Here is a 57,671-nt window from a genome sequence, read left to right on the forward strand (position 1 = left end):
GTAAGTTGCTTCACATAATTTATGGTGTTCTTAATAACAAAACATCTTTTAGTGCAAATATAAAAACCCTGTAAAATAAAATTGAGGTAAAATAATGAAAAAGTTGTTGACACTCAAGACGGTATCTCATCTTTATTTCTGAAGTTTTGACAAAAAATTTTTAATGATGCTCCTCGCAGCAGAGCTACGAGGTATCTATCCAAAAAGCTTTAACTGTTTTTGTTGAAATGCTTTATAAGAAGGTTTGCCTGAACCTCGATTCTGTACATAATTACGTAATTTCTGCTCATCACCATGTTTACCTACTGTGCTCATAAAATATCCTTTACTCCAAAACTCACTTCCCCATAATTTTTCTTTAAGATTTGGATATTTCTCAAACATTTTCTTAGAAGTAATACTTTTTATGATTTGAGTTATTTTTGTTGGGCTATACATTGGTATTGACTGTAATAAAAAATGTACGTGATCTTTATCTACTCCTATTTCTAAAAATCTAATTTCATAACGATCTTCTATGTGCTCACAAATTTTACACAAATAATCATCTAGTTCTTGATTGAATATTACTCTTCTATACTTTGCCGGCGTTACTAAATGATATATTAGTACTGTGACATTATGACTCTTATGTATATAACTGCTTTCTTCCATTCAAGTAGTATATCACGAAGCAGAGCTTCGGGGAATTAAACCCTGAGAGATTAAAAAAAGTGGCGAGTGTATCAATCTATAATTTGTATTATATATCAAATAATTTACTTTAAATTGTAGAAATATCACTCTTAAGCTGATAAAAGCACTAAATATTTAACTTTAAATATAAATTTTTACTTTAGTCAGAAAAATTAGAATTTTTGTCAAAACTTCAGTTATCTGTAATATTAGGACAAATAATCGCAAGATCGATATCAGAGCGTTCATTATTATCACCTCTAGCCCTAGAGCCAAAAAGCCATATTTCTTCTATAAATGGTAAAGACTCCAATTTCTCCATAAAAAGGTATGATTTTATATCTTTACTCATCTTATATCAAATATTTGGTAAATTGTCAGTATACATTAATACACTAGACACCAACATAACCCAAAATAAGGTTAGAGGTAAGAATACTTTCCACCCTAAACGCATTAACTGATCATAACGATATCGTGGCAGCGTTGCCCTAATCCATAAAAAGCAAAATAGTAAAAATCCAACTTTGAAAACAAACCAAAAGAAACCTGGAATACAATCTAACCATAATATATTAAATGGTGGCAAATAACCCCCTAAAAAGAAAGTGGTAGTCATCGCACTAACTAATATCATATTAGCATATTCACCTAGGAAAAATAAGGCAAAACCCATAGAGGAATATTCGACATTATAACCAGCAACTAGCTCTGATTCAGCTTCCGGTAAATCAAAAGGCAATCTGTTTGTTTCAGCAAGTACTGAGATAAAAAATACTACCCCCATCGGCATTAGCATTAAATCAATCCACCACGGCATAGTTCTCTGTGCTTCAATAATTTGGCTTAAGTTCAGAGTACCGGTAGCAAGTAGCACAGTAATAACAACAAGCCCCATCGATACTTCATAAGAAATCATTTGTGCCGATGAGCGTATAGCCCCAAGAAATGCATATTTTGAGTTACTAGCCCAACCAGCAATAATAATGCCGTAAACGCTTAAGGAAGAAATAGCAAGAATATATAAAACTCCGACATTAATATCAGCAAGCACTACACCTTCTGCAAAAGGTATAACTGCCCAGCCGATTAAGCTTAATATAAAAGTTATCATCGGTGCTAGGACAAATAATATTTTATCGGCGTTAGTGGGAATAATCGGCTCTTTAAATAATAGCTTTACTGCATCGGCAATAGGCTGCAAAAGCCCGAACGGACCAACAACATTAGGACCACGTCTTAGTTGCATAAGCCCAATCACACGACGCTCAGCATATGTTAAATACGCAACGCATAATATTAAAGGTATAGTAATCGCCACCACCTTTAATGTGATTATAATTAACGGAAAAATATATTCAAAAAAGAGTTCTGTCATAAATGTTAATGATGCTCCTCGCAGCAGAGCTACGAGGTATCTAAAAAAGTTTTAGTTGTTTCTTATGATATCACGAAGCAGAGCTTCGGGGAATTAAACCCTGAGAGATTAATTTTAATATCATCCCGCAACTTGTCTGTCATGTTGAATGACTCGAAAAACATGTATAACGTCATTTCTGCGTGGGTGCATGAGTGTCAACTTAACTCTGTGTCATCCCGTGGCTTGACCACGGGATGACAAATTATATTGGCTAGATTCCCGCCTATGCGGGAATGACATTATTATCACGCTGCCTCCTCATCTCTTTTCTGCTTAGCCTCTACGCATCTTGCCATGGTTACAGAATTCTTACTAATAACGTCAGTCATGTAATAATTAATAGGTCTAGAAGTTATAGGCTCTTTTGATAATTTATCTTTAGAGCTAAATTTAGCAAACTTATTCTCCATAATTTTACCGATATCAGCAAATACGGAATATTCTTTAGCAAGCTTTGTTCGTATTTCTTGTAAATTACTTACTAGGGTATCCACTTTTAAACAATCGGCAAGCTCCTTAATTATCGCTATATCTTCTTTAGCTTTCCCTACAGGTGATACTGCTTTTTCTGCTATTTGCGGTCTACCCTCTAGATTTACGTAAATCCCGCTCTGTTCGGTATAAGCAGCTGATGGTAAAATAACATCGGCTTTCGTAGCACCAATATCCCCATGATGCCCTTGATACACTATAAAAGCTGATTTAAGCTTATCCAAATTAACTTCATCTGCTCCAAGCAAATAAGCAAGTTCTATCTCTTCCAGTTTAGTATATTCAGTATTAAAACCGATATCAAGCCCACCAACCATCGATGCGTGATTGTGAAGCATATTAAAGCCTTTCCAATCATCACGCATGATATTATATTTATCGACTATTTTATAAATCAACGATAATATAGCGTATCCATCATTTCGTCCGTAAATACCATCACCTATTATAATCATTGGATATTTTGCTGCTTTTAATTCTTTTGCAAATTTATGCTCATCTGAAGCTAGCTCCTCAAGTATCCTAAGATCACTTCCTAAATCCTTAATTCTATAGGTTTGGTTATGTCCCTCTCCTATCCTTGCTACTTTTAATGAACCTACTCGGATTCTTCCGCCTATTCTACTATTTAGAACTGGTGCTATCTGCCTTGGATTTGCCCCGATTAACAAGCATAAATCGGCTTTTTCAAGTCCCGCTATAGTAGTATTAAATAAGTAATTTCCTCGCTGCGTAGTATCTAATTTATAGTCAAACTGATTAACGCTATAATTATTACAACCGATTTTTTGTAAGAAAGTTTTAAGCATAAACATTGCTTCAACGGAAGCAAGAGTCCCAGCGAAAGCAGTAATTTTTTCCGGCTTAATAGATTTAATTTTATCAGCTATCGCTTTTAGAGCTTCATCCCAATTTGCAGGGATTAATTTACCATTTTTTCTAATATAAGGCTGATCCAAACGCTGATATTTTAAACCATCATAGCTAAAGCGATTTTTATCTGAGAGCCACTCTTCATTAATTTCCTCATTAACTCTCGGTAATACTCGCATCACTTCATCACCCCTACTATCAATGCGGATATTTGAACCTTCTGCATCATGCACGCCAATACTAGCAGTATGTCTTAGCTCCCATTTTCTAGCTTTAAAAGCATAAGGCTTGGAGTTAAGAGCTCCAACAGGACAAATATCTATCATATTGCCGGAAATTTCAGAATCCAAAGTTTGCTCTAAATAAGAAGTAACTTCCATATGCTCACCACGATGGATAGCCCCCATTTCTTCTATTCCGGCTATATCATTGGCAAATCTAATACATCTAGTACATTGAATACATCTAGTCATCGCTGTTTTAATCAGCGGTCCCATATATTTATCTTTAATAGAGCGTTTATTTTCATGGAATCTATTAGTGCCTTTGCCATATCTAAAAGCCTGATCCTGCAAATCACACTCTCCACCCTGATCACAAATAGGACAATCAAGAGGGTGATTAACAAGCAAAAACTCCATCACTCCCCCATGGGCTTTTTTCACCATTGGCGTATCAGTATGAATAACCATACCATTGCCTACAGGCATCGCACAAGAAGCTATCGGCTTTGGTGATTTTTCCATTTCAACCAAACACATACGGCAGTTACCAGCAATTTTTAAACGCTCATGATAACAAAAATGTGGGATTTCTTTACCGGCTTTTGTGCAGGCTTGATAAACTGTAGTACCCTCTGATACTTCTATTTCTTGCCCATCGATCGTAAGTTTTATCATTCTTATTGTTTTAAAATTGTACAAATCAAGTTTGAAGCGGTTCTTCACTTGATTTGAAATTATAAATTTTTTAAATTACCACTTTTTAGTAAATTTTACTGAGGTATTCATTTCATAAATTGTTGCAATACCGCTACAAAACAATTCTTTTCTACTTTATTGGGTTATATAATATATTTGCTGTTCACATTATTTAATCCAATAAGTCATAGGATTTGGATATGCCTGATCTTCTATCATATATTTAAAGCCGATAGCAACACGCAATATATACCAACCAGCTAAAATAAAATATAACACTACGCCAATAACAATAAACGTAAATATGAAGCATGCAATCCACCCTAAGATACCAAGGCAAAAAGTACGGAATAAAAATACATAATGGCTAGTGGCAAAATTATCGCCTTTATCTTTATTAAGATATGCAAAAAATACACCAATTAAAGGCAATATCGGTGCTACTATTCCGCATAAATATAATATATATACCACAATTAAATTTTTCTTACCGCTTTCGGTATATTCCTTAAGTTGTTTATCCATATTTCTACCTTTTTATATTATTTTTGTAAGGCATTGTTGTTTGGAGTTTATACCTTTTAATTAATAGATTCCCGCTTTCGCAGGAATGACAATTAACCATTCAAATTCTCTACCACAAAATGCATAATACTACCATGCTTTATATAATTTATCTCATTATCTGTAAATATTTGCAATATTAAATCGATAGTTTGCATTTCGCCATTCTGTTTTTTTATAATACATTTAACCGGATTATAAGGTTTTATATGTTCATTTAAACCTATAATATCAATAGATTCTGATCCGTCTAATTTTAAATCAAAACGAGTCATATTATTTGTAAAAATTAGCGGTAATACTCCCATCCCGACTAAATTTGAACGATGTATTCGCTCGAAACTTTCAGCAATAACAGCTTTAACACCAAGCAACTGCGGACCTTTTGCTGCCCAGTCTCTTGATGAACCACTACCATATTCTTTGCCAGCAAAAATTACCGCAGATACACCATCTGTTTTATAATCCATTGCTGCATCATAAATAGTTTGCTGCATATTTTTTAGCTGGTTTATAGTAAAACCACCCTCTACTCCGCTGCACATTTCATTTTTTATGCGAATATTGGCAAATGTGCCACGCATCATCACTTCATGGTTTCCTCTGCGTGACCCGTAAGAATTAAAATCAATAGGTGATATTTGATGATCCGTTAAATATTTAGCAGCAGGACTAGTTTTACTTATACTTCCTGCAGGTGAAATATGATCGGTAGTAATAGAATCACCAAAAATTGCTAAAATTCGTGCAGATTTAATATCTTTTATACTATTTTTACTGCCTATATTTTCAAAATAAGGCGGATTGTTAATATAAGTACTGCTTTTATCCCAAGCATAATTAGAGCTGCTTGTTACCTCTAAACTTTGCCATTCTTTAGTTCCACTAAATATGTCGGAATATTTTTCTACAAACATAGATGAATTAATAGAATTTGCAATGACCTTATCTATCTCTTTTTTACTTGGCCAAATATCCTTTAAATAAACATCTCTGCCTTTATCATTTTTTCCTAATGGTTGATTTGTTAGATCAGTATTAAGGCTACCGCTAAGAGCATATGCTACAACTAAAATAGGCGAAGCAAGATAGCTAGCTTTAGTAAGCGGGTTAATTCGCCCTTCAAAATTTCTATTGCCTGATAAAACAGAAGCAACGACTAAGCCGTTTTTGTTGATGGTGTCTTCTATTTCTGGATTTAAAGGTCCTGAATTACCAATGCAAGTAGTGCAGCCATAACCAACCAAATGAAATCCTAATTGATCTAAATATTGATTAAGTCCGCTGCTTTTTAAATATTCCGTTACAACTTTCGAGCCAGGAGCAAGTGAAGTTTTAACCCAAGGCTTAACCTTTAATCCCTGCTCTATCGCTTTTTTAGCAAGCAAAGCTGCCCCAATCATCACAGAAGGGTTAGAGGTATTAGTACAGCTAGTAATCGCTGCAATCACCACATCACCATTACCAATTTCGTAATTCTGGTTTGCTACAGCATGTTTTGTATCAATACTTATATTATTTGAAGAAAAAGTCGGCAGCTCTTTCTTAAAACCACTTGCTACATCACCTAAATTTACTCGATCTTGCGGACGTCTTGGACCTGCTAGCGAACTTGTCACTTCAGATAAATCCAGCTCTAAAATATCAGTATATTCTGCTGCATGGTCAAAATTGCACCATAAATCTTGAGCTTTGGCATATTCTTCTACTAATTTGATTTGCTCTTTATCTCTACCTGTCAACTCTAAATATTTGATAGTTTCCTGATCGATCGGGACAAATCCGCAAGTAGCACCATATTCAGGTGCCATATTAGAAATAGTAGCACGATCGGCAATTGTCATAGCTCTAAGACCTTCGCCATAAAACTCAACAAACTTACCTACTACTTTTTTCTTCCGTAGCATTTCAGTAATTTTTAAGACTAAATCAGTGGCAGTAGCAGTACCTGTTAACTTACCTGTTAGCTTTACGCCGATTACCTCCGGCAGAATCATAGTAAGTGGCTGTCCAAGCATTGCAGCCTCTGCCTCAATCCCGCCAACGCCCCAACCAAGTACCGATAACCCATTCACCATGGTTGTATGGCTATCTGTACCAACTAAACTATCAGGATAAGCCACTCCATTGCTATGCCACACAACTTTTGCTAAATACTCTAAATTTACCTGATGGCAAATACCAGTACCCGGCGGAACTACCTTGAAATTATTAAATGCTTGCTGTCCCCACTTCAGAAACTGATAACGCTCTATATTGCGTCTCATTTCCATTGCTACATTTTTATCAAATGAGCTACCCGATGCATAAGAATCAACACTAACTGAATGATCTATGACTAAATCAACCGGGATAAGCGGATTGATTTTTAGCGGATCACCGCCTATCTTCTTCATCGCATCACGCATAGCAGCAAGATCGACTATGGCCGGCACACCTGTAAAATCCTGCATCAAAACCCTTGCCGGCATAAAATCTATTTCTGCATCTGATTTTTTATTCTTTAGCCATTCTTTGAATACCATTAAGTTTTGTTTTGCACCGGTACGTAGCACATTCTCAAACAACACTCTCAAACTATAGGGCAGTTTTTTTAAAGGCAAATTGATATCGCTTGCAGCTTTATTTATGTCGTAAATTTTGTATGAGATATTATTAACTGATAATTCTTTAAGATATTCTGCATTATGCATCTTTTGCATATTTTCCTCGTTTGAATAGATTGGTTTTTCTATTGTCAAAATGTCCTCAATGTCATACCGTGGCTTGTCCACGGTATCCAGAAAATAATAAAAAATACTAATTTTATTAGTATTTTTAACTGGATCCCGTGAATCTGAAGTTTTGACAAAAATTCTAATTTTTCTGACTAAAGTAAAAATTTATATTTAAAGTTAAATATTTAGTGCTTTTATCAGCTTAAAAGCGATATTTCTACAATTTAAAGTAAAATGATGCTCCTCGCAGCAGAGCTACGAGGTATCTAAAAAAGTTTTAGTTGTTTCTTATGATATCACGAAGCAGAGCTTCGGGGAATTAAACCCTGAGAGATTAAAAAAAGTGGCGAGTGTATCAATCTATAATTTGTATTATATATCAAATAATTTACTTTAAATTGTAGAAATATCGCTTTTAAGCTGATAAAAGCACTAAATATTTAACTTTAAATATAAATTTTTACTTTAGTCAGAAAAATTAGAATTTTTGTCAAAACTTCAGATATTACCTTAAATATCTCTTACAAGAGTAAGCCATGCTGCTTCATCAATAATTTTAATTCCTAGCTCTTTTGCTTTTTTGAGCTTACTGCCGGCATCGATACCAGCTATTACTAAATCGGTGTTAGAAGAAACACTAGCTGCAACTTTTGCTCCAAGTTTCTCGGCAGTTGCTTTTGCTTCAGCTCGTGACAAAGTTGGCATGCTGCCGGTAAATACTACTATTTTACCTGTTAAGCTACTTTGCTCTCTAGTCTCTTTATAATCTTCAATATTTAATACTTCACTTAAATTTTTGATAAGCTCAATATTTTCCTTAACATCAAAAAAATCAATAATATCTACTAACATTTTGTCGCCGATACCGTCAAGATTGTTTAATTTTTGATAAATTTCAGGATCGTTTTCTTTTAGTAATTCCATTTGAGCTATAAAATTTTCATAGCTACCAAATTCTCTAGCGAGTAACTTAGCGTTCTGCTCACCTATATGCCTTATACCTAAGGCATATATAAACCTAGGCAGGCTAACATTTTTTGATTTTTCTATATTGTTGAAAAGATTTTCTACAGATTTTTTACCCCACCCGTCCATATTTTCAAGTTTGGTTAAGCTAGCTTCGTTTTTTTCTTTTAAAAAGAATATATCATAAGGGTTACTAATTAAGCCTTTATCGATTAAAAATTCGACTTGCTTACGCCCAAGTCCTTCAATATCCATAGCGTTTTTTGATACGAAATGACGTATACACTCATAATTCTGAGCAGGGCAGTTAAGACCATTATCGCAACGTATTATAATATCTTCAGGAACATAATGTAATTTAGAATTGCAAGAAGGACAGAATAAAGGAGGATCAAATGTTGTGGCATCAGCAGAACGTTTAGCAAGATCAACTCCGGTAATTTGCGGGATTACGTCACCTGCACGTTGCAAAAATACATAATCGCCAACCCGTACGTCTTTTCGTGCTATCTCTTGATAGTTATGTAATGTTGCTCTGCTAACTATGACCCCGCCAATTTCTATAGGCTCAAGCTCTGCTACTGGTGTTAATGTACCGGTTCTACCTACTTGCACCGTAATAGAAAGTAGTTTGGTTTGCCCTATTATAGCGGGGAATTTGTGAGCGGTAGCAAACCTTGGCGACCTAGCAATGAAGCCCATTCTATCTTGCAAAGCAAAATCATTTAGCTTATATACTACCCCATCAATTTCATAAGGTAAATTTTTCCTGTTAGTTTTTAAATATTCGTAAAAGCTAAATATCTCTTCTTCGGAGTTTGCAAGTTTACCTATTTCATTAACGTTAAAACCAAGCTCTTTAAATTTTGCAAGTAGTTGATCTTGAGAGTTTGCTAGCTCCTCTTTTGCAGAACCTATAGCATAAACAAAATATTTCAGTGGTCTTTTTGCAGTAACGGAAGGATCAAGCTGACGAAGCGAGCCGGCAGCCGCATTACGAGGATTAGCGAATTTATCTTTGCCTTGCTGTTCTTGCTCTTGGTTTAAACTTGTAAAGTCATTTTTTTCAATATAAATTTCCCCTCGTACTTCTAAAAGTTCTGGAGCATTATTAATTTTGTGAGGAAAATCTTTTATTGTTTTGATATTTGCCGTTATATCCTCACCTATATAGCCATCGCCTCTTGTTGCACCGGTTGTAAGAATGCCATTTTTATAAGTAGCAGCAAATGACAGCCCGTCTATTTTAGGCTCGCAAAAAATAGGAGAGAATTGATCAAGGCGTAAAAAGCTTTTAATACGATCTAAAAAATCTTTTACATCCTCTTCATCAAATACATTACTAAGAGATAGCATCGGTACTTGATGCGTGACTTTAGCAAATTTATTTTCAACTTTAGCACCTACTTTTTTGCTAGGGCTATTTTCTAAGATAAGATGAGGACATTTTTGCTCTAACTTTAGATTAGTGTTAAATAGCTGGTCATACTCGGCATCTGAAACTAGTGGCTTATCTTCTATATAATAAGCATGGTTATATTGTGCTATTTTATCAGCTAGCTCTATTAATAATTTTTTTGCTTCTTCTTCGTTTATTTTTTCTATATTTTGATATTTTTTGTTCATTACTATACTTTAAGTGATTCAATAGCTCCTTGTTCAGCCCAAGCAAGAATTTTCTGATCTCTAGTTAATAAAGTATAGCTTAATCCATTAAGATACTGACACTAAATTTGTGGGATGCTATATGACATATTAAACATTACCACCATGTAAGGACCTTAGTGAAATAAGCTGTATCAGCTAATAGGTTGCTTTCTACGGCAACTTCAATTGAAATATCTTTAATAGCTAATCCTTAAATATTAATAATTGATTCTAGAAAGGTTTTTAAGGGCTGCCGAATATCTGAAGTTTTGACAAAAAATTTTTAAAATGATGCTCCTCGCAGCAGAGCTACGAGGTATCTAAAAAAGTTTTAGTTGTTTCTTGTGATATCACGAAGCAGAGCTTCGGGGAATTAAACCCTGAGAGATTAAAAAAAGTGGCGAGTGTATCAATCTATAATTTGTATTATATATCAAATAATTTACTTTAAATTGTAGAAATATCGCTTTTAAGCTGATAAAAGCACTAAATATTTAACTTTAAATATAAATTTTTACTTTAGTCAGAAAAATTAGAATTTTTGTCAAAACTTCAGGAATATCGATACGCTTTTTTTGTTCAAGCATAGCGATTTCCCATAAAGATATAGAAGATAAAAGTAGATAGTGGACTAGAAAAATCAAGACAAAAAAATGAGTAGTATGTTTTCCTAATTTTTCGATTATCAGGCAGCAATTTGCTGATAATTTTGCATATAATTCAGATATACATTCATAGGCTTTTTATAACCAATACTTGAATGAAATCTGTGATAATTATATTTATTCAGATAATGATCAATCCCCTCTTTTAACTCTTTAACATTGTTAAAATCATTAATAAAGATACAATTATATTTTAAAGTTCTAAAAAACCTTTCTATTACTATATTATCAATACTTCTACCTTTGCCATTCATTGAAATTTGGATATCTCATGCTCCTTGAGAATATTTATGTGGTCATAACTGGTATATTGGCTACCTTGATCACTATTAAATATCTGTGGAGCGTTATACTTACTTAGAGCTTGTTTCAAGACATCAGTTACAAGAGATGCATCCATAGAATTTGACAGTTTATAGCTCAATATGGCCTTGCTATGCCAATCTATAATAGCTGCCATATACATAAAGCCACCATTAGTTCTAATGTAAGTAATGTCACCACTCCAAACCTCATTTACATTAGACACATACACTTGCTTTGTTGAGCCAGATTTAGTCCAATATTGATCAAGTAAATAGCTATAGATCTTATGCTCACTATCGTTTCGAGAAGTAGATTTTTTCTTATGTGGGTAAATAGCTTCTATACCCATCATCCTCATATATTTCAGTACTCGATCTTTACCGACAATAAAACCATCTTCTAGTAACTGTTGATGAATATAGCGATAACCAAATTCAGGATTATCTGTATATATTTCATCTATTCTATTTAAAATACTTAATTTATTTATACTCATCTCCTTGGATTTATAGTAGGCTGTAGATCGACTAATCTTTAATAGTTCACACTGTCGTGATTTTGAGAGTTGATTTAGCTTGGAGTGTACAAGACTCTTTTTATTTGATAAATCCAAGCTTTTGAGCTTTCCCACGGTCCAGTCCCTCTCAACTGTGATTCTACCAAGAGCTTTAGCAAGTTCATCATTTTGCTCTTGTAAATGATTTATTTGTTCTTGATATTCACTCAAAACTTTAGCTGGTTCAAAAGCTAATGCCGCATTACCTAAAAACTGTTTTTTCCAATTTTGAATTGTTTTAACACTTATTGCATATTTTGAAGCTAACTGACCAAGTGTCGACTCCTCTTTTATTAATCTCTCAGGGTTTAATTCCCCGAAGCTCTGCTTCGTGATATCATAAGAAACAACTAAAACTTTTTTAGATACCTCGTAGCTCTGCTGCGAGGAGCATCATTTCTAATACTATCCCCGTTTTTTCTGAAGCACTAAAAATTTTTACTTTATTTTTCTTCATCTTTCCTCTTAAGTTTATTGCTATTTATTCTAACTTATTGCGGAAACACACTCCTTCATTTTTTTGTCCAATTTTTTCATGTATGGACCTCCTGTAGAATGCAAGAAAAAAATAACATCAATAATAAAAACAAACAAATGCAGTCATGTATCCGGCTTATAGCTGATAAATCAACCTAATTTATTCTACAGCCCTGATGGAATTCGCTGGCTTACAAACTATATACTTATCAGTCCATCGGCTTCTAAAAGAGCCACTGAAAAACGCAGTTTTTTTGTAAGCTAAGGTTTGTCTTATTTACCATCAATATTAATTATCTCAAGCATATTTCGGGTTGGAATCTCTTACATATTGTTTTGCTTTTACCTATTCATTATATAAATCACCATTTATTTTACTTATAAGTGCTATGCTACACACTCTTTAGCTACAAACTTTACTCTCTACATAATCATCTCCTGATCTTAGTACAGCAAACACCACTCTTGCCAACTTATTAGCTATGGCAACTGTCGTTTTATTATGGCTACTTCGCTCAGATAAATTAAACATCCATTTCGTAAATTGGCTAAAATCTTTTTTAGATTTCTGTTCTTCCGATGTAAATCTTATCTTGGCATTTAGTACAGCTCTAGCCCCTTGAATTAATAAAGTGCGTAAGTATACATCACCTCGCTTGCTAATTCCCAGCAGCTTATCCTTCCCACCACTTGAATGTTGTCTTGGCACTAATCCTAGCCATGCCGATAATTGCCTGCCATTCTCAAAACTTGTAGCATTACCTATTGATGCTATTAAAGCAGTAGCAGTAATTAAACCAAGACCAGGTATAGCTCTTAATCGTTGATATTGAGTTAGGTTACTTGCTATCATTGTTAATCGTTTTTCTATCTCTTTTATTTTTCTGTTATTATCTAAGAATTCTTCTTTTAGTTCACTAAATGTTTGATAACTTAACTGGCTTAATTTCCCTGCATCTAAAATCTCAATTAATTTTGTGATAACCTTATTAATGCCTTGAGGAACAATAAAACCAAACTCATGTAGTAGCCCCCTAATTTCATTAGCAAGTGCTGTACGATTTTTTACCAATCTCTCTCTTACCCTATGTATTGATAAAATTTCTTGTTGCTCTATAGTTTTAATTGCAACAAATCTCATATTAGGTCTTGTCACGGCTTCACATATCGCTTCAGCATCTGCTTGATCATTTTTATTAGTTTTAACATATGGTTTGACAAATTGCGGTGCCATTAGTTTTACTTCATGCCCTAATTTAGTTATTTCTCTTGCCCAATAACTAGAACCACCACAAGCTTCCATCCCTACTAAACATTGTGGTAAATTAGCCATAAATGTCAAAACCTGATCTCTCATCAATTTTTTCTTTAATACTGTCTTGCCATTTTTATCTACACCATGAATTTGAAAAATTCTTTTTGCAATATCTATACCAATTGTAGTAACCTCCATATGGACCTCCTTAATTGTTGTTTTAATATGTTAAATATTAACCCTAGAAGATTAGCAACTGCTTTTCATTCTCTATATCAGGAGGTCCATACCATTAGTCCATTATAGTAATAATTTATTTTGTTGGGCTACATCTATGGATTGTTTTACGGTTGTGGATAATTTATTTGGTTCTGATATAGCCCAAAGTAAAACATCGGTATCAAGTAATATCAGGTTACTAACGTTTAGTATTTTACTTTTCATCGTATATTGGTCTGATTATATCTCCGGTTATTTTAGCTTTACCTTTCATTATGCCTATTATAGAGTTTTTAGATTTTTCTAAAGGTTCTAATTTTGCAATCGGTATATTTTTTTTGTAATAATTACGGATTGATGAGTTGTGTGTAGATCTTCAATTATTTCTAAGCAATGTGATTGAAAATCGTCAATAGCCACTTTATTAGACATATATATAATCTGTTACGTTAAACTTATATTATATCATATAAATATGTAAAAGGATAAAAGATTATTTGAAATTTTTTTCTTCTTTTTTTCTGAGCAATCCAATCAAGAAACCGCTAACAGTAATGAATACTCCGAGCCAGATAAAACTCATCATCGGTTTATAATATATTTTAGCATGAATTATGTTGCCGTCTATATTGCTTAAGACAGCGTAAAGATCATATAGTAAATAAGAATATATATCGCTTTCTTGTGACAAGCCTTTTTCGACTATATAAAGCCTATTTTCTGGTTTTAATATGGTTATGTTATGGTTGTTATCCTCAAGCCAAAATTCAGCGATTTGCCTATAGTAATTTTTGCCTTGAGCGAACTTAACATTTTGCAAAGTTACTTTAAACTCATTAAATTTTGTACTTGTGCCAACGCTGCCGGTAAAGTCCATTTCACTTTGCAATAATGCATTCATAGTAATACTAAAAGCGATCAGTGCAAAGCCGAAATGCCCAAGGATCATGCTAGCAGTACTTGCTTTTAAAGATTGTCTGAAATAATTAGTTTTAAATATAAAATATAAAATATTATGTAGCATTAAGAAGATAGATGCAATTGTGGTTAAAACAGATATGACCCTAAAATTTACCCTAAGCGATATTAGATAGGTTGCTATTAAAGATAATATGAGGATAATAATATGCTTCTTGATTGAGCTTTTAGTAGTAAATAATCCGATAGTGAAAAGAATAGGTATAACGAAAATAAGAAAATTATTAATAAAGAATCTCTCATCGATAATAACAGGTTTATCGTCAAATAAAGAATAAGCTAAAGGATAAAGTGTGGCGGATATTAAGATGATGAGGCTTAAGGTGAAAAGAGTGTTGCCGATGGTTATGCCCGTCATGGCGAAGCCACAATAGTGGCTGTGGCAATCTCGGGCAACCTCCTGAGATTGCTTCGTCGATGCTAATGCACCTCCTCGCAATGACGGCATAGTATACACCCCCAAAGCACCAATACCCATAATCAAAAATATAACAAGTAAATATATACCGCGCTCAGGTGAGAATGCAAAAGAGTGGATCGAAGTAATAAAGCCGGATCGAACTAAAAAAGTACTGAATATTACTAATAAAAAAGTAACAATTGACAAAATCGACGTCCAGTTTTGCATATTTCCGGTTCTTGTCATGACTATTATGGAATGGTGCAGCATGATTCCGGATAGCCATGGAAATAGTGAAATATTTTCAACAGGATCGAAGAACCAGAATCCTTCCCAACCGAGTTCTCTATACGCCCACCAAGAACCAAGAGCTATGCCGATTGTGGTAAATAAAATACCGATGTTGGAAAATGTTTTAAGGAGGCTTATGTCATTCCCGCGAAAGCGGGAATCCAGTAAATAATTTGCAAAAGAACTGGATTCCCGCTTTCGCGGGAATGACATAGAGGAGCGGGATGACACTAACATTGCACAAACAATAGTAAAAGGCACTACGTAGCTGACATAGCCTAAATAAAGTAGAGGAGGGTGGATGCTTAGAGCGATATCCTGTAGCATCGGATTTAACCCTAGCCCTTCTTTAGGAATAAAGGAAAATGTATTAAATGGATTAGAGGTAAAATAAATAAAGCTGCTAAAAAGTAGTTGGATAACTGACAGAATAATAATAGATAATTTTTTATCTTCTTGGTTTTTAATTAGGAAGATATAACAGCAACTAACGATTTGTAATAAAGTAAACCATAATAATATTGAACCCTCATGGCTCGACCAACTACCGGCTATTTTATATATTAACGGCTTTAATGTGCTGGAGTTTAAGAAAACATTTTGCAAAGAAAAGTCAGAAACAATAAAAGCATAAACTAAGGTACAGAAAGCGAGCAGGGTGCATAGGATAGCGGTGTAGAAACAAATGTCATACCGCGACGTCATTGCGAGGAAAAACTGTAAGTTTTGACGAAGCAATCTCAGGATAATAAAGCGAGATTGCCACGCTCCTTTTAGTCGCTCGCAATGACGTAATAAACATATGACACAGGACACCCCGCTTAAGCACATAACAGCAATGAGGAAAAAATTACCGATTTCACTCACTGTCTGATATTTCCTCTATGGTAGGTAATATGATAATTCTTAGACTATCGATTTTATTAGCGATTTTCTTTAAAATTATTATTTTGAAGTTAAATAACTCAATTACTTCCCCTCGATTTGGAATTCTAGCAATTTTATGGATTATTAACCCTGCTATAGTATTTGCATCATCATCCGGTAAGTTCCAATCAAGTTCTCGGTTAACATCTCTGATAGTCGTAGTACCTTTTATAACATATTCAGTATCAGATTTTTTAATAATTTCATCACTATGCCTATCATGTTCATCGGTGATAGGTCCAACTATTTCCTCTATAACATCTTCAAGAGTAATGATGCCTTGCAAATCCCCATATTCATCGACAACACAAGCGAAATGGTTGTTACGCTCTCTAAAAGCGTTTAGCTGATCTACAACTAATGCATTTTCAGGAATAAACCATGGAGGCGTCAGAAGCTCATTAATATTAATCTTCTTTTGATCGTTATTATGTTCATAAAGCGATTTTAGTAAATCTTTTAAATTCAAAATACCGATTATATTATCTCGATTATCTTTCCATAAAGGTATACGTGTATGTGAGCTTGACAATAAAGTTTTAATTATTACTTCGCTAGGTAGATCAATATTAATAGCTATAATATTACTCCTATGAGTCATAATTTCCGATACCGTCATATTACGTATATCTAAAATTCCGCCAAGCATATTACGATCGGTTTTATATACGCCACCCTCTTGATGGTAATGCTCAATTACGCCTCTAACTTCCTCAGTACCGGATATTTGAGGATTTAAATTAATACGGAATATAAAGCAGAATATTCTTGTGATGTAATCAAGAGCAATATTAATAGGCTTAAAAAGCTTTAGAAAAATTACAATTGTTGAAGCCATTTTAAGGGCTAATTGCTCAGCTTTGGCAACAGCTATGGCTTTAGGTACTACTTCAGCAAAAACAATAATTATAAAAGCCATGACGGCAGAAGCAACCAAAGGACCATTATCACCAAGAAAGCTGATAAATAAAGTAGTCGCAATAGTAGTACAAACAGTGTTGATTAAACTATTACCGATTAGCAAAGTTCCAATTACTTTCTCTTTTTTCTTCAAAACTTGCAAAACAGTCTTAGCACGTTTGTCGCCAGCAATCTTAAGTTTATGAATCTTCCCAGGGGAAGAAGCAGTAATAGCAGTTTCGGTAGCAGCAAATAATGCAGATAAAGCGATCATAACTATAATAGCGATCACAAGTATAGTAGTCATTTGATGTTAAAATATAAAATTAACTATAAGTAATTATATTAGGAATTAAGCATTTTGCCTAATCTTTTTTGCATGCTTATTTTATTTGAAAAATTGGTGGTAAAGTTTTAGCTTTCAAAATTATAACGGGAAAGTTCTATAATTAATTAAGCCAGATATAATCAATTTTTAATCTCTCAGGGTTTAATTCCCCGAAGCTCTGCTTCGTGATATCATAAGAAACAACTAAAACTTTTTTAGATACCTCGTAGCTCTGCTGCGAGGAGCATCATTTAAATATAGATATATCATGGCTCATTTAACGATAGATGAAAGATTTAAAATATACGAAATGAATAAGAGTGGTTATAGCTCGCGATATATAGGGACAAAGATTGGCCGTGATAAAAGCACTATATGTTATGAACTCAAGAGAATGAGGCATAATTATAGACCAGATAGGGCTAACACACTTGCTTGCAGTTTAAGGCAAGGTAAGAGAAAAAGAAAATTAGATATTGATAATAATTTACGAGCAGAAATAATAAAGCAGTTAACACAGGGTATTTCACCAGATATAATTTCAGGTAGACGTAAACTATCACGAGATACTGTCAATATTTCTACAGAGAGTATATACCAGTTTATTTATACATCTCCTATAGCACAAAGGCAAAAATTATATTTATCTTTAGCAAGAAAAAGGAAAAATAGGTTGCATCATGGTACAAGAATCAGAAACAAAAGAATTACAATACCAAATCGAGTTTCCATTACTGAAAGACCAGAGATAAATAGAAAGATAGCAGCAATAGGTCATTTAGAAGGTGATTTAACTTTTAACAAAGGTAATCAAAGTCGTAATATAGGCGCTCTTGTGGATATCAGAACACAAAAAGTGTTTCTCACTTTAAACCGTTCAAAAAGAACACAAGATGTGATTGGTAACATGAATAAAAAACTTAAACAATTGTCGCATATAATCAAAAGCATAACGTTAGATAATGGCAAAGAATTTACCAATCATGAACAACTATTGCCAAAATCTGAACGAAAAGTATATTTTTGCAATCCTTATTCTCCATGGCAAAAACCATTGATAGAGAAGATTAACTCAATGGTGCACAGAGTATACTCTAAATCTTTAGATATAAAAAAATTAACAATAAAGCAATTACAAGAAATTGAGGATTTTTTAAATAATTTACCAAGAAAAGTGCTCGGTTATAAAACACCCAATGAGGTATGGGAAGAAAATATAAATCTGGCTTAATTAATACTGGAATTTACCATGTTATGAACTCAAGAGAATGAGGCATAATTATAGACCAGATAGGGCTAACACACTTGCTTGCAGTTTAAGGCAAGGTAAGAGAAAAAGAAAATTAGATATTGATAATAATTTACGAGCAGAAATAATAAAGCAGTTAACACAGGGTATTTCACCAGATATAATTTCAGGTAGACGTAAACTATCACGAGATACTGTCAATATTTCTACAGAGAGTATATACCAGTTTATTTATACATCTCCTATAGCACAAAGGCAAAAATTATATTTATCTTTAGCAAGAAAAAGGAAAAATAGGTTGCATCATGGTACAAGAATCAGAAACAAAAGAATTACAATACCAAATCGAGTTTCCATTACTGAAAGACCAGAGATAAATAGAAAGATAGCAGCAATAGGTCATTTAGAAGGTGATTTAACTTTTAACAAAGGTAATCAAAGTCGTAATATAGGCGCTCTTGTGGATATCAGAACACAAAAAGTGTTTCTCACTTTAAACCGTTCAAAAAGAACACAAGATGTGATTGGTAACATGAATAAAAAACTTAAACAATTGTCGCATATAATCAAAAGCATAACGTTAGATAATGGCAAAGAATTTACCAATCATGAACAACTATTGCCAAAATCTGAACGAAAAGTATATTTTTGCAATCCTTATTCTCCATGGCAAAAACCATTGATAGAGAAGATTAACTCAATGGTGCACAGAGTATACTCTAAATCTTTAGATATAAAAAAATTAACAATAAAGCAATTACAAGAAATTGAGGATTTTTTAAATAATTTACCAAGAAAAGTGCTCGGTTATAAAACACCCAATGAGGTATGGGAAGAAAAGGCTCTGTCTCATCAATTGTGTAAATTTCGTGAACCATTAAATTCTACCATCAAATTTGATCATAAAATGAGCCATAGCTTCATTCCAATTGGGGATAGGCATAGACCATTTTTTGGTAATATAATCAATTGTCAGATATAAAACTTTAAATACTGCGTCATCATTTGGAAAGATGCGTTTATTCTTAGTAACTTTTCTCAATTGGCTATTCAGCGATTCTATCGCATTTGTAGTGTAAATAATCTTACGAATCTCCTTTGGATATTGCAAGAAAATTATCAAATTATCCCAATTATTATACCAAGATTTAGCTATATGCGGATATTGCTTACTCCATTTTTGATCAAATGACTCAAGAGCTAATTCTGCTTCTTTTTCAGTAGCAGAAGTATAGATTAGTTTCAAATCCGCTGCTAATTGCTTTCTATCTTTATATGATACATATTTGAGGCTATTCCTGATCTGATGGACAATACAAATTTGATGTTCAGTTTTCGGATATACTGATGCAATAGCATCAGACATACCAGTTAGATTATCACTACAAGCAATTAAGATATCTTTTACTCCTCGATTCTTCATTTCAGTAAAATTACCAAGCCAAAATTTAGCTCCTTCATTCTCACTTATCCATAAGCCTAAAATATCCTTTCTGCCAGATAAATCTATTCCTAAAGCTACATATACTGATTTATTAATAATAAGTTTATCTTGTCTTACTTTCACTACTAAACAGTCAAAATATACTATAGGGTATACTGATTCAAGAGGTCTACTCTGCCAAATCTTGACCTCATCTATTACTTCATCTGTAATCCTGCTGATTAGGCTCTCACTGATCTCAGCTCCATATAATTCTTGCAATTGTGTTTTAATATCAGACACACTCATACCCTTCGCATATAAGGATATTATCTTTTGGTCTAAGCCATCTATTCTTGTTTGTTTCTTTGAGACTATTATAGGTTCAAATTTACCTTGTCTGTCTCTTGGAACATTTAGCTCTATAGTACCATTCTCACTAATCAGATTCTTACTAAAACTACCATTCCTCGCATTCTCAGTTTCAGCTCTATCATACTTGCTATAACCTAAATGTTCTGACATCTCAGCATGCAGTGCTCGCTCTAAAATACCCTTGGTTAATTCCTTAATTAATCCATTCTGACTGGCTTTGTTGCATAAATAAGCTTTTGAATATACTGCCCCTAACCCCGCAATGCTAGCCTAGCCAACAGGCACAGAGATAGGTTTACCAATTTCAAACATTTTGTTTAATAAGTGGCATTTAATAGACATTTCTTTTGTCATATTTTGATCATGTCTTGATAGAAACTTACTACCAAAAGAAGTTTTAAATCGAAAGAACGTGTTCTCTACACGCTCCCTTCTACCATAATTATTCTTTACCCTCCATGCTTGGTATCCTTTGTTTTGTTGATATATAACAGCTGCATCTCTCTCAGTTTTATCCCTAAGCGATTGAACTTTTACTGAAGAGTTTGGGGGTCTAATAACTGGTTTTATCTTCTTCTTTCTCAACAATTGATATGTAGATTCACCGTCATACCCTCGATCTCCCAGAAAATCCTTGGCTCTGACATTAGCTATTAGTAGTCCAATCTGTGATCTATCATCTATAGTATGCTCTGTGGTACTATCGGCAAGTATCATACCTTGATCTTCTATAACGATATGTAGCTTTTTCCATATGCGACGCTTATATTGCTTACCATGCTTATTTTCTAGCCATTCGTTCCCTGTGTAGGCTTGTATCCCTGTACTATCCATTGAAATACAACTAAATTCTTTATCTTGATTTCCATGTAAATACCTAAGATCTAATGACTTCATACGCTTACTTAATGTTGTATAGTCTGGACATCTAATAGATAAACCCGATATTTCAAAGAGCCAGTTTATAAAGCCTTGGGTTTGGCGTAACTTAAGACCGAATAAGCATCTGATCTTCAAACACTGTAATATAGCGTGATCACTATAGCGTCTAGGTCTTCCTCGTTTCATTTCCTCTCTGTAATCAGCATACCAGCCAATCGCCAAATCACTGGCAATCATAAAATCTATGCGACCCCTATTGCGTAAAAAATTATTATATTCTGACCAATTCGTTATTTTATATTTAGAATACTTGCGTGATTTACTAAAAGGGGCTTTCTTCCGAGATCTCATATAATCTGGATTATTTTTTAATTCAGGACATCTTACCAGATTATCACCACTCTTGCTCTACAAATTTTATTTATGCAACAAAGCCGTGCCTGTTGGCTAGGCTAGCATTGCGGGGTTAGGGGCAGTATATTCAAAAGCTTATTTATGCAACAAAGCCATTAATCATAAGGAATAGTTAAAGTTACTATAAAATATATCAGTACTACTTAAACCTAATAGTGTCAAGTTTTATTTTTTATAAAAACACACTATTTTTCATTCTGCGAAAATGATTTTGAAAAGAAATTAACAGTGCTGAGCAAGAACTTATAACGTGCATAACCTCCTCGTCCTGGCTTATTTTCATGTGTTACAAAAAATCGTTTATTCTTTAATTTCAGCAATGTTGATTTAATGGTGTTACTAGGTAGCTGACATGCAGATGAAAATTCATCTATTGTGATACTTTTAGTTATTACATGTTCAGCGTGCTTATCTTCAATATTATTAACTAGGAACTGCATTATTATTTTTTGTGCTCCAAACATTTGTCTAGATTCTTTTTTTAGTTCTTCTTCTGAAAAACTTACTAAACCATCATCTTTTTTATGAAAATCTAATTTCTCTTTACTATCGGTCGTATTATTATGATTTGACAGTTCTGTGTTAGGAGTGTCATCCCATGGACGATAAGTACGCTTCTTAAAGGAATTTTTAGTTTTATTTTTTTCTATTTCTGAGATTAAAGGCATAATGTTAATTATTAAGTATTGTTTTGAAGTTCTAATATTTCTTGGGTTAGGAGATCTATATCCTCTTTTGCTGCACTATTTCTTAGTGATGAAAAAATATTACTATTAGTATACATGCTATTAGGGAAATCTTGACAATTTCTGATAAAGGTATTCAAAACTTTATCTTTAAAAATATCATGATTTAATATGCTGGATAATACCTCAGAAGATAAAGCGGTTCTATTATCAAATTTATTAAGTACAACTTTAAAATCAATGGATTTTTTAAATCTTTGGCTAATAGTCTTAATTTCTTCATACGAAATTTTTAATCCAGACAAGCTAAAGTGTTCTGGAGTAATTGGACATATTACAACATCGGAAGATAATGTGGCAGAGGTTACTGATTGTCCTAACGCTGGTGGACAATCTATTAAAATTAAATCGTATTTATGACGTATTTCACTAAATAAATCATTATATACTCTATCTAATGGGTATTTCTTTAGTATCAAGTAATTATCTAATACAGCATTTTCTATTCTACTTGGGAGAATATCTAAACCAGCGGCAACGGTTTGAATTGTATCATGAAGTGTTGCATTATTACATATAATATCAATCATAACAGGCTTATCTTTAGCATCAACATTAAATGCTTGAGATAGGTTTCCCTGTTGGTCTAAATCAACACATAAAACCCTCGCACCATATAGATTAGACCTGATTGCAAAGGCATGCGTTAAAGAAGTTTTACCAGTACCACCCTTAACAATTTGGAAAGATATTACTTTTTTTGGAAACTGAATATTAAAAAGCTTCTTTGCCGTTGAGTGACCAAAATATATTCTATTTTGTGATTTGAAAGATTCTAGTTTTTTTAGTTTTAGTTTTTTATGAATGAATTGTAGTGATACCCCTAAAAATTTAGCAGAATCAGCAGCAGTCATCCGAATATCTAAGTCATTCATGATATATACCCCATACTCATTATAATATTATATTATAAAAATACTATGACATACATATATAAATAATATATTATTATAATTAATACACCATATATATACTATATTTATAGTATATAATTCTTGACACACTACAATATATTTAATAAAGTAGATATATGAGGTAGCAGAGTGATCTGATAATAAAATAGAAACTACCTTATAAAAAGAAAAACCAGTAAACACTAAAACTTTGGACGGTTGTGTGTTTACTGGTAAATGCAATAACCCATAAATCAATATGAGGTCATATATGAATATAACACACAATGAGTTTATTAGCAATAGAACCAGTCTATTGGCCACTCAAGGATCAAACCAATCACAATACTTAGCCCCCGACTACTGTTTACCTAGCAGTCAAAGTGAAAGCTATTACAGCAGGAAGTATAGCGTTAGCACTAATTTTTCCAATCACAAATTATTAAGAACACGTATCAAGCAAGTAGCTACAGTATCATTGATATTTTTATCAATGGTGACAGGTGAGGTATTTGCAGGAGACAAGAGACCGAAAAGCAAAGCCTCATCAGGTAGGAAGCAAGAGGTTACATTTGAGTCTATTGCCTTAAGCAACAATTTACCTGATGTAGTACCGCAATTGCCATTGCCTGATTTAATACCATCAAATCCGCCCGTGACACCACCACCTCCTCCACCCATGCCGCCATTACCGGACATAGTACCACCTGTAATATTACCCGATATGGTACCAGTCCCTCCAGCACCGCCTATGGCACCTAGCATGCCTGATTTGGTGAGTGATGCTGCTCCTAAAACTAAGCAAAAGTCAGGTTTTATGGCAGCAATGAAGCAGATAGCAAAAGGCAATTTCAAGTTAAAGAAAGTGAAGCAAGAGGCAAAGCCGCAAGTTATTTCTAGCGATGAAGCTGATTTTATGAGTCAGATTTTAGCCAGAAGAGAAGCAATAGCTGGAGAGAAGAATAGCAATAAGTTCAAGAAAGCAGCCAAACAGGTAATAGTATTAACAGCTGAGGAGCAAAAAGCAAGAGAGGCTGAGATATCACAAAAGATAGCAGCAAATAAAGAAAAAGCTGCAACGCTTCGTAAACACAAGGAGAAGGAATGGGCTATTAAGGCTAAGCAGATAGAGGCAGAAGTAGAGATTGAAAAGCAAAGAAAGGCGGCAGAACATGCGAAGGCTATGAGGGAGCAAAAAGCCAAAGAAAATGGTAGTGATAGCAGTACAGTAATTACCGGCATTGATCCAGTACTTCATAACAATATAGTTGCTGATTTAAGACACGAAATTAGCGATCTTAAAGACCAGTTAACACTCAATAGTCATGTAACTGCTGAAGGTATAAATTCTGTAGAATCAGTTAATCCTATTAGAAGTAAAAGATCATTAGAAGATAGTAAAATCTTTGATACTAAGGATCAGTCTACAAGCACAGAAGATGCGAGCTTATTAGAGGCTAGACTATATGATGATAAGCTAGAGAACTGGGAGTTTGAAGAAGATGAAGCAGTTAAGAAATTAGATGAAGTAATAGGTGGATATTCTGATAATGATAGAGGGTATGATGATGAGGCGTTAGAAGATAGTAGCATTGCGAGCAGTATTAGTAGTTCAGATACAAATGTTGTTATCTCTGAAGAAGCGTTACAATCTAAGCCTATTGTATCAGAAATTGTCCAAGACGAATTAGTTAATGTAGAGAAGGAATTACAGTCACAGAAACTAAAGGAAGAGGAAGAAGTAGAAGTAGTAGAAGATATGTTAGAGCAAGATGTAATCACTGATACCGAGGGTAGCACAGTAGAGGCGAATAGTAATACTGTTGGGCATCAGGAGGAACTCACTAAGAGAGCAAAGCTTGCAGCACTAGCAAGAGAGGATTTACGTTTTGGTAGCAAAGCAGTAAGTAAACAAATTAGACATAGATTACTGACAAGAGATATAGGAAAGCTAGTTGCTGTATCTGCAGGCGATGAAGAACAAGATATAGAGCCAAGCTATAGCGTATGGAGTAGTGGCATATTTGGTGCTTCTAAACAAAAAGATAGCAGTAATAATATAGGACATAGTAGCAAAATACATGGAGGTACTATTGGAGGAGAAATTAACGTAAGTAGCGATCTAATGTTTGGAGTTAGTTATAGTAGATTGTCTAGCAAAATTAAGTATCCATCTATACTTGATGCTGGTTCAAACGTCAGCAGAACCGATACAAATATATTCAGTATATATAATGGTACTACTCTTGCTGAAAATACCAATCTTCAACTACTCGCGTCAGTTGCTTTAAGCGGTAAAGCTGCTAAGCATCAAGATATTGTCACGCCCAAATCAAAATTGTTCAGTTTTGAATCACATTTGAATCGCAAAATAACATTTCAAAACCACATCACATTAATTCCGAGCATAGGTTTTAGGTACGAATATGGACGTATTGGTCCGTCAAAAGAACAAATTCTAGATTCATATATTGAACATCATAAAAGAAGCAAGAGTAGCGCTTTAAGTGGAGAGGTAGGGGCAAGAGTATTATTTACGCCTATTAAGTTAAGTCATAATTTTCAATTAGTACCAACAGCGCATATTTCTCTTGAGAAGAGAATTGTAGGAAGAGGTGCAAATTCGGGACAGCTATTAAGTGTAAAAGATATAGGCGAAAGTAGTAGCGTCAGTTTTACCAACAATTTAAATCATGAAAAGCTAAGTACGAATATTGGTGGTGGTTTAATTGCGAGTCACAAGAACATTAGCTTAGAGCTTTTATACGATTTACAGAAGCAAAGAAGATTTAAAAGCCATCAGGGAGTATTAAAACTTAAGGTAAATCTATAGGGAGGTAAGGTATGAAACGAGGGAATTGTATTTATGCCAAGCGTCTTATAGATAAGCTGGTTAGATTTAATACAAGGGCAGAAAGTCAAGGAAAAACTTTGGTGGATATTAAGCAGATTAAAAAGGCTATTTCTTGTGCCAAAAAATATCATGAAGGACAGTTTAGGCATTCAGGAGAGCCTTTTTATAGTCATCCGTTAGAGGTTGCTTATATGGTGTCAGATTATCTGTTTAGAACAGATATTTTAGTAACTGCGATACTGCATGACACATTAGAAGATACGGACCTTACTTATGATAAAATAGCAGCAATATTTGGCAGCAATATAGCAGGTAACGTGGAGTATTTAACAAGGATTAAGGAGGATGACGAAAAAATAAGCAGTGGCGTGATGGTCGTAAATCTACGCATCAGTGGTAAAGATGAAATATTAATGATTAAGATATTCGATCGCTTGGATAATCTACGAACTATCTACTATAAGCCGCAGCCAAAAATTACTAAAACAATAAAAGAAACACAGGAGTATTTTATTCCTGCAGCTAGTTATTTGAGGTTATGTGCGGTGCATGGAGAATTATCGTATATCTGCAGTAGTTATTAATTAAAACAATAGAAAAGAGTAGGAATATCATGAGAGAGAGAAATGAATTTGAGAAACATCAAGCGGCAAAGAAATACTATGATGCAGGGCAGGCTTTAGCCTTGCGTGGAAGATATGAAGAGGCAATTGAGTGCTATAATAAATCGCAGGAGTTAGAGCCTAATAATTTAGATATGTTAAAGGCAAAAATGATTAGTGCATTCCAGCTTGGAAGATTAGAGGACGCACTTAAAGTGTTTGATAATGCGATAGATATATACAAAAGTGATGTTTACGGCGATACCTACGGGTGGACCAAGTACATCATTAGGCAAATGGAACTCATAAGAGAAGACGAAGCAATAAGGTACAACAATGATGGTTGTAGCTTGAGTAGTAGTAGGCAGTATGAAGAGGCACTTGAGGAACATAATAAGGCAGTAAGATTAGATCCATATAATGGATATTTTTTAAAAGAAAAAGCTAATGTTTTAGTAAAACTGCAAAGATTGGAGGAAGCAATTGAAGTATTGAATGAGGTGATAGAAATAGAGCCGAATGATGCACAATCATACAATAGCAAAGGTTATGTTTTAGCAGAGTTTGGAAGGTATGAAGAGGCGATTGAATGCTACGATAAAGCAATAATCTTAAATCCTGAATATGCTGATGCTTACAATAATAAAGGAAATAGTTTAAGTGATCTTGGAAGATATGAAGAGGCAATTAAAGCGTATAATAAAGCAATAGAGTTTAATCTTGATGATGCTGACATCTATAACAACAAAGGTAGTAGTTTATTTAAACTTGGGGAATATGAAGAAGCAATTAAAGCGTATAATAAGTCGATAGAATTAAAGCCGAATGATGCTTGTAATTACTACAACAAAGGAATTAGTCTATACAATATTGAGACATATGAGGAGTCAATAATATCTTATGAAAAAGCTATCGAGTTAAATCCTGATGATGCTGATGCTTACAATAATAAAGGAAATAGCTTGAGTGCTCTTGGAAGATATGAAGAAGCAATTAAAGCGTATAATAAAGCAATAGAGTTAAATCCTGATTTTGCAGTAGCAATTAATAACAGAACTATTGTCATTGAAAAGCTCGGGAGTGCAGGCGATGCAACACGAGATTAGTATTAAGCTTGAGCATTTTAGGTATGAAGCCGCTATTAGAGATTGTGATAAATCTAAACAGCTAGAGCCTAATGATGCTGGCTACTACAATCAAGCTATTTGCCTCCTATATCTTGGAAGATATGAAGAGGCAATTAACAATTTGAATAAGGCTATAGAGCTAAATCCTAATGCGGCATCAAGATACTACCACAAAGGTCAGTGTCTATATCGACTTAAAAGATTAGAGGAGGCAATTGAGGCTTACGACGATGCAATAAGCTTAAGACCTCGTGACGCAAAAGCCCATAATAATAAAGGCAAGTGTCTGTATGAGATTGGAAGACTTGCGGAGTCAAGGATTGCTTTAGAAAAAGCGGTTAAATTACGTCCTTATTATGGTATAGCAAAACATAATAGAAATATCCTTAACCGCAAGCTTGGAAGGTAATATAGAGCAAGAGTAGTGCTTTAAGTATTAATTGATAAAAAGAGAGTTTTGTAGTTTTTTTATTTACAGATATAGCGGGGGAGTATGAGGGGGCTAGCATAGCCCCTCTCATATACTTTAAAACAACCAACCAACAAACAAAAAGGAGAAAAGAAATGTTTAGAATAGCAAGAACAGTAAAACAAATATTTAATGCGGCAAGAAATATACAGCAGGTGGCATCTGCAAGCATTAACAGTATGGTTAAGTATTGCACGCAAAGTAAAGGATATATAGAGGATGCAAGTGATGAGTTCACTTTTGAGTCTTTTACAAAGATACTGCCTAATCAGTCAGCAGCTAAAGAGCAAATTAAGGCATCTGCTCCAATTTTTCAGAGCGTCGCTAAACTAGGATCTATAAGTTATTATAAAATTCTAGATTCAGCAGAGGTTAGAAAACTCATATATGTAAGATTTGCGGATGAGATAGGAGCGAGGCAAAAGAATGATGAAGATACCAAGAGCCATAAGATCAATGAGCATATAGAAACTTTTACCACTTACAATATTGCAGATGAGTTTAATGTATTAAAGAGCCAAGGTTATGATTTTGCGGTGGCTAGACAAGCAATACAAAATCAAAACGTTAGCAAGACTTTAAGTGAACGTATGAAAGGGTTAGTGGTATCTGGCTACATGTCAAATTACGGTGGCGAGTCAGGTTTAAGAGCAGAAGTCGAAAAACTAATGCACAAGAAAGAATACGTCATGCAAGAATTAAGCTTAAGGGTATCGGAGTTACCAGCTTGTGAGGTCGAGTTTGATCAAGTGAAGCAGGTAGATATTTTAGGAGACCACTAAACCTTACTGTAGGTTTATGGGTTTTAACCCGTTTATAAGCATAAATAATATTTTTAATGAATTGGATTTAAGAAAATGCAAAACAATCATAATACTGACGAACAAAGTACAGCTGAGTTATTAGAAGAATTTGAAAAGAAATATAATTATCGAGGTAGTAAAGAGGTAAATCTTACTAAGATGCAAAATAGTGATACTGGCATGCAAGAGCAAGTAACAGAAGAGACTGCCGCACAAGATAGCGTATCATTTGGTACGAGTGGAGTAGGAATCAGTTTAGATTCTGAAGGAGTAGATCCAATTACGGAAAGCATACGCCAAGAGATACTGCAGAAGCAGAGAGAACAATTACGGTTATTTTTCAGTACAATGCATCCTGAGTTAGAGGAGCATACTTTAGATGATGAGAGATTTAAGAAGTTTTTGATGCATCTTAACAATGAGCAACGCACGCTTGTAAGTAGTGCACTTGAAAACGAGCAAGTAAAAGCTGCAATGGAGGAAATAGAGCTAGTAGGCTACAAGAATATTCACACAAGATTTAGTAGCTCTAATTATCTTGGAGGCTTTAAGCCTATGGATTGGAGCGGATTTGCTGAGCTAAGTACTAGGTCACAGATAGTTTATAACGGTGTTGGAGATGAGATCTGCACCTTAAAGGAGCAAACACACAAAACAAGTCCGCTAACGATCAGCAAGCAAGATGGGAGCACTACTATAGTGAATGCTTATAGAACTATAGATTTTCCAGTAGAGCTGCACGAACCAGCAAGTGGCACTATGCATTTATCTTTGGTTGCAAAAGATAAAGATGGGCAAGCTCCATCAGTTACAAAGGCAGTATATTTTACAGCACATTATGAAGCAACACCAAAGCCAAATGGAGTACCAAAGCTTAAAGAGGTCAGTAGTCCGCAGCCACTTCAGTTTTTAGGTAGCAGTATCGACTCTGTAGGATATATAGAGCATGGCGGGGAAATTTACACCTTGCCAGTAACGAAAGGCAAATATGAAGAGATGATGAAGGAGGTAGCAAGAAATAAAGGTCAAGCTGTAGATTTATCATTAGAAGTAGAGCCGCAAGCACAAGATTTGATTGGAGTAGCATCAGGAGTATTAGAGACGAGATCAGATAAGGAGTTAAATGGTATTGTTGATTCGAAAGAAGAGCAAATTAAGCACCATGAAGCACAGATTGCAAGATACAAAAAGATATTAGAAGAGCATATAGAGCCGGCACTTGAATGCCGAGACCAGGAAAGAGAGCAAATACTGCTATTAACTAAGAAATGTCTAACTGAGCCAAAGTACAAAGAGTTTGAGTCATATATCAAGAAAACAGCAGAGCAACATATTGAGTTGCACCACGAGGCATATTTAAAAGAAGCAGATGGAGGCAAATCCTTAAAAGAACTTACTGAAATCATGAACAATATAGGTTACGAAGGTTTTACATCAGAGAACAGTAAGGATAGTTCTAAGTCTACAGTAGGCAAAATTAAAGATGTACTAAAAGCAGGTGGCAAATTGGGGTTCAATATTGTGTTAGAAAGCTTGAAAGCTGGAGGGGTTGAGAATTATGTAAAGCAGAGAGCTATAGAAGAGTCAAAGAAAGTAGGAAGCTACGTTGCAAACAGTATAGCTGATAGAATTAGAGCTACTTTGTCGGGCAAATCTACAGCCTTGGGTAATAATAGTGTTGCTGCTGAACCTTGCAAGTCGTATGTGGCGGGTATTAATCAAGGGGCGTCTAAATCTTCAGGAATATTGCGATGATACTACAAGACTTACGCTATGTTATAACAAATATGCTCGAAACCCTTATTACAAAGCTATGTTTTTACAGTGGATCACTGCATAAAATCCCTTAATTCATAGGCATTACATCAAACATAGCGTAAGTTTTGACTAATAAACCACGCGAGTATCCGTAATATTTAACAAGATTAAGAATTTAGTAGTAATATGCTCAAAATACATAAATGCAAAATACTTTTTGCTCCATTCGTAAAATTAAAGCAATGCATGCCATATATGGTATTTGTAGCTATTTTTTTCATTTATAATATATGTGTATATTTTTATTTGGAGCGTCTCGATAAAACAAGAGATCAATTATTAATGAAAAATATGATGCATACTATTAATATAGGCTCTGTCTCATCAATTGTGTAAATTTCGTGAACCATTAAATTCTACCATCAAATTTGATCATAAAATGAGCCATAGCTTCATTCCAATTGGGGATAGGCATAGACCATTTTTTGGTAATATAATCAATTGTCAGATATAAAGTCTATCCGCCAAAAACACTTCAAATCCTGATCATTTGTAATGGGATAGAGTTTTGACAACAAATTGCTAAGATTTTCAATAAAAATTAATAAGTTATGTTCAGGAGTTTCGCACTTAGCAAAATTGTGTATTAGTTAGAAGCCATTTAATGTTGTTCTGAATTGATGTTTTTATAACTTCCCAAGTTTGTTGATGGCTCTGTCTCATCAATTGTGTAAATTTCGTGAACCATTAAATTCTACCATCAAATTTGATCATAAAATGAGCCATAGCTTCATTCCAATTGGGGATAGGCATAGACCATTTTTTGGTAATATAATCAATTGTCAGATATAAAACCTTAAATACTGCGTCATCATTTGGAAAGATGCGTTTATTCTTAGTAACTTTTCTCAATTGGCTATTCAGCGATTCTATCGCATTTGTAGTGTAAATAATCTTACGAATCTCCTTTGGATATTGCAAGAAAATTATCAAATTATCCCAATTATTATACCAAGATTTAGCTATATGCGGATATTGCTTACTCCATTTTTGATCAAATGACTCAAGAGCTAATTCTGCTTCTTTTTCAGTAGCAGAAGTATAGATTAGTTTCAAATCCGCTGCTAATTGCTTTCTATCTTTATATGATACATATTTGAGGCTATTCCTGATCTGATGGACAATACAAATTTGATGTTCAGTTTTCGGATATACTGATGCAATAGCATCAGACATACCAGTTAGATTATCACTACAAGCAATTAAGATATCTTTTACTCCTCGATTCTTCATTTCAGTAAAATTACCGAGCCAAAATTTAGCTCCTTCATTCTCACTTATCCATAAGCCTAAAATATCCTTTCTGCCAGATAAATCTATTCCTAAAGCTACATATACTGATTTATTAATAATAAGTTTATCTTGTCTTACTTTCACTACTAAACAGTCAAAATATACTATAGGGTATACTGATTCAAGAGGTCTACTCTGCCAAATCTTGACCTCATCTATTACTTCATCTGTAATCCTGCTGATTAGGCTCTCACTGATCTCAGCTCCATATAATTCTTGCAATTGTGTTTTAATATCAGACACACTCATACCCTTCGCATATAAGGATATTATCTTTTGGTCTAAGCCATCTATTCTTGTTTGTTTCTTTGAGACTATTATAGGTTCAAATTTACCTTGTCTGTCTCTTGGAACATTTAGCTCTATAGTACCATTCTCACTAATCAGATTCTTACTAAAACTACCATTCCTCGCATTCTCAGTTTCAGCTCTATCATACTTGCTATAACCTAAATGTTCTGACATCTCAGCATGCAGTGCTCGCTCTAAAATACCCTTGGTTAATTCCTTAATTAATCCATTCTGACTTAGTACTGTTTTTAAATCTACTCCACCTTCTATCAGCAAATCTATTGCTTCATTTATTTTTTTATTCTTCTCTATTTGCATTTCTGTTACCTATATTTTTAATTACTTCTAATATAGGCTCAACAAAAATTTACACAATCATTGCAAAAGACTCTTGTTGATATAAAGTAATGTTTTCATTTATCCTCCTTTTGTTCATATCAAGCCAGGCCAATACAGCAAGGCAAATATGATTTCTTTGAGCTCGACCCGTGCGTGCCTGACAGCATTCAATACCACAAGTTTGTTTCAATTCTCGATGATAAACTTCTATAGACCAACGCGCCTTAACAATTTTCTCTATTTGCTCACGTGTAGGATTCTCTAAATTAGTTGTTATGTAATCAATGCGACCATTTTTTGCCACAAACTTAAATACCGTAACCCAACCGTATCCACGTAGGTGAATTTTTAGCCCTTCATCGGGAATCTCTAAAGTTTCCAAGCTAACATTACGATTAACTTTTCTATTTTTTCTTAGGTTGGTAACCCATATCCAACCTAAATTACGTATATGTTTTAAATTATCCAAACCACTATACCAAGCATCCATAACTATAGCATCAGGCTTGATACCTCTTTCTTTAGCTAAAGTAAGCATATCACAAAAATGCTCGTTCTTTGTTGGTAAATTCCAGTATTAATTAAGCCAGATTTATATTTTCTTCCCATACCTCATTGGGTGTTTTATAACCGAGCACTTTTCTTGGTAAATTATTTAAAAAATCCTCAATTTCTTGTAATTGCTTTATTGTTAATTTTTTTATATCTAAAGATTTAGAGTATACTCTGTGCACCATTGAGTTAATCTTCTCTATCAATGGTTTTTGCCATGGAGAATAAGGATTGCAAAAATATACTTTTCGTTCAGATTTTGGCAATAGTTGTTCATGATTGGTAAATTCTTTGCCATTATCTAACGTTATGCTTTTGATTATATGCGACAATTGTTTAAGTTTTTTATTCATGTTACCAATCACATCTTGTGTTCTTTTTGAACGGTTTAAAGTGAGAAACACTTTTTGTGTTCTGATATCCACAAGAGCGCCTATATTACGACTTTGATTACCTTTGTTAAAAGTTAAATCACCTTCTAAATGACCTATTGCTGCTATCTTTCTATTTATCTCTGGTCTTTCAGTAATGGAAACTCGATTTGGTATTGTAATTCTTTTGTTTCTGATTCTTGTACCATGATGCAACCTATTTTTCCTTTTTCTTGCTAAAGATAAATATAATTTTTGCCTTTGTGCTATAGGAGATGTATAAATAAGCTGGTATATACTCTCTGTAGAAATATTGACAGTATCTCGTGATAGTTTACGTCTACCTGAAATTATATCTGGTGAAATACCCTGTGTTAACTGCTTTATTATTTCTGCTCGTAAATTATTATCAATATCTAATTTTCTTTTTCTCTTACCTTGCCTTAAACTGCAAGCAAGTGTGTTAGCCCTATCTGGTCTATAATTATGCCTCATTCTCTTGAGTTCATAACATATAGTGCTTTTATCACGGCCAATCTTTGTCCCTATATATCGCGAGCTATAACCACTCTTATTCATTTCGTATATTTTAAATCTTTCATCTATCGTTAAATGAGCCATGATATATCTATATTTAAATGATGCTCCTCGCAGCAGAGCTACGAGGTATCTAAAAAAGTTTTAGTTGTTTCTTATGATATCACGAAGCAGAGCTTCGGGGAATTAAACCCTGAGAGATTAAAAATTGATTATATCTGGCTTAATTAATTATAGAACTTTCCTAACGATCTTCTATGTGCTCACAAATTTTACACAAATAATCATCTAGTTCTTGATTGAATATTACTCTTCTATACTTTGCCGGCGTTACTAAATGATATATTAGTACTGTGACATTATGACTCTTATGTATATAACTGCTTTCTTCCATTCAAGTAGTATATCACGAAGCAGAGCTTCGGGGAATTAAACCCTGAGAGATTAAAAAAATCTATCATAACTCAACATTAATCTCCTTTAAACCCTTTATCTATAAGCTTTCTATCTATCCCTTATCCTAAATTAGCGTTACAAAACTTCTTGCAAATGTTGTTGCATAATAAAGCTATCGCGTATATACTTTACGGGACAAATTAAATCCGCTAAAATTCTGCATGGTAAATAGTAATTTTTATAGGAATCTGGGACCAAGAAAGCTAACGGCAATTGCAGATTTCCTACAAGATTTTATAAAAGCTCCTAAAATTCATGAAGATGTAGCTATTCATGATATTAAAATTTTACAAGAAGCTTCTTCTAATGATATTAGCTTTTTAAGTAATATTAAATATTCTCGATTTTTAAAAAATACTAAAGCTGTAGCTTGTATCGTGCCAAAAGACTTTACTGGAGAAGTAAATCCCAATACTGTCTTATTGCGTGCTGAAAATTCATATTTTGCTTACGGCAAGCTAATAGATTTTTTCTATGCTCCGGTAAAATCGTATCCTACTAAAATAATGAAATCAGCTTATGTTGCAGAATCAGCAACTATAGGTAAAAATTGTTATATAGGTCATAATGCAGTTATTGAGGATAATGTTGTTATAGGTGATGATAGTATAATAGAAGCAGGCAGCTTTATAGGTACAGGAGTGGTTATTGGCAGAAATGCTAGAATCGAATCTAATGTATCAATAAATTATTCTGTTATAGGGGATGATGTTGTAATACTTTCAGGAGCAAAAATCGGACAAGACGGGTTTGGCTTTTCTACTGAAAAAGGTATGCATCATAAAATATTTCATACTGGAATTATTAAAATCGGTAATAATGTTGAAATCGGTGCTAACACTACTATTGATAGGGGATCACTGCAAGATACTATAATAGAAGATTTATGCCGTATAGATAATTTAGTGCAGATCGGGCATAGCGTCAAAATAGGTAAAGGCTCAATTATTGTAGCACAAGCAGGTATAGCTGGAAGTAGCGTAATTGGTAAATATTGTGCTCTTGGGGGGCAAGTGGGAGTCGCCGGACATCTAAATATAGGTGATGGAGCTCAAGTAGCAGCACAAGGCGGTGTAGCACAAAATATAGAAGCGGGTAAAATTGTTGGCGGTAGTCCAGCTGTACCTATTATGGATTGGCACAGACAATCTATTATTATGAAACAATTAATCTCTCAGGGTTTAATTCCCCGAAGCTCTGCTTCGTGATATCATAAGAAACAACTAAAACTTTTTTAGATACCTCGTAGCTCTGCTGCGAGGAGCATCATTAAATAAGAGATCTAAATAAATGACTATCAATATTACCGAAATTATGGATTTGATACCTCATCGTTATCCGTTTTTATTAGTGGATAAAGTAGTTGAAATTGATCCTAATAAATCAATAACTGGCATTAAAAATGTTACTGTTAATGAACCGCAGTTTACAGGACATTTTCCAGCAAGACCTGTCATGCCTGGAGTTTTAATGGTTGAAGCTATGGCACAGCTTGCAGCTATATTAGTTGCTAAATCTCTCGGCTCTACTAAAAATAAAGAAGTGTTTTTAATGGCTATCGAGAACTCAAAATTTCGTAGAGTTGTTCAGCCAGGGGATACAATGCATATTCATGCTACTATTGATCAGCAAAGAGCTAATGTATGGAAGTTTTCAAGCACAGTTAAAGTTGATGGTGAAATGGCAGCGGAGAGTAAATTTACCGCAATGATAAAAGATAAATCTTAAGGGTATAGTAGTGTCAAATTCTAATATACATCCAACTAGTATAATTGCTGAAGGTGCAAAACTTGGTAAGAACGTAAAAGTTGGTCCATATTGTATTATTGGTCCAGAAGTAGTACTGCATGATAATGTAGAACTAAAGTCTCACGTAGTTATTGAGGGGATTACTGAAATCTGCGAAAGTACAGTAATTTATCCGTTTGCGTCTATCGGTCAACCTCCGCAAATCTTAAAATATAATAATGAGCGGTCAAATACGATAATCGGTTCTAACAATATTATTAGAGAATATGTTACAGTACAGGCAGGAAGCCAAGGCGGCGGAATGATTACAAGGATAGGAAATAATAATTTATTTATGGTTGGCGTTCATATCGGTCATGATTGCAAAATCGGTAATAATGTAGTGTTTGCTAATTATGTAAGCCTAGCTGGGCATATAGAAGTGGAAGACTATGTCATAATTGGTGGCTTATCGGCAGTTCATCAATATGCAAGAATTGGTAAACACTCAATGATTGGCGGCTTATCACCAGTTGGAGCTGATGTAATCCCTTTTGGTCTTGCAAGCGGCAAACGTGCAGTTCTTGAGGGGCTAAACTTAGTCGGCATGAATAGGAAAGGGTTTGATAAAGCAGAGTCTTTAAACGCTTTAAAAATAGTTCAAGAAATCTTTTTAGGTGAAGGTAATTTCGCTGATAGAATTAAGCAAGCTCAAGAGAAATATAAAAACAATTCTATAGTAATGCAAATTATTGATTTCCTTGAGCAGGGCAGTAATAGATCATTTTGTTCTTTTGAGAAGTAATTTTACTATAGTGGTTACTTCTCATAAATGAAAAATTGGCTCTGTCTCATCAATTGTGTAAATTTCGTGAACCATTAAATTCTACCATCAAATTTGATCATAAAATGAGCCATAGCTTCATTCCAATTGGGGATAGGCATAGACCATTTTTTGGTAATATAATCAATTGTCAGATATAAAACCTTAAATACTGCGTCATCATTTGGAAAGATGCGTTTATTCTTAGTAACTTTTCTCAATGGCTTTGTTGCATAAATAACGCCAATTTAGGATAAGAGAAGTTGTTCTGGAGCTAAAGCATCAAGTTTTATACGAGATTTAGTGATAGCATAAGAAGTAACAGGTAAATTCCAGTATTAATTAAGCCAGATTTATATTTTCTTCCCATACCTCATTGGGTGTTTTATAACCGAGCACTTTTCTTGGTAAATTATTTAAAAAATCCTCAATTTCTTGTAATTGCTTTATTGTTAATTTTTTTATATCTAAAGATTTAGAGTATACTCTGTGCACCATTGAGTTAATCTTCTCTATCAATGGTTTTTGCCATGGAGAATAAGGATTGCAAAAATATACTTTTCGTTCAGATTTTGGCAATAGTTGTTCATGATTGGTAAATTCTTTGCCATTATCTAACGTTATGCTTTTGATTATATGCGACAATTGTTTAACTGAAGTTTTGACAAAAAATTTTTATTAAAAAAAGTGGCGAGTGTATCAATCTATAATTTGTATTATATATCCAATAATTTACTTTAAATTGTAGAAATATCGCTTTTAAGCTGATAAAAGCACTAAATATTTAACTTTAAATATAAATTTTTACTTTAGTTAGAAAAATTAGAATTTTTGTCAAAACTTCAGGTTTAAGTTTTTTATTCATGTTACCAATCACATCTTGTGTTCTTTTTGAACGGTTTAAAGTGAGAAACACTTTTTGTGTTCTGATATCCACAAGAGCGCCTATATTACGACTTTGATTACCTTTGTTAAAAGTTAAATCACCTTCTAAATGACCTATTGCTGCTATCTTTCTATTTATCTCTGGTCTTTCAGTAATGGAAACTCGATTTGGTATTGTAATTCTTTTGTTTCTGATTCTTGTACCATGATGCAACCTATTTTTCCTTTTTCTTGCTAAAGATAAATATAATTTTTGCCTTTGTGCTATGTATAAATAAACTGGTATATACTCTCTGTAGAAATATTGACAGTATCTCGTGATAGTTTACGTCTACCTGAAATTATATCTGGTGAAATACCCTGTGTTAACTGCTTTATTATTTCTGCTCGTAAATTATTATCAATATCTAATTTTCTTTTTCTCTTACCTTGCCTTAAACTGCAAGCAAGTGTGTTAGCCCTATCTGGTCCGTCCGCCAAAACTCTAAAAGCCTTATAGGCAATAGGGTTTTAAGGCAAAAATGCATAGTAAAATCCATAAGAAAATGAAAGGTTTTATATCAAAAGCTTATGGAAATACAAAAAAATGACAATAAAAAAATGAATGCATTTTGGGAAATAGTGTGGTTTTTAATACAAAAATTTAAAATCAGCCCTCAAAATTAGAGTAATTTGCTCTAAAATCGCACTATTTTTGGAAATTAGTGACACAAGTGATATTTTTTAGAGTTTTGGCGGAGGGACTATCTGGTCTATAATTATGCCTCATTCTCTTGAGTTCATAACATATAGTGCTTTTATCACGGCCAATCTTTGTCCCTATATATCGCGAGCTATAACCACTCTTATTCATTTCGTATATTTTAAATCTTTCATCTATCGTTAAATGAGCCATGATATATCTACAGGAGTTTCGCACTTAGCAAATAATATGCTAATCTAGAGAAAAATAGTTTTAGATAAAAATGACAAGATCAAAATGTAGCAAAGATTTATATAAATCATTCTTACAAGCAAGTAGTGTAAGATATACTAGCAAAGCATTATCTGAAGTAAGTCCATTAGATCTATCGCACGATAGTGCAAGTCGATGGTTAAAGAGTAAGGATTTTCGCCCTAGCGAAATCTATAGCAAAGTGTCAAAATATATTGATCTGGAAGATCCTTGTTTATTAGTAGGAGATGACACCTTATTGTCAAAGCAATACAGTAAGAGGATCGAGCTTGTAAATTATCAATATTCTGGGGCTGTACATGATGTTATACCTGGTATAGGAATGGTAAACTTACTGCATTACAATACTCAAATTGATCAATCTACTCCTGTAGATTATAGAATATATGATAAAGAAACTGATGGTAAAACAAAGAACGAGCATTTTTGTGATATGCTTACTTTAGCTAAAGAAAGAGGTATCAAGCCTGATGCTATAGTTATGGATGCTTGGTATAGTGGTTTGGATAATTTAAAACATATACGTAATTTAGGTTGGATATGGGTTACCAACCTAAGAAAAAATAGAAAAGTTAATCGTAATGTTAGCTTGGAAACTTTAGAGATTCCCGATGAAGGGCTAAAAATTCACCTACGTGGATACGGTTGGGTTACGGTATTTAAGTTTGTGGCAAAAAATGGTCGCATTGATTACATAACAACTAATTTAGAGAATCCTACACGTGAGCAAATAGAGAAAATTGTTAAGGCGCGTTGGTCTATAGAAGTTTATCATCGAGAATTGAAACAAACTTGTGGTATTGAATGCTGTCAGGCACGCACGGGTCGAGCTCAAAGAAATCATATTTGCCTTGCTGTATTGGCCTGGCTTGATATGAACAAAAGGAGGATAAATGAAAACATTACTTTATATCAACAAACTTGGGAAGTTATAAAAACATCAATTCAGAACAACATTAAATGGCTTCTAACTAATACACAATTTTGCTAAGTGCGAAACTCCTGATCTATATTTAAATGATGCTCCTCGCAGCAGAGCTACGAGGTATCTAAAAAAGTTTTAGTTGTTTCTTATGATATCACGAAGCAGAGCTTCGGGGAATTAAACCCTGAGAGATTAAAAATTGATTATATCTGGCTTAATTAATTATAGAACTTTCCACACAAGCTAGAATATGCACCAAGAAATTAACAGGAGATCTATGCCTTGTATGCTCTAGGTTCATTCTATTTTTTAGTATACTAAACAACCCTCAGCTATAAGCTGAGGGGTTATAAAGTGGAATCGATTAGAAATCGATCATCATTTACTGGCTCACCTTCTTGTTCATCAATATACTGCTGTATCATTTCGTCAGTAATATTACCTGAACTCACCGCCATATATCCTCTAGCCCAAAAATGATTACCCCAAAATTGTTTCCTTAAATGAGCAAATTCTTGCAATAATATTCTTGAGCTACTCCCTTTTAGATATTGTACAAGCTTACTTAAAGCCACTTGAGGACGGTATGAAATAAATATATGAACATGATCACAAGATACTTTACCTGAAATTATATATGCTTCATGTTCCATGCAAATTTGCCTTAATAAATCCCTGACTCTCTCAGCTACTTTTCCTACCAATGCTCTTTTTCTATACTTTGGTATCCATATAATATGTACTTTTAAATCATACTGGCTATGACTATTTTTTCTATAACTTCTCATATCTTTTTATAAATTCGTTGCTAAAGCAACTTCATTATATCTTCCCTTCGCCTGAAGGCGAGGGATTTTTTATCCCCGTAGGGGGACATTAAATACTGATTCAATTAATGATCGTTTACGTAACATAGCTTTATCTTCTAATTCTAGTAAATAATTCTTCATATCCTTGCGAATATTAGTTATCATTCTTAAATTTCTAGAATAGAGTTTAAACCATAACTCTTTACAAATATATGCTTTATCACCAAATACCTTACCTGTTATCTTCTGAGTTATAGATTCAAGAACAGATAAATCAGCTCTATTTGCTTTTGTTATTTTAACAGCTATAATCTCTGCTTTATGCTTAATGATTAAATGTAATTTAAATCGAGTCTTTTGCAATGATTGTGTAAATTTTTGTTGAGCCTATATTAGAAGTAATTAAAAATATAGGTAACAGAAATGCAAATAGAGAAGAATAAAAAAATAAATGAAGCAATAGATGGAAAGTTCTATAATTAATCTCTCAGGGTTTAATTCCCCGAAGCTCTGCTTCGTGATATCATAAGAAACAACTAAAACTTTTTTAGATACCTCGTAGCTCTGCTGCGAGGAGCATCATTTAAATATAGATATATCATGGCTCATTTAACGATAGATGAAAGATTTAAAATATACGAAATGAATAAGAGTGGTTATAGCTCGCGATATATAGGGACAAAGATTGGCCGTGATAAAAGCACTATATGTTATGAACTCAAGAGAATGAGGCATAATTATAGACCAGATAGGGCTAACACACTTGCTTGCAGTTTAAGGCAAGGTAAGAGAAAAAGAAAATTAGATATTGATAATAATTTACGAGCAGAAATAATAAAGCAGTTAACACAGGGTATTTCACCAGATATAATTTCAGGTAGACGTAAACTATCACGAGATACTGTCAATATTTCTACAGAGAGTATATACCAGTTTATTTATACATCTCCTATAGCACAAAGGCAAAAATTATATTTATCTTTAGCAAGAAAAAGGAAAAATAGGTTGCATCATGGTACAAGAATCAGAAACAAAAGAATTACAATACCAAATCGAGTTTCCATTACTGAAAGACCAGAGATAAATAGAAAGATAGCAGCAATAGGTCATTTAGAAGGTGATTTAACTTTTAACAAAGGTAATCAAAGTCGTAATATAGGCGCTCTTGTGGATATCAGAACACAAAAAGTGTTTCTCACTTTAAACCGTTCAAAAAGAACACAAGATGTGATTGGTAACATGAATAAAAAACTTAAACAATTGTCGCATATAATCAAAAGCATAACGTTAGATAATGGCAAAGAATTTACCAATCATGAACAACTATTGCCAAAATCTGAACGAAAAGTATATTTTTGCAATCCTTATTCTCCATGGCAAAAACCATTGATAGAGAAGATTAACTCAATGGTGCACAGAGTATACTCTAAATCTTTAGATATAAAAAAATTAACAATAAAGCAATTACAAGAAATTGAGGATTTTTTAAATAATTTACCAAGAAAAGTGCTCGGTTATAAAACACCCAATGAGGTATGGGAAGAAAATATAAATCTGGCTTAATTAATACTGGAATTTACCTTGGACTAAATCTGGCTCAACAAAGCAAGTGTATGTGCCTAATGTGAATGAGGTTTGGAGTGGTGACATTACTTACATTAGAACTAATGGTGGCTTTATGTATATGGCAGCTATTATAGATTGGCATAGCAAGGCCATATTGAGCTATAAACTGTCAAATTCTATGGATGCATCTCTTGTAACTGATGTCTTGAAACAAGCTCTCAGTAAGTATAACGCTCCACAGATATTTAATAGTGATCAAGGTAGCCAATATACCAGTTATGACCACATAAATATTCTCAAGGAGCATGATATCCAAATTTCAATGAATGGCAAAGGTAGAAGTATTGATAATATAGTAATAGAAAGGTTTTTTAGAACTTTAAAATATAATTGTATCTTTATTAATGATTTTAACAATGTTAAAGAGTTAAAAGAGGGGATTGATCATTATCTGAATAAATATAATTATCACAGATTTCATTCAAGTATTGGTTATAAAAAGCCTATGAATGTATATCTGAATTATATGCAAAATTATCAGCAAATTGCTGCCTGATAATCGAAAAATTAGGAAAACATACTACTCATTTTTTTGTCTTGATTTTTCATGTATGGACCTCCTGTAGAATGCAAGAAAAAAATAACATCAATAATAAAAACAAACAAATGCAGTCATGTATCCGGCTTATAGCTGATAAATCAACCTAATTTATTCTACAGCCCTGATGGAATTCGCTGGCTTACAAACTATATACTTATCAGTCCATCGGCTTCTAAAAGAGCCACTGAAAAACGCAGTTTTTTTGTAAGCTAAGGTTTGTCTTATTTACCATCAATATTAATTATCTCAAGCATATTTCGGGTTGGAATCTCTTACATATTGTTTTGCTTTTACCTATTCATTATATAAATCACCATTTATTTTACTTATAAGTGCTATGCTACACACTCTTTAGCTACAAACTTTACTCTCTACATAATCATCTCCTGATCTTAGTACAGCAAACACCACTCTTGCCAACTTATTAGCTATGGCAACTGTCGTTTTATTATGGCTACTTCGCTCAGATAAATTAAACATCCATTTCGTAAATTGGCTAAAATCTTTTTTAGATTTCTGTTCTTCCGATGTAAATCTTATCTTGGCATTTAGTACAGCTCTAGCCCCTTGAATTAATAAAGTGCGTAAGTATACATCACCTCGCTTGCTAATTCCCAGCAGCTTATCCTTCCCACCACTTGAATGTTGTCTTGGCACTAATCCTAGCCATGCCGATAATTGCCTGCCATTCTCAAAACTTGTAGCATTACCTATTGATGCTATTAAAGCAGTAGCAGTAATTAAACCAAGACCAGGTATAGCTCTTAATCGTTGATATTGAGTTAGGTTACTTGCTATCATTGTTAATCGTTTTTCTATCTCTTTTATTTTTCTGTTATTATCTAAGAATTCTTCTTTTAGTTCACTAAATGTTTGATAACTTAACTGGCTTAATTTCCCTGCATCTAAAATCTCAATTAATTTTGTGATAACCTTATTAATGCCTTGAGGAACAATAAAACCAAACTCATGTAGTAGCCCCCTAATTTCATTAGCAAGTGCTGTACGATTTTTTACCAATCTCTCTCTTACCCTATGTATTGATAAAATTTCTTGTTGCTCTATAGTTTTAATTGCAACAAATCTCATATTAGGTCTTGTCACGGCTTCACATATCGCTTCAGCATCTGCTTGATCATTTTTATTAGTTTTAACATATGGTTTGACAAATTGCGGTGCCATTAGTTTTACTTCATGCCCTAATTTAGTTATTTCTCTTGCCCAATAACTAGAACCACCACAAGCTTCCATCCCTACTAAACATTGTGGTAAATTAGCCATAAATGTCAAAACCTGATCTCTCATCAATTTTTTCTTTAATACTGTCTTGCCATTTTTATCTACACCATGAATTTGAAAAATTCTTTTTGCAATATCTATACCAATTGTAGTAACCTCCATATGGACCTCCTTAATTGTTGTTTTAATATGTTAAATATTAACCCTAGAAGATTAGCAACTGCTTTTCATTCTCTATATCAGGAGGTCCATACCATTAGTCCACTATCCTGGACACTATATCTAATGTATTTCCATCCAATTATTACCAGCTCTAATTTCGGTAATAATTGGTACATCCATATTGGTAGAATTTTCCATAATTTGCTTGATGATTGGCATTATTGTTTCTACTTCATCTATTGGTGCTTCAAATAATAGCTCATCATGAATTTGCAGAACCAATCTAGTTTTAAGTTTATGCCTCTCTATTTCTCTATCAAGTATGGTCATCGCTATTTTGATTATATCGGCATTAGTTCCTTGAATCGGGGCATTAATAGCGGCACGCTCGGCAAATTGCTTGAGTCTTTTATCATTAATTAGAGGCACAAAACATTTACGTCCGAAGAAATCAGTAACATATCCATTTGCTTGAGCAAAGCTTTTAGTCGCTTCCATATATTCCTGCACGCCCTTATATTCAGCAAAATATTTTTTGATATATTCAGCAGCTTCGCTATTACTAACATTTAGCTGCTTTGCAAGCCCGAAAGCACTTATCCCGTAAATAATGCCAAAATTTATAGCTTTTGCTTTACGTCTATGTTCACTAGTTAATTCCTCTTTTTGTAAATTAAAGATCTGGCAAGCAGTTTGAGTATGTATATCATCTTTATTAATAAATGCTTGTTTTAAAGCCTTTATATCCGCAATATGGCTTAATATTCTAAGCTCTATTTGCGAATAATCCGCTGATATTAATTTATAGCCTTGCTCTGCAATAAAAGCTTGCCTGATTTTATTCCCTTCACCCGACCTAATAGGTACATTTTGCAGATTAGGCTCTTGTGAGCTAAGCCGTCCTGTAGTAGTGGAAGTTTGCAAAAAAGTGGTATGAATCCGACGAGTTATATTATCTATTTGCTTTGGCAGACTATCAGTATAAGTATTTTTTAGCTTGGTAAGTTGACGCCATCTTAGCAATAAATCCGCAATAGGATAACCCTGCTCGCTAAGCTTTTCGAGTATCTCAGCACCCGTTGAATAGGAGCTTGCTTTAGCAGAAGTTTTACCGAATGGTAATTGCATTTTTTCAAATAAAATTTCACCTAATTGTTTTGGTGAACCAATATTAAACTTCGTACCACTTAAAGCAAAAATTTCTTCCTCAAGCTTTAATATTTCTGTTCCAAATTCACTAGATAACTGATTCAAATAATTCGCATCTACTTTTATGCCAGTTTTTTCCATTTTATCTATTACAAAGCAAACAGGTAAATCGATTTCTTTATAAATTCTAAAAGCCTTGTTATCTTTAAGCTCTAAAATAGTTTGCTGATAAAGATCGATAAAGCCTACTACTATTTTTGCTGCTTCTTCTATTGTTGCTTCTTTTTCTACAGCTTCAAATAGATTGTTTTGCGGCAGACCTGCGGATAGTGCATAATTCATTAATTCTAAATCTTCGATTGCTGTAATTTGCTGTGCCCTACTAGCATAAAATTGCAGCAGAGGTTTTAGTAAATAAGTGATTTTCTTTATTGACTGGTCAGTTAGTAAATTAAAAATAATATCTGTAAACCATTCATTATCAGCCTTAGAATTATAAGTAAAAAGATTATTAGCCTCATTTGAGATTTTAATAATATAAGCTTGATTTTTTAGGGATAAAATAAATGCAATATTAGCTCCTTTATTCTGCAACATATATATTCCGAATATGCCTGCTTTTTTAGCCTTTTCAGCGAAAGCTTCAAGCTCAGCTTTATTACTGATTTCTTTTATCTCTACGGCTTTTTCTTCTATTACTTCTTTATGTTCACTAATTTTAATGTCAAATAAATTCTCTGCTCTTTTATATAAAGATTTAAAGCCATATTCATGTAGAAACTCTGTTAATTTATTATGATCAGGTGGCGACCATTCCAGAGCATCTAGCTTGAAATCCATGTCAACATTATAATCCAGCCCAATTAACTGCCATGAAATTAGAGCAGATTCCTTTGAGTTTTGTAGCGTCTCACGTTGTTTTATGCTTGAAACTTGCTCTAGAGAATTAAAGATGTTCTCAACTGTACCAAACTGGGTAATAAGGCTGCTTGCGGTTTTTGGTCCTATTGACGGCACACCTGGGATATTATCAGATTTATCCCCAATTAAAGCCATCACCTCACGTAATTTATCAGAAGTAACGCCAAATTTTTCAACAACATTATCTTCTGTAATATATTTGGCTTTTAGCGGGTCATATATTTTTACATTGTCATTCATTAATTGCAATAGATCTTTATCGGAAGATATGACCACTACTTCTTCCCCAATAGAAGCAGTTTTAGCAGCAAAAGTTGCTATGATATCATCAGCTTCAAAGCCATTTTTTTCTAAAATTGGGAAGTTTAAATTTCTTGCAACATCACGTACTAATGGCAATTGTGCAATCAAATCCTCAGGCGGTGGTGGACGATTAGCTTTATATTCAGGATAAATTTCATGACGGAAATCTTTCCCACCACTGTCAAACACTACTGCTGCATGCTTCGGCTTAAAGTCATTAAGTAGCTTTAGCAGCATTGAGGTAAAGCCGTAAAGAGCCCCTACAGGCTTACCTTTTGAGGAAGTTAAAGGCTGTTGTGCATAATAGGCTCTGAAAACAAATCCGTATCCGTCTATAAGCAGTAAAGTATTTTTCTTGGTCATTTTGTATGAAGATTAAAGATAAATGATAATATAATAATGAATTAAGCTCCTGATTTCAATTTAAGAATTTTACTCCTCTTTTTTTTAATCTCTGCTATATTGTCCTTAGTGTCATGCCGTGGCTTGACCACGACATCTCAGGACACAGTTTGCGGTACAAGATCCCGTGGACAAGCCACGGGATGACAAGTTAACCCAAATAAATTACTTTTTAGCAGAAATGCATTATGTTTAAATTACTAAATCCTCATTATTTTAATAAACTGTCAAAAATAGTAATTCCTATATTGACAATATTGACTTTTCTAACATCGGCTATTGGTCTTTACTTAGGGCTAGTAGTTTCCCCGCCTGATTATCAACAAGGCGAATTCGTACGTATTATGTATGTTCATGTGCCTGCCTCTTGGATGGCACTCGCTATTTATGTCTTTATGGCAGCTTGTAGCTTCAGCTATTTAGTGTGGAAAACCACTATGTCATATTTGCTTGCGGTAGCTGCTAGCTATATCGGGGCTACTTTCACCTTAATTAGCTTAGTAACAGGCAGCATATGGGGCAAACCTATATGGGGAGTATGGTGGGTATGGGATGCACGGCTTACTTCAATGTTAATATTATTCCTACTATCTTTAAGCTACATTATAATAGTTAATAGTGCAGAAGATATAAGAAAAGCCCAGAATCCTGCTTCTATTATTGCTCTTATTGGGCTTATTAACATACCAATAATAAAATTTTCGGTAAATCTTTGGTATAGCCTACACCAGCCAGCTAGCGTTTTAAGATTAGGCTCACCAACTATTCACTCATCAATGCTAAAACCTTTAATAATAATGTTTGTAAGTTTTATATTATATTTTTTGTTAATATTATTTTTAAGAACCTCTATATTAATCAACAAAATTAAAAGTAAATAAAAAAATGACCTACGTTGTAACTGATGAATGCGTGAAATGTAAATATACTGATTGTGTTGAAGTATGTCCGGTAGATTGTTTTTATGAGGGTGAGTTTATGCTGGTTATCAATCCGGATGAATGTATAGATTGCGGGGTATGCGTGCCTGACTGCCCAATAGATGCCATAAAGCCCGAATCACCTGAGCTAATAGAATGGGTAGAGCGAGCAAAACACTTTATAGAACATGAGAAATGGCAAATTATTACTAAGAAAAAACCCGCTCTACCAGATGCTGATAAATTCAAAGATGAAAAAGATAAATTTAATAAATATATTGGTGTATAAAAGGGCTAATTATCTATTTATGTCTATTTTGTCACAAACTTATCTAAACTTGTTGCTTTAATCTATTAATTTTATATATTAATCTAGCACTATTAATAATTAGTATGTTATACTAGCCCTAAAGATAGCTTTTTATTAATTAATTCAAATTATTGAGGTACTAAAAATGAAAAAATTACTTTTAATAGCTGCTACAAGTGCAACAGTTTTATCTTCAGCCCTTTCATTCGCTGATTGCGGGAATGATAGCTGGTATTTAAGAGTAGATGCTGGTGCGGCAATGTTCAATAAAGAAAAGGACAGCCAAACTGGTCTTAAATTAAAATCTAATACTGCTTTTACTGGTGATATTGGTGTTGGTAACTATATTGCAGAAAATTTCAGAGCTGACTTAACTTTAGGTACTACATTCAGTGGTAAATTAAAGAAGTCTGGCAGTGTCAACGGAACTAATCGTTCATCAAGCCATAAGCCTAATATCACACGTTTACTTATTAATGGTTACGTAGATCTATCTAACTTTGAAATGTTTGATGTTTTTGCTGGTGCTGGTATCGGTGCTTCAATGCTGAAAGAAAAAGTTTCATATTCTCAAAGTATTAATAATGTTACTGTTTCTAATTCTTATTCAAGCAAAAACACAACTAACCTTGCTTACAAACTAACTTTAGGTACTTCTTCACAAATTTCTGATGGAGTTAAAGCAGAGTTAGCTTATAGCTGGATAAGTGACGGTAAGGCAAAAGGCGGGACTGTAAAAAATCAAGCAGGACAAAATGTGCAAGTTAAAGGAACACGTTATCAAAGCCATAACATAACTGCAGGTTTAAGATGTGATATATAATCAAATAATCAACAATATTTAATAGTTTCAAGTAATTAAAATAACTTTTCTATTACTTAGGAACTATTGTCATTAGATTTAGGTAATAATCTTATCTAAAATTTAATTTTAATAACTAACAAATAATTTAAGGAATATTAATAATATGAAAAAATTACTTTTAATAACAGCTGCAAGTACAGCTATTTTATCTTCAGCTGCAATTTTTGCTGCTACCGATCCTTGCGAAGGAGTTGTGATGAATGCCCCTATGACAACTGATTCAGCTATGAATTCATCAATGTCATCATCTATGGAAAATCTATGGTATCTAAAAGTAAATGCTGGTGCTGTAATTTTTGATAGCCAAAAGGATAGGCTCACAGAAATAAAAGTGAAGTCTAACACTGGCTTTACTGGCGAAATCGGAGCAGGTTACTATATCATGGATAACCTAAGAACTGATTTTACAGTTGGTTTAGTCACAAGTAATCATTTAAAAAAATCAGCAAATGGTAATAGGGTTTCAGTAAAACACAGACCTAATATTGTAAGCTTCTTATTAAATGGTTATGTTGATGTAGTTGATTTAAATATGTTTAAAGTTTTTGCTGGTGCTGGTATTGGTGCCGCAATGGTGAAAGAAAAAATTTCATACACATCATATGCTGATGCTGCTAAAGTAACTGTTAAAAATAAAACAAATTTTGCTTATCAACTATCTTTAGGTACTTCATTTGAAGTTGCTCAAGGTGTAAAAGCTGAACTAGTTTATAGCTGGAGAGATTACGGTAAAACAAAAACTCAAACTGTTACTCAGGATGGTGCGTCAGCAAGATTTGGTGGAACACGCTATAGAGGTAGTAACTTAATGGCTGGTCTAAGATTTGATATGTAATTTTTTACATCTTTTAAATCCCTAAATCTAACAAAAGAGTCTTTAGTTTCCTAAAGGCTCTTTTTTTTTATATCACATCATTGCGAGCGACTGCAAGGAGCGTGGCAATCTCAGGATATAGCACCACACACAGTCATCCCACGATTTTTATGTCCTGCGTTATCCCGTGGCGGCATTGTTACGTGGAGCATTTGTCCCTGTCATCCCGCGACTTGATCGCGGGATCCAACATAAAGCAAGATAACCTACCCTTTTAACCTGAATTCTGGATTAGCTAATTTTGAGATATAGCAGGTTTGTTAGGTTTCATACAGTATGCAATTAGGGCGGATAAGATATGTACAAAGGCATTCCAAATTGATCTATGTCTTGTATGTTCGAGCTCGAAAGCACCCTTCAGCACACTAAATACTGTTTCGATAATTGAGCGTTTGCGTAATAATTGACTAACGAATATTAGAATTACCCTCAACGAACATTAAAATTACCTATAAAAAAGAAGTAACTATGGACAGTAAAATCGAATAAAAATTTATTTTTAAATATTTAAATATTATTCGAGAATTACTGATGACATGTACAAATAACCAAGTAGGTATTTTAATGCAAAAGATCAAAAAATATAATCAGATAATTTCTGCTGCAAAAGCAGGTATGAGTGTAAAAACGGCACGTAAGTATTTACGTATTAATAAGTATCCAAGCGAATTACGCACAATACGTAAATATAGGACACGTAAGGATCCATTTGTGAAGCACTGGGATGAAATAGAATCAATGCTAGAATCAGCACCGGAGTTGCAAGCAACTACCATATTAGCATATTTGACAGAAAAGTATCATGGGAATTATAATGGGAAGCAATTACGCTGTTTGCAGAAAAGGTTGAAACAATGGAGAGCTGCACATGGTAAGGATAAGACAGTAATCTTTTTACAAAATATTCTTCCTGGCAAACAGAGTCAGTCTGATTGGACCAATATGAATCAATTGGGTATTTGTATTGGTGGGCAACCATATCCTCACTTACTATTTCATTTTATGTTGCCTTATTCATGTTGGGAAACTTTTAGCATATGCCATAGTGAAAGTTTTGATACATTAGCATCAGGGTTTGAAAAAGCTGTATGGGAGTTAGGTGGAGTTTTACCAGAGCATCGTACAGATAATTTAAGTGCAGCTACCAAGCAATGTGGTAATAGTAGACAATTTACAGAAAGATGGCAAGAATTGCTTGGTTATTACAATGTTGCACCATCGCGAAATAATCCAGGCGTCAGTCATGAAAATGGTTCTGTTGAAAAAAGTCATGATACATTTAAGCAAGCAGTGAATCAACATCTGCTATTACGTGGATCACGTAATTTTGTTGATTTAAAAGCTTATGAATTATTCCTTACACAAATTAAAGAAAAGCGAAATAGCTGTAGAAAAGGAAAGTTCTATAAATGATGCTCCTCGTAGCTCTGCTGCGAGGAGCATCATTTATAGAACTTTCCTTCTGGAGCTAAAGCATCAAGTTTTATACGAGATTTAGTGATAGCATAAGAAGTAACACAAGCTAGAATATGCACCAAGAAATTAACAGGAGATCTATGCCTTATATGCTCTAGGTTCATTCTATTTTTTAGTATATTAAATACTGATTCAATTAATGATCGTTTACGTAACATAGCCTTATCTTCTAATTCTAGTAAATAATTCTTCATATCCTTGCTAATATTAGTTATCATTCTTAAATTTCTAGAATAGAGTTTAAACCATAACTCTTTACAAATATATGCTTTATCACCAAATACCTTACCTGTTATCTTCTGAGTTATAGATTCAAGAACAGATAAATCAGCTCTATTTGCTTTTGTTATTTTAACAGCTATAATCTCTGCTTTATGATTAACTGAAGTTTTGACAAAAAATTTTTATTAAAAAAAGTGGCGAGTGTATCAATCTATAATTTGTATTATATATCCAATAATTTACTTTAAATTGTAGAAATATCGCTTTTAAGCTGATAAAAGCACTAAATATTTAACCGCATAGCGAAAATCTAGGGAGCTTGCTCCCTAGATGGATAGCGTTATAATATAAGCGTTGGCATATTATAATTTAGTAGAATGGAATTGAGGCGTAATAGTCATCATGTTTTTAGAATAATGTATCACTTTGTGTGGATACCAAAATCAACTAAACGCAATGGATAAAATTGAAAAAGAAACAAAGCAGTTTAACCTGTTTTGAAACTCGGTCGCTTGCGGCCGAGTTCTTCATCTTTAAATATTTAGTGCTTTTATCAGCTTAAAAGCGATATTTCTACAATTTAAAGTAAATTATTGGATATATAATACAAATTATAGATTGATACACTCGCCACTTTTTTTAATAAAAATTTTTTGTCAAAACTTCAGATTTAGGCATAGTGTTGCCTCGCATTTACTAGAAAATGGGGCAGATTTACGCTCTATTCAAGAGCTGTTAGGACATAAAAGTTTTCAACTACACAAAGCTATACAAAAACAAGTATAAAGCATTTAGAAACGGCATATGTTACCGCACATCCAATCAAAAAATAAAATGTTATTTAATAATCTTCTTGCGTTAATTTTAAGTTATATATTATATTAATTTAAAACCTTATAAACGCTAATTTAGGATAAGGGATAGATAGAAAGCTTATAGATAAAGGGTTTAAAGGAGATTAATGTTGAGTTATGATAGATTTTTTTAATAAAAGATCAGTAACTCAACATGAAAAGATGTATCATAACTGTATATTATTTAGTAGATAATTTTTGTAAAATATATGAAGAATGGATAGAACACCGTCTATTATCAACAAATCAGCAAAGGCATAGAATAGGAAAATTAAGTCTTGCAGAATTGATGACAATAGTCGTATATTTTTATCTATCGCCTTGCAAGGACTTTAAAAACTATTATTTATACTACTTACCGCATAAATATAAGGGTTACTTTAATTTACCATGTTATAGTAGAATAGTACAATTATGGCCAAGGTTAATATTGCCATTGTCAATAATGTTGCAATTACTACGAGGTGAAGATACAGGAATATATTTTATTGATTCAACAAAACTATCTATTTGTCATGCTAAGCGCACTTCTAGTAATAGAGTTTTTGGTAAAATTGCCAAAGTTGGGATGAGTAGTTATGGTTGGTTTATGGGATTTAAATTACATTTAATCATTAATCATAAAGCAGAGATTATAGCTGTTAAAATAACAAAAGCAAATAGAGCTGATTTATCTGTTCTTGAATCTATAACTCAGAAGATAACAGGTAAGGTATTTGGTGATAAAGCATATATTTGTAAAGAGTTATGGTTTAAACTCTATTCTAGAAATTTAAGAATGATAACTAATATTCGCAAGGATATGAAGAATTATTTACTAGAATTAGAAGATAAAGCTATGTTACGTAAACGATCATTAATTGAATCAGTATTTAATATACTAAAAAATAGAATGAACCTAGAGCATACAAGGCATAGATCTCCTGTTAATTTCTTGGTGCATATTCTAGCTTGTGTTACTTCTTATGCTATCACTAAATCTCGTATAAAACTTGATGCTTTAGCTCCAGAACAACTTCTCTTATCCTAAATTGGCGTTTGTAGAGAAAGAGTGGTGATAATCTGGTAAGATGTCCTGAATTAAAAATAATCCAGATTATATGAGATCTCGGAAGAAAGCCCCTTTTAACCTGAATTCTGGATTAGCTAGTCCGTCCGCCAAAACTCTACAAGCCTTATAGATAATATGGTTTTAAGACAAGAAGTAATACAACAATCCGTAAGAAAATGATAAAATATGGTCATAAACCTTATGGATTTCAGTCAATGCCAATAGACAACATTATCAAATCGCAAGAACAAGGGAAACTGTTTGGTTATAAATTAAAAGAAGAATTAAACCCAAATAATAAGCTATATAAATTAAGAGAATTAATAAATTGGTCTAGGCTCGAAGAGTGGTTATCAAAAAATGTTTGTATTAAGAAATTTGGTAGAAATAGAAAATGTCATAGAGTGATGCTTGGCATAACGATGCTACAAGCAATGTATAATTTTTCAGATTCATTATCAGAGGAAGAGCTAAAAGAGAATATGTATTGGCAGTATTTCTGCGGGTGGGAATATATAGAAAAAGACATAGCTATCTCGGAAACTAGTATACGACGGTTTCGTAGTGTATTAGGTGAAGCTGGATATAATGAGATATTATCGGAGTTGATCAGGGTTGGGATAAAAACTAACACAATTAAAAAAAAAGATTTGGAATTAATCATCGCTGATACGACTGTACAAATTAAGAATATCAAACACCCACACGATGTTTATTTAATGGATAAAGCTAGGCTTAGCATAGTAAAGCTTTGCAACAGTTTGGGTATACATTTGAATGAAACATACGCTAGAACCTATAAACGCGATATAGTAAAGCTATGGAAATATAAAGAACATAGTAAAGCCAAGAAGCGTTGGAAAATAATGAAGCATTTAAAAATATTACTGGGTCGTTTGATTAGAGTATGTGAGCGTGAGATCAAAAATAAGCAATTAAACTTGTCTCTCAAAAATCAAGAAGTATTGCAAAAAATAAAACAAATACATAACCAATCTGTTTTAAAAAGAGAAGCTAAAAAGCAATATAAAGAAGATAACAAAGTATTATATAGTTTTCATGCCCCTGAAGTAGAGTGTATAGGAAAGGGAAAACGCAACAAGCCATATGAGTTTGGCAATAAAGTAGCGGTAGTAGTAAGTGGTCGTAGAAATTTTGTTTTATCCGCAAAATCGTTTCATAATAATCCTTATGATGGTCATACATTGCATCAGAGCTTTGAAGCAGTAGAGAGTGTCACTGGAATCAAGATAAAGAAATCATTTGTTGATCTTGGGTATAGTGGTAGCAATGTAAAGGAGAAGAGTAAGGTATATACCCCAAAAACGCGGAAGAAGTTGTTACAAGAGGACAAGTCTATGATCAAGAGACGCAGTGCCATAGAACCAATAATAGGTCACTTAAAGCAATATGGTCGGATGGGTAGAAACTTCTTGAAAGGTATGATAGGAGATATTATCAATCCAATAATCTCTGCTATTGGTTTGAATTTACGATGCATTGCAAATCATTTACAAATCGTGTCTAACTCCACATAAATCAAAAATATCATCATGCAAAAACTAGATGAACGATAAAAAATCGTTAACAATAGCTCCATATCAAAATTAGACCAACACAGAAATGTATCAGTAAAAATTAACATAACTTATTAATTTTTATTGAAAATCTTAGCAATTTGTTGTCAAAACTCTATCCCATTACAAATGATCAGGATTTGAAGTGTTTTTGGCGGATAGACTAGCTAATTTTGAGATATAGCAGGTTTGTTAGGTTTGATGAACGAACATTAGAATTACCCATGACGAATATTAAAATTACCCATTTTTGAGTAAAAAATATTGTCTAAAGTGTTACATTATTATCCTCCGATTTTATAGTTAATTTTTTGCCTTTAGCTGTAGCGATTCTATAACTTTCAGTATTGAGTTCAAGAATTGAAGAATGGTGAACCAATCTGTCAATAACTGCTGACGTAGTCATTTCATCTTTAAAAATAGTATTCCATTTTGCAAAAACTAAATTGCTAGTAAATGATGCTCCTCGCAGCAGAGCTACGAGGTATCTATCCAAAAAGCTTTAACTGTTTTTGTTGAAATGCTTTATAAGAAGGTTTGCCTGAACCTTGATTCTGTACATAATTACGTAATTTCTGCTCATCACCATGTTTACCTACTGTGCTCATAAAATATCCTTTACTCCAAAACTCACTTCCCCATAATTTTTCTTTAAGATTTGGATATTTCTCAAACATTTTCTTAGAAGTAATACTTTTTATGATTTGAGTTATTTTTGTTGGGCTATACATTGGTATTGACTGTAATAAAAAATGTACGTGATCTTTATCTACTCCTATTTCTAAAAATCTAATTTCATAACGATCTTCTATGTGCTCACAAATTTTACACAAATAATCATCTAGTTCTTGATTGAATATTACTCTTCTATACTTTGCCGGCGTTACTAAATGATATATTAGTACTGTGCATTATGACTCTTATGTATATAACTGCTTTCTTCCATTCAAGTAGTATATCACGAAGCAGAGCTTCGGGGAATTAAACCCTGAGAGATTAATCCATTCTGACTTAGTACTGTTTTTAAATCTACTCCGCCTTCTATCAGCAAATCTATTGCTTCATTTATTTTTTTATTCTTCTCTATTTGCATTTCTGTGGTAAATTCCAGTATTAATTAAGCCAGATTTATATTTTCTTCCCATACCTCATTGGGTGTTTTATAACCGAGCACTTTTCTTGGTAAATTATTTAAAAAATCCTCAATTTCTTGTAATTGCTTTATTGTTAATTTTTTTATATCTAAAGATTTAGAGTATACTCTGTGCACCATTGAGTTAATCTTCTCTATCAATGGTTTTTGCCATGGAGAATAAGGATTGCAAAAATATACTTTTCGTTCAGATTTTGGCAATAGTTGTTCATGATTGGTAAATTCTTTGCCATTATCTAACGTTATGCTTTTGATTATATGCGACAATTGTTTAAGTTTTTTATTCATGTTACCAATCACATCTTGTGTTCTTTTTGAACGGTTTAAAGTGAGAAACACTTTTTGTGTTCTGATATCCACAAGAGCGCCTATATTACGACTTTGATTACCTTTGTTAAAAGTTAAATCACCTTCTAAATGACCTATTGCTGCTATCTTTCTATTTATCTCTGGTCTTTCAGTAATGGAAACTCGATTTGGTATTGTAATTCTTTTGTTTCTGATTCTTGTACCATGATGCAACCTATTTTTCCTTTTTCTTGCTAAAGATAAATATAATTTTTGCCTTTGTGCTATAGGAGATGTATAAATAAACTGGTATATACTCTCTGTAGAAATATTGACAGTATCTCGTGATAGTTTACGTCTACCTGAAATTATATCTGGTGAAATACCCTGTGTTAACTGCTTTATTATTTCTGCTCGTAAATTATTATCAATATCTAATTTTCTTTTTCTCTTACCTTGCCTTAAACTGCAAGCAAGTGTGTTAGCCCTATCTGGTCTATAATTATGCCTCATTCTCTTGAGTTCATAACATATAGTGCTTTT

General features: G+C 33.4%; 45 protein-coding genes and 13 pseudogenes (1 of these 58 running past the window's edge). 22 read left to right on the forward strand and 36 right to left on the reverse strand.

Features of this window, described 5'->3' with window-relative positions:
- Positions 1-195: 195 nt before the first annotated feature.
- The 12 genes from tnpA (AAHI98_RS02650) to AAHI98_RS02705 all read right to left on the reverse strand — a co-directional run bounded on the left by tnpA (AAHI98_RS02650) (position 196) and on the right by AAHI98_RS02705 (position 17,555).
- Positions 196-654 (reverse strand): IS200/IS605 family transposase, encoded by a 459-nt coding sequence (gene tnpA / locus AAHI98_RS02650; protein ID WP_342224976.1) that lies wholly within the window; start codon positions 652-654, stop codon positions 196-198.
- A gap of 214 nt (positions 655-868) precedes the next feature.
- Positions 869-1,027, reverse strand: coding sequence for a nucleotidyltransferase domain-containing protein (locus AAHI98_RS18055; RefSeq protein ID WP_410526187.1), 159 nt, complete (start codon positions 1,025-1,027; stop codon positions 869-871).
- Positions 1,028-1,033: 6 nt separating this feature from the next.
- Positions 1,034-2,053 (reverse strand): NADH-quinone oxidoreductase subunit NuoH, encoded by a 1,020-nt coding sequence (gene nuoH / locus AAHI98_RS02660; protein WP_342224977.1) that lies wholly within the window; start codon positions 2,051-2,053, stop codon positions 1,034-1,036.
- 287 nt (positions 2,054-2,340) lie between these two features.
- Entirely contained in the window at positions 2,341-4,359 is a 2,019-nt protein-coding gene (gene nuoG / locus AAHI98_RS02665) for an NADH-quinone oxidoreductase subunit NuoG (RefSeq protein WP_342224978.1), read from the reverse strand.
- A gap of 189 nt (positions 4,360-4,548) precedes the next feature.
- Positions 4,549-4,905, reverse strand: coding sequence for a DUF4870 family protein (locus AAHI98_RS02670; RefSeq protein ID WP_342224979.1), 357 nt, complete (start codon positions 4,903-4,905; stop codon positions 4,549-4,551).
- A 92-nt stretch (positions 4,906-4,997) separates the two neighbouring features.
- Positions 4,998-7,646: an aconitate hydratase AcnA gene (gene acnA, locus AAHI98_RS02675; protein ID WP_342225017.1), complete on the reverse strand. Its 2,649-nt coding sequence runs from the start codon at positions 7,644-7,646 to the stop codon at positions 4,998-5,000.
- A 525-nt stretch (positions 7,647-8,171) separates the two neighbouring features.
- Entirely contained in the window at positions 8,172-10,253 is a 2,082-nt protein-coding gene (gene ligA, locus AAHI98_RS02680) for an NAD-dependent DNA ligase LigA (RefSeq protein WP_342224980.1), read from the reverse strand.
- 706 nt (positions 10,254-10,959) lie between these two features.
- Positions 10,960-11,193: an integrase core domain-containing protein gene (locus tag AAHI98_RS02685; protein ID WP_342224981.1), complete on the reverse strand. Its 234-nt coding sequence runs from the start codon at positions 11,191-11,193 to the stop codon at positions 10,960-10,962.
- Positions 11,190-12,137, reverse strand: a complete 948-nt coding sequence (locus AAHI98_RS02690) for an IS3 family transposase (protein WP_342225018.1) — start codon at positions 12,135-12,137, stop codon at positions 11,190-11,192. The genes AAHI98_RS02685 and AAHI98_RS02690 overlap by 4 nt, the downstream gene beginning before the upstream one ends.
- A 544-nt stretch (positions 12,138-12,681) precedes the next feature.
- A complete protein-coding gene (locus AAHI98_RS02695) occupies positions 12,682-13,731 on the reverse strand; it encodes an IS110 family RNA-guided transposase (protein WP_342224642.1) in 1,050 nt (349 codons plus the stop codon).
- 514 nt (positions 13,732-14,245) lie between these two features.
- Positions 14,246-16,126, reverse strand: coding sequence for a heme lyase CcmF/NrfE family subunit (locus AAHI98_RS02700; RefSeq protein ID WP_410526190.1), 1,881 nt, complete (start codon positions 16,124-16,126; stop codon positions 14,246-14,248).
- A 154-nt stretch (positions 16,127-16,280) separates the two neighbouring features.
- Positions 16,281-17,555 carry an HlyC/CorC family transporter gene (locus tag AAHI98_RS02705; RefSeq protein ID WP_342224983.1) on the reverse strand — a complete coding sequence of 425 codons (1,275 nt, stop codon included), beginning with the start codon at positions 17,553-17,555 and terminating at the stop codon, positions 16,281-16,283.
- A gap of 289 nt (positions 17,556-17,844) precedes the next feature.
- Between AAHI98_RS02705 and AAHI98_RS02710 the strand changes: the two genes are divergently transcribed.
- Together AAHI98_RS02710 and AAHI98_RS02715 are read left to right on the forward strand one after the other, a co-directional pair.
- A complete protein-coding gene (locus AAHI98_RS02710; RefSeq protein ID WP_342224646.1) occupies positions 17,845-18,807 on the forward strand; it encodes an IS30 family transposase in 963 nt (320 codons plus the stop codon).
- Positions 18,808-18,826: 19 nt separating this feature from the next.
- Positions 18,827-19,663: pseudogene (locus tag AAHI98_RS02715) on the forward strand (IS30 family transposase); the annotation flags it as partial.
- A 39-nt stretch (positions 19,664-19,702) separates the two neighbouring features.
- On the opposite strand, the gene AAHI98_RS02720 reads toward AAHI98_RS02715, so the two are convergent.
- From AAHI98_RS02720 to AAHI98_RS02740, 5 genes are all read right to left on the reverse strand, one after another.
- Positions 19,703-20,887: an IS256 family transposase gene (locus tag AAHI98_RS02720; protein ID WP_342225019.1), complete on the reverse strand. Its 1,185-nt coding sequence runs from the start codon at positions 20,885-20,887 to the stop codon at positions 19,703-19,705.
- A gap of 6 nt (positions 20,888-20,893) precedes the next feature.
- Positions 20,894-21,856, reverse strand: coding sequence for an IS5 family transposase (locus AAHI98_RS02725; RefSeq protein ID WP_342224734.1), 963 nt, complete (start codon positions 21,854-21,856; stop codon positions 20,894-20,896).
- Between the two features lie 248 nt (positions 21,857-22,104).
- Positions 22,105-22,587 carry a hypothetical protein gene (locus AAHI98_RS02730; protein ID WP_342224984.1) on the reverse strand — a complete coding sequence of 161 codons (483 nt, stop codon included), beginning with the start codon at positions 22,585-22,587 and terminating at the stop codon, positions 22,105-22,107.
- 11 nt (positions 22,588-22,598) lie between these two features.
- Positions 22,599-23,540, reverse strand: coding sequence for a ParA family protein (locus tag AAHI98_RS02735; RefSeq protein ID WP_342224985.1), 942 nt, complete (start codon positions 23,538-23,540; stop codon positions 22,599-22,601).
- A gap of 450 nt (positions 23,541-23,990) precedes the next feature.
- The gene (locus AAHI98_RS02740) at positions 23,991-24,257 is read right to left on the reverse strand and encodes a hypothetical protein (protein ID WP_342224986.1); all 267 of its coding nucleotides are present in this window, start codon (positions 24,255-24,257) and stop codon (positions 23,991-23,993) included.
- Positions 24,258-24,333: 76 nt separating this feature from the next.
- Here AAHI98_RS02740 and AAHI98_RS02745 point away from each other — a divergent pair, with 76 nt between their 5' ends.
- From AAHI98_RS02745 to AAHI98_RS02770, 6 genes are all read left to right on the forward strand, one after another.
- Positions 24,334-26,391, forward strand: coding sequence for an autotransporter domain-containing protein (locus AAHI98_RS02745; protein WP_342224987.1), 2,058 nt, complete (start codon positions 24,334-24,336; stop codon positions 26,389-26,391).
- An 11-nt stretch (positions 26,392-26,402) separates the two neighbouring features.
- Positions 26,403-26,996, forward strand: coding sequence for an HD domain-containing protein (locus tag AAHI98_RS02750; RefSeq protein WP_342224988.1), 594 nt, complete (start codon positions 26,403-26,405; stop codon positions 26,994-26,996).
- Positions 26,997-27,025: 29 nt separating this feature from the next.
- Positions 27,026-28,120, forward strand: coding sequence for a tetratricopeptide repeat protein (locus tag AAHI98_RS02755; RefSeq protein WP_342224989.1), 1,095 nt, complete (start codon positions 27,026-27,028; stop codon positions 28,118-28,120).
- Positions 28,104-28,550, forward strand: a complete 447-nt coding sequence (locus tag AAHI98_RS02760) for a tetratricopeptide repeat protein (RefSeq protein ID WP_342224990.1) — start codon at positions 28,104-28,106, stop codon at positions 28,548-28,550. Before AAHI98_RS02755 ends, AAHI98_RS02760 begins: the two co-directional genes overlap by 17 nt.
- A gap of 155 nt (positions 28,551-28,705) precedes the next feature.
- Positions 28,706-29,392, forward strand: coding sequence for a hypothetical protein (locus AAHI98_RS02765; protein WP_342224991.1), 687 nt, complete (start codon positions 28,706-28,708; stop codon positions 29,390-29,392).
- A 75-nt stretch (positions 29,393-29,467) separates the two neighbouring features.
- A complete protein-coding gene (locus AAHI98_RS02770) occupies positions 29,468-31,168 on the forward strand; it encodes a Sca4 family spreading effector (protein WP_342224992.1) in 1,701 nt (566 codons plus the stop codon).
- A 750-nt stretch (positions 31,169-31,918) separates the two neighbouring features.
- Here AAHI98_RS02770 and AAHI98_RS02775 read toward each other — a convergent pair.
- The 4 genes and pseudogenes from AAHI98_RS02775 to AAHI98_RS02790 form a co-directional block, all read right to left on the reverse strand.
- Entirely contained in the window at positions 31,919-33,133 is a 1,215-nt protein-coding gene (locus AAHI98_RS02775; RefSeq protein ID WP_342224662.1) for an IS256 family transposase, read from the reverse strand.
- Positions 33,134-33,206: 73 nt separating this feature from the next.
- A pseudogene (locus tag AAHI98_RS02780) lies at positions 33,207-33,716 on the reverse strand (transposase); the annotation flags it as partial.
- Between the two features lie 19 nt (positions 33,717-33,735).
- On the reverse strand, positions 33,736-34,698 hold the full coding sequence (locus AAHI98_RS02785; protein WP_342224993.1) for an IS30 family transposase: 963 nt from the start codon (positions 34,696-34,698) through the stop codon (positions 33,736-33,738).
- Positions 34,699-34,905: 207 nt separating this feature from the next.
- Positions 34,906-35,008: pseudogene (locus AAHI98_RS02790) on the reverse strand (IS200/IS605 family transposase); the annotation flags it as partial.
- A 223-nt stretch (positions 35,009-35,231) separates the two neighbouring features.
- Here AAHI98_RS02790 and lpxD point away from each other — a divergent pair.
- The 3 genes from lpxD (at position 35,232) to lpxA (ending at position 37,603) form a co-directional block, all read left to right on the forward strand.
- Entirely contained in the window at positions 35,232-36,278 is a 1,047-nt protein-coding gene (gene lpxD, locus AAHI98_RS02795) for a UDP-3-O-(3-hydroxymyristoyl)glucosamine N-acyltransferase (protein WP_342224994.1), read from the forward strand.
- Positions 36,279-36,360: 82 nt separating this feature from the next.
- Entirely contained in the window at positions 36,361-36,798 is a 438-nt protein-coding gene (fabZ, locus tag AAHI98_RS02800) for a 3-hydroxyacyl-ACP dehydratase FabZ (protein WP_342224995.1), read from the forward strand.
- A 10-nt stretch (positions 36,799-36,808) separates the two neighbouring features.
- Entirely contained in the window at positions 36,809-37,603 is a 795-nt protein-coding gene (lpxA, locus tag AAHI98_RS02805) for an acyl-ACP--UDP-N-acetylglucosamine O-acyltransferase (RefSeq protein WP_342224996.1), read from the forward strand.
- Positions 37,604-37,677: 74 nt separating this feature from the next.
- Here the strand turns inward: lpxA and AAHI98_RS02810 are convergent.
- The 4 genes and pseudogenes from AAHI98_RS02810 to AAHI98_RS02830 all read right to left on the reverse strand — a co-directional run.
- Positions 37,678-37,842, reverse strand: a pseudogene (locus AAHI98_RS02810) (IS256 family transposase); the annotation flags it as partial.
- A 121-nt stretch (positions 37,843-37,963) separates the two neighbouring features.
- Positions 37,964-38,272, reverse strand: a pseudogene (locus AAHI98_RS02815) (IS30 family transposase); the annotation flags it as partial.
- A 199-nt stretch (positions 38,273-38,471) separates the two neighbouring features.
- Positions 38,472-38,974: pseudogene (locus AAHI98_RS18440) on the reverse strand (IS30 family transposase); the annotation flags it as partial.
- Positions 38,975-39,194: 220 nt separating this feature from the next.
- A complete protein-coding gene (locus AAHI98_RS02830; protein ID WP_342225001.1) occupies positions 39,195-39,401 on the reverse strand; it encodes a helix-turn-helix domain-containing protein in 207 nt (68 codons plus the stop codon).
- 70 nt (positions 39,402-39,471) lie between these two features.
- Between AAHI98_RS02830 and AAHI98_RS02835 the strand changes: the two genes are divergently transcribed.
- Positions 39,472-40,452 carry an IS701 family transposase gene (locus tag AAHI98_RS02835; RefSeq protein WP_342224656.1) on the forward strand — a complete coding sequence of 327 codons (981 nt, stop codon included), beginning with the start codon at positions 39,472-39,474 and terminating at the stop codon, positions 40,450-40,452.
- A gap of 148 nt (positions 40,453-40,600) precedes the next feature.
- Here the strand turns inward: AAHI98_RS02835 and AAHI98_RS18445 are convergent.
- The 3 genes and pseudogenes from AAHI98_RS18445 to AAHI98_RS02845 all read right to left on the reverse strand — a co-directional run.
- Positions 40,601-40,711 (reverse strand): annotated as a pseudogene (locus AAHI98_RS18445) (IS982 family transposase); the annotation flags it as partial.
- 22 nt (positions 40,712-40,733) lie between these two features.
- Entirely contained in the window at positions 40,734-41,174 is a 441-nt protein-coding gene (gene tnpA / locus AAHI98_RS02840; protein WP_342225002.1) for an IS200/IS605 family transposase, read from the reverse strand.
- A gap of 84 nt (positions 41,175-41,258) precedes the next feature.
- Positions 41,259-41,543, reverse strand: a pseudogene (locus AAHI98_RS02845) (transposase); the annotation flags it as partial.
- Positions 41,544-41,795: 252 nt separating this feature from the next.
- Here AAHI98_RS02845 and AAHI98_RS02850 point away from each other — a divergent pair.
- Together AAHI98_RS02850 and AAHI98_RS02855 are read left to right on the forward strand one after the other, a co-directional pair.
- A complete protein-coding gene (locus tag AAHI98_RS02850) occupies positions 41,796-42,758 on the forward strand; it encodes an IS30 family transposase (RefSeq protein ID WP_342224646.1) in 963 nt (320 codons plus the stop codon).
- 40 nt (positions 42,759-42,798) lie between these two features.
- Positions 42,799-43,317, forward strand: a pseudogene (locus AAHI98_RS02855) (IS3 family transposase); the annotation flags it as partial.
- Positions 43,318-43,713: 396 nt separating this feature from the next.
- Here the strand turns inward: AAHI98_RS02855 and AAHI98_RS02860 are convergent.
- Together AAHI98_RS02860 and polA are read right to left on the reverse strand one after the other, a co-directional pair.
- Complete coding sequence (locus tag AAHI98_RS02860) at positions 43,714-44,763, reverse strand: IS110 family RNA-guided transposase (protein WP_342224642.1); 1,050 nt, start codon at positions 44,761-44,763, stop codon at positions 43,714-43,716.
- Between the two features lie 120 nt (positions 44,764-44,883).
- The gene (polA, locus tag AAHI98_RS02865; protein WP_342225004.1) at positions 44,884-47,499 is read right to left on the reverse strand and encodes a DNA polymerase I; all 2,616 of its coding nucleotides are present in this window, start codon (positions 47,497-47,499) and stop codon (positions 44,884-44,886) included.
- Positions 47,500-47,726: 227 nt separating this feature from the next.
- Here polA and AAHI98_RS02870 point away from each other — a divergent pair, with 227 nt between their 5' ends.
- The 4 genes from AAHI98_RS02870 (at position 47,727) to AAHI98_RS02885 (ending at position 50,468) form a co-directional block, all read left to right on the forward strand.
- Entirely contained in the window at positions 47,727-48,419 is a 693-nt protein-coding gene (locus AAHI98_RS02870) for a heme ABC transporter permease (protein ID WP_342225005.1), read from the forward strand.
- Positions 48,420-48,423: 4 nt separating this feature from the next.
- Positions 48,424-48,747, forward strand: a complete 324-nt coding sequence (gene fdxA, locus AAHI98_RS02875; protein ID WP_342225006.1) for a ferredoxin FdxA — start codon at positions 48,424-48,426, stop codon at positions 48,745-48,747.
- Between the two features lie 166 nt (positions 48,748-48,913).
- Positions 48,914-49,591, forward strand: a complete 678-nt coding sequence (locus AAHI98_RS02880; RefSeq protein WP_342225007.1) for an outer membrane protein — start codon at positions 48,914-48,916, stop codon at positions 49,589-49,591.
- Between the two features lie 145 nt (positions 49,592-49,736).
- Entirely contained in the window at positions 49,737-50,468 is a 732-nt protein-coding gene (locus AAHI98_RS02885) for an outer membrane protein (protein ID WP_342225008.1), read from the forward strand.
- 274 nt (positions 50,469-50,742) lie between these two features.
- Here the strand turns inward: AAHI98_RS02885 and AAHI98_RS02890 are convergent.
- Positions 50,743-50,910: pseudogene (locus AAHI98_RS02890) on the reverse strand (transposase); the annotation flags it as partial.
- Positions 50,911-51,038: 128 nt separating this feature from the next.
- Here AAHI98_RS02890 and istA point away from each other — a divergent pair.
- Positions 51,039-51,920 (forward strand): IS21 family transposase, encoded by an 882-nt coding sequence (gene istA / locus AAHI98_RS02895; RefSeq protein ID WP_342225009.1) that lies wholly within the window; start codon positions 51,039-51,041, stop codon positions 51,918-51,920.
- A 29-nt stretch (positions 51,921-51,949) separates the two neighbouring features.
- Here the strand turns inward: istA and AAHI98_RS02900 are convergent.
- Positions 51,950-52,360, reverse strand: a pseudogene (locus tag AAHI98_RS02900) (transposase); the annotation flags it as partial.
- Between the two features lie 514 nt (positions 52,361-52,874).
- Here AAHI98_RS02900 and AAHI98_RS02905 point away from each other — a divergent pair.
- From AAHI98_RS02905 to AAHI98_RS02915, 3 genes and pseudogenes are all read left to right on the forward strand, one after another.
- Positions 52,875-53,038: pseudogene (locus AAHI98_RS02905) on the forward strand (tyrosine-type recombinase/integrase); the annotation flags it as partial.
- A gap of 175 nt (positions 53,039-53,213) precedes the next feature.
- Positions 53,214-54,089: an IS982 family transposase gene (locus tag AAHI98_RS02910; RefSeq protein WP_458693690.1), complete on the forward strand. Its 876-nt coding sequence runs from the start codon at positions 53,214-53,216 to the stop codon at positions 54,087-54,089.
- A gap of 197 nt (positions 54,090-54,286) precedes the next feature.
- A complete protein-coding gene (locus AAHI98_RS02915) occupies positions 54,287-55,648 on the forward strand; it encodes an IS5 family transposase (protein WP_342224717.1) in 1,362 nt (453 codons plus the stop codon).
- Positions 55,649-55,955: 307 nt separating this feature from the next.
- On the opposite strand, the gene AAHI98_RS02920 is transcribed toward AAHI98_RS02915, so the two are convergent.
- The 4 genes and pseudogenes from AAHI98_RS02920 to AAHI98_RS02935 all read right to left on the reverse strand — a co-directional run.
- Positions 55,956-56,183 (reverse strand): ATP-binding protein, encoded by a 228-nt coding sequence (locus tag AAHI98_RS02920; RefSeq protein ID WP_342224937.1) that lies wholly within the window; start codon positions 56,181-56,183, stop codon positions 55,956-55,958.
- A pseudogene (tnpA, locus tag AAHI98_RS02925) lies at positions 56,176-56,633 on the reverse strand (IS200/IS605 family transposase). The gene AAHI98_RS02920 and the pseudogene tnpA (AAHI98_RS02925) overlap by 8 nt, the downstream one beginning before the upstream one ends.
- Before the next feature lie 12 nt (positions 56,634-56,645).
- Complete coding sequence (locus AAHI98_RS02930) at positions 56,646-56,780, reverse strand: hypothetical protein (RefSeq protein WP_342224770.1); 135 nt, start codon at positions 56,778-56,780, stop codon at positions 56,646-56,648.
- A gap of 24 nt (positions 56,781-56,804) precedes the next feature.
- On the reverse strand, positions 56,805-57,671 hold the 3' portion of the coding sequence (locus AAHI98_RS02935; RefSeq protein ID WP_342224646.1) for an IS30 family transposase. 96 nt of this gene lie beyond the right edge of the window; 867 of the gene's 963 nt are visible here — the last part of the coding sequence; its start codon lies beyond the right edge, outside the window; it ends in the stop codon at positions 56,805-56,807.

This window comes from Rickettsia endosymbiont of Urophora cardui (assembly GCF_964030725.1).
Classification (GTDB): domain Bacteria; phylum Pseudomonadota; class Alphaproteobacteria; order Rickettsiales; family Rickettsiaceae; genus Rickettsia.

Excerpts from the sequence above, each read along its gene's own strand:
- AAHI98_RS02910 (WP_458693690.1), top strand. The coding sequence starts at position 53,214 with ATGAAAAGATGTATCATAACTGTATATTATTTAGTAGATAATTTTTGT.
- AAHI98_RS02930 (WP_342224770.1), bottom strand. The coding sequence starts at position 56,780 with ATGCAAATAGAGAAGAATAAAAAAATAAATGAAGCAATAGATTTGCTG.
- AAHI98_RS02760 (WP_342224990.1), top strand. The coding sequence starts at position 28,104 with ATGCAACACGAGATTAGTATTAAGCTTGAGCATTTTAGGTATGAAGCC.
- nuoH (WP_342224977.1), bottom strand. The coding sequence starts at position 2,053 with ATGACAGAACTCTTTTTTGAATATATTTTTCCGTTAATTATAATCACA.
- AAHI98_RS02730 (WP_342224984.1), bottom strand. The coding sequence starts at position 22,587 with ATGCCTTTAATCTCAGAAATAGAAAAAAATAAAACTAAAAATTCCTTT.
- AAHI98_RS02750 (WP_342224988.1), top strand. The coding sequence starts at position 26,403 with ATGAAACGAGGGAATTGTATTTATGCCAAGCGTCTTATAGATAAGCTG.
- nuoG (WP_342224978.1), bottom strand. The coding sequence starts at position 4,359 with ATGATAAAACTTACGATCGATGGGCAAGAAATAGAAGTATCAGAGGGT.
- polA (WP_342225004.1), bottom strand. The coding sequence starts at position 47,499 with ATGACCAAGAAAAATACTTTACTGCTTATAGACGGATACGGATTTGTT.
- AAHI98_RS02740 (WP_342224986.1), bottom strand. The coding sequence starts at position 24,257 with ATGTCCGGTAATGGCGGCATGGGTGGAGGAGGTGGTGGTGTCACGGGC.
- AAHI98_RS02915 (WP_342224717.1), top strand. The coding sequence starts at position 54,287 with ATGATAAAATATGGTCATAAACCTTATGGATTTCAGTCAATGCCAATA.
- AAHI98_RS02670 (WP_342224979.1), bottom strand. The coding sequence starts at position 4,905 with ATGGATAAACAACTTAAGGAATATACCGAAAGCGGTAAGAAAAATTTA.
- istA (WP_342225009.1), top strand. The coding sequence starts at position 51,039 with ATGACATGTACAAATAACCAAGTAGGTATTTTAATGCAAAAGATCAAA.
- AAHI98_RS02705 (WP_342224983.1), bottom strand. The coding sequence starts at position 17,555 with ATGACTACTATACTTGTGATCGCTATTATAGTTATGATCGCTTTATCT.
- acnA (WP_342225017.1), bottom strand. The coding sequence starts at position 7,646 with ATGCAAAAGATGCATAATGCAGAATATCTTAAAGAATTATCAGTTAAT.
- fabZ (WP_342224995.1), top strand. The coding sequence starts at position 36,361 with ATGACTATCAATATTACCGAAATTATGGATTTGATACCTCATCGTTAT.
- AAHI98_RS18055 (WP_410526187.1), bottom strand. The coding sequence starts at position 1,027 with ATGAGTAAAGATATAAAATCATACCTTTTTATGGAGAAATTGGAGTCT.
- AAHI98_RS02830 (WP_342225001.1), bottom strand. The coding sequence starts at position 39,401 with ATGGCTCATTTAACGATAGATGAAAGATTTAAAATATACGAAATGAAT.
- lpxD (WP_342224994.1), top strand. The coding sequence starts at position 35,232 with ATGGTAAATAGTAATTTTTATAGGAATCTGGGACCAAGAAAGCTAACG.
- tnpA (WP_342225002.1), bottom strand. The coding sequence starts at position 41,174 with ATGAGAAGTTATAGAAAAAATAGTCATAGCCAGTATGATTTAAAAGTA.
- AAHI98_RS02860 (WP_342224642.1), bottom strand. The coding sequence starts at position 44,763 with ATGGAGGTTACTACAATTGGTATAGATATTGCAAAAAGAATTTTTCAA.
- AAHI98_RS02835 (WP_342224656.1), top strand. The coding sequence starts at position 39,472 with ATGACAAGATCAAAATGTAGCAAAGATTTATATAAATCATTCTTACAA.
- fdxA (WP_342225006.1), top strand. The coding sequence starts at position 48,424 with ATGACCTACGTTGTAACTGATGAATGCGTGAAATGTAAATATACTGAT.
- ligA (WP_342224980.1), bottom strand. The coding sequence starts at position 10,253 with ATGAACAAAAAATATCAAAATATAGAAAAAATAAACGAAGAAGAAGCA.
- AAHI98_RS02710 (WP_342224646.1), top strand. The coding sequence starts at position 17,845 with ATGGCTCATTTAACGATAGATGAAAGATTTAAAATATACGAAATGAAT.
- AAHI98_RS02850 (WP_342224646.1), top strand. The coding sequence starts at position 41,796 with ATGGCTCATTTAACGATAGATGAAAGATTTAAAATATACGAAATGAAT.
- AAHI98_RS02700 (WP_410526190.1), bottom strand. The coding sequence starts at position 16,126 with ATGACGTCGCGGTATGACATTTGTTTCTACACCGCTATCCTATGCACC.
- AAHI98_RS02765 (WP_342224991.1), top strand. The coding sequence starts at position 28,706 with ATGTTTAGAATAGCAAGAACAGTAAAACAAATATTTAATGCGGCAAGA.
- AAHI98_RS02880 (WP_342225007.1), top strand. The coding sequence starts at position 48,914 with ATGAAAAAATTACTTTTAATAGCTGCTACAAGTGCAACAGTTTTATCT.
- AAHI98_RS02725 (WP_342224734.1), bottom strand. The coding sequence starts at position 21,856 with ATGAGATCTCGGAAGAAAGCCCCTTTTAGTAAATCACGCAAGTATTCT.
- AAHI98_RS02775 (WP_342224662.1), bottom strand. The coding sequence starts at position 33,133 with ATGCAAATAGAGAAGAATAAAAAAATAAATGAAGCAATAGATTTGCTG.
- AAHI98_RS02885 (WP_342225008.1), top strand. The coding sequence starts at position 49,737 with ATGAAAAAATTACTTTTAATAACAGCTGCAAGTACAGCTATTTTATCT.
- AAHI98_RS02770 (WP_342224992.1), top strand. The coding sequence starts at position 29,468 with ATGCAAAACAATCATAATACTGACGAACAAAGTACAGCTGAGTTATTA.
- AAHI98_RS02755 (WP_342224989.1), top strand. The coding sequence starts at position 27,026 with ATGAGAGAGAGAAATGAATTTGAGAAACATCAAGCGGCAAAGAAATAC.
- AAHI98_RS02695 (WP_342224642.1), bottom strand. The coding sequence starts at position 13,731 with ATGGAGGTTACTACAATTGGTATAGATATTGCAAAAAGAATTTTTCAA.
- AAHI98_RS02870 (WP_342225005.1), top strand. The coding sequence starts at position 47,727 with ATGTTTAAATTACTAAATCCTCATTATTTTAATAAACTGTCAAAAATA.
- tnpA (WP_342224976.1), bottom strand. The coding sequence starts at position 654 with ATGGAAGAAAGCAGTTATATACATAAGAGTCATAATGTCACAGTACTA.
- AAHI98_RS02785 (WP_342224993.1), bottom strand. The coding sequence starts at position 34,698 with ATGGCTCATTTAACGATAGATGAAAGATTTAAAATATACGAAATGAAT.
- AAHI98_RS02735 (WP_342224985.1), bottom strand. The coding sequence starts at position 23,540 with ATGAATGACTTAGATATTCGGATGACTGCTGCTGATTCTGCTAAATTT.
- AAHI98_RS02685 (WP_342224981.1), bottom strand. The coding sequence starts at position 11,193 with ATGAATGGCAAAGGTAGAAGTATTGATAATATAGTAATAGAAAGGTTT.